This is a genomic window from Aquirufa sp. (assembly GCF_044239315.1).
GTDB lineage: Bacteria > Bacteroidota > Bacteroidia > Cytophagales > Spirosomataceae > Aquirufa.
Genome location: NZ_JBIIBQ010000025.1, coordinates 1 through 42,410 on the forward strand (window position 1 = coordinate 1; position 42,410 = coordinate 42,410).

At 40.8% G+C, this 42,410-nt stretch carries 37 protein-coding genes and 1 tRNA gene; 25 read left to right on the forward strand and 13 right to left on the reverse strand.

Annotation, left to right across the window (positions count from 1 at the left end; all coding sequences use genetic code 11):
- The 3 genes from ACILP5_RS09235 to ACILP5_RS09245 all read right to left on the reverse strand — a co-directional run.
- On the reverse strand, positions 1-4,681 hold a 4,681-nt coding region (locus tag ACILP5_RS09235), incomplete at its 3' end, for a hypothetical protein (RefSeq protein WP_395618369.1).
- Between the two features lie 109 nt (positions 4,682-4,790).
- Positions 4,791-5,948 (reverse strand): helix-turn-helix domain-containing protein, encoded by a 1,158-nt coding sequence (locus ACILP5_RS09240; RefSeq protein WP_395618370.1) that lies wholly within the window; start codon positions 5,946-5,948, stop codon positions 4,791-4,793.
- 85 nt (positions 5,949-6,033) lie between these two features.
- The gene (locus tag ACILP5_RS09245; protein WP_395618371.1) at positions 6,034-7,227 is read right to left on the reverse strand and encodes a hypothetical protein; all 1,194 of its coding nucleotides are present in this window, start codon (positions 7,225-7,227) and stop codon (positions 6,034-6,036) included.
- A gap of 105 nt (positions 7,228-7,332) precedes the next feature.
- On the opposite strand from ACILP5_RS09245, the gene ACILP5_RS09250 reads away from it, so the two are divergent.
- The 3 genes from ACILP5_RS09250 (at position 7,333) to ACILP5_RS09260 (ending at position 9,398) form a co-directional block, all read left to right on the forward strand.
- The gene (locus ACILP5_RS09250) at positions 7,333-8,700 is read left to right on the forward strand and encodes a peroxiredoxin family protein (protein ID WP_395618372.1); all 1,368 of its coding nucleotides are present in this window, start codon (positions 7,333-7,335) and stop codon (positions 8,698-8,700) included.
- Positions 8,701-8,859: 159 nt separating this feature from the next.
- A complete protein-coding gene (locus tag ACILP5_RS09255) occupies positions 8,860-9,108 on the forward strand; it encodes a DUF4160 domain-containing protein (protein ID WP_395618373.1) in 249 nt (82 codons plus the stop codon).
- Positions 9,108-9,398 carry a hypothetical protein gene (locus tag ACILP5_RS09260; protein ID WP_395618374.1) on the forward strand — a complete coding sequence of 97 codons (291 nt, stop codon included), beginning with the start codon at positions 9,108-9,110 and terminating at the stop codon, positions 9,396-9,398. The genes ACILP5_RS09255 and ACILP5_RS09260 overlap by 1 nt, the downstream gene beginning before the upstream one ends.
- Positions 9,399-9,681: 283 nt before the next feature.
- Here ACILP5_RS09260 and ACILP5_RS09265 read toward each other — a convergent pair whose 3' ends face one another.
- The 3 genes from ACILP5_RS09265 to ACILP5_RS09275 are packed head-to-tail and all read right to left on the reverse strand — an operon-like array spanning position 9,682 to position 13,361.
- Entirely contained in the window at positions 9,682-11,172 is a 1,491-nt protein-coding gene (locus tag ACILP5_RS09265; protein ID WP_395618375.1) for a GH3 auxin-responsive promoter family protein, read from the reverse strand.
- Between the two features lie 7 nt (positions 11,173-11,179).
- Entirely contained in the window at positions 11,180-11,983 is an 804-nt protein-coding gene (locus tag ACILP5_RS09270; protein ID WP_395618376.1) for a tetratricopeptide repeat protein, read from the reverse strand.
- On the reverse strand, positions 11,937-13,361 hold the full coding sequence (locus ACILP5_RS09275; protein WP_395618377.1) for a DEAD/DEAH box helicase: 1,425 nt from the start codon (positions 13,359-13,361) through the stop codon (positions 11,937-11,939). The genes ACILP5_RS09270 and ACILP5_RS09275 overlap by 47 nt, the downstream gene beginning before the upstream one ends.
- 64 nt (positions 13,362-13,425) lie before the next feature.
- Here ACILP5_RS09275 and ACILP5_RS09280 point away from each other — a divergent pair, with 64 nt between their 5' ends.
- Genes ACILP5_RS09280 through ACILP5_RS09290 form a run of 3 tightly spaced genes read left to right on the forward strand, consistent with a single transcriptional unit; the run spans position 13,426 to position 16,349 of the window.
- Positions 13,426-14,532, forward strand: a complete 1,107-nt coding sequence (locus ACILP5_RS09280; protein WP_395618378.1) for a chloride channel protein — start codon at positions 13,426-13,428, stop codon at positions 14,530-14,532.
- Positions 14,532-15,713, forward strand: coding sequence for a M14 family zinc carboxypeptidase (locus ACILP5_RS09285; RefSeq protein ID WP_395618379.1), 1,182 nt, complete (start codon positions 14,532-14,534; stop codon positions 15,711-15,713). Before ACILP5_RS09280 ends, ACILP5_RS09285 begins: the two co-directional genes overlap by 1 nt.
- Positions 15,714-16,349, forward strand: coding sequence for an acetyltransferase (locus ACILP5_RS09290; RefSeq protein ID WP_395618380.1), 636 nt, complete (start codon positions 15,714-15,716; stop codon positions 16,347-16,349).
- On the opposite strand, the gene ACILP5_RS09295 is transcribed toward ACILP5_RS09290, so the two are convergent.
- Together ACILP5_RS09295 and lipB are read right to left on the reverse strand one after the other, a co-directional pair.
- Positions 16,344-17,069, reverse strand: coding sequence for a 3'-5' exonuclease (locus ACILP5_RS09295; protein ID WP_395618381.1), 726 nt, complete (start codon positions 17,067-17,069; stop codon positions 16,344-16,346). The two genes, ACILP5_RS09290 and ACILP5_RS09295, sit on opposite strands and share 6 nt — an antisense overlap.
- A gap of 30 nt (positions 17,070-17,099) precedes the next feature.
- The gene (gene lipB / locus ACILP5_RS09300; RefSeq protein WP_395618382.1) at positions 17,100-17,834 is read right to left on the reverse strand and encodes a lipoyl(octanoyl) transferase LipB; all 735 of its coding nucleotides are present in this window, start codon (positions 17,832-17,834) and stop codon (positions 17,100-17,102) included.
- 68 nt (positions 17,835-17,902) lie between these two features.
- Here lipB and ACILP5_RS09305 point away from each other — a divergent pair, with 68 nt between their 5' ends.
- The 9 genes from ACILP5_RS09305 (at position 17,903) to ACILP5_RS09345 (ending at position 28,203) form a co-directional block, all read left to right on the forward strand.
- A complete protein-coding gene (locus tag ACILP5_RS09305) occupies positions 17,903-18,256 on the forward strand; it encodes a YraN family protein (RefSeq protein WP_395618383.1) in 354 nt (117 codons plus the stop codon).
- 23 nt (positions 18,257-18,279) lie between these two features.
- The gene (gene ybeY / locus ACILP5_RS09310; RefSeq protein ID WP_395618384.1) at positions 18,280-18,690 is read left to right on the forward strand and encodes an rRNA maturation RNase YbeY; all 411 of its coding nucleotides are present in this window, start codon (positions 18,280-18,282) and stop codon (positions 18,688-18,690) included.
- Positions 18,691-18,716: 26 nt separating this feature from the next.
- On the forward strand, positions 18,717-20,576 hold the full coding sequence (gene mnmG, locus ACILP5_RS09315; RefSeq protein WP_395618385.1) for a tRNA uridine-5-carboxymethylaminomethyl(34) synthesis enzyme MnmG: 1,860 nt from the start codon (positions 18,717-18,719) through the stop codon (positions 20,574-20,576).
- Entirely contained in the window at positions 20,576-21,460 is an 885-nt protein-coding gene (locus ACILP5_RS09320) for a class I SAM-dependent methyltransferase (protein WP_395618386.1), read from the forward strand. The genes mnmG and ACILP5_RS09320 overlap by 1 nt, the downstream gene beginning before the upstream one ends.
- Positions 21,453-23,084 carry an Ig-like domain-containing protein gene (locus ACILP5_RS09325; protein WP_395618387.1) on the forward strand — a complete coding sequence of 544 codons (1,632 nt, stop codon included), beginning with the start codon at positions 21,453-21,455 and terminating at the stop codon, positions 23,082-23,084. Before ACILP5_RS09320 ends, ACILP5_RS09325 begins: the two co-directional genes overlap by 8 nt.
- Positions 23,085-23,561: 477 nt before the next feature.
- A complete protein-coding gene (locus tag ACILP5_RS09330; RefSeq protein ID WP_395618388.1) occupies positions 23,562-25,334 on the forward strand; it encodes an AMP-dependent synthetase/ligase in 1,773 nt (590 codons plus the stop codon).
- Between the two features lie 49 nt (positions 25,335-25,383).
- Positions 25,384-26,463, forward strand: coding sequence for a GDP-mannose 4,6-dehydratase (gmd, locus tag ACILP5_RS09335; protein ID WP_395618389.1), 1,080 nt, complete (start codon positions 25,384-25,386; stop codon positions 26,461-26,463).
- A gap of 1 nt (position 26,464) precedes the next feature.
- Complete coding sequence (locus tag ACILP5_RS09340; protein ID WP_395618390.1) at positions 26,465-27,718, forward strand: nucleotide sugar dehydrogenase; 1,254 nt, start codon at positions 26,465-26,467, stop codon at positions 27,716-27,718.
- A gap of 2 nt (positions 27,719-27,720) precedes the next feature.
- A complete protein-coding gene (locus tag ACILP5_RS09345; protein ID WP_395618391.1) occupies positions 27,721-28,203 on the forward strand; it encodes a UpxY family transcription antiterminator in 483 nt (160 codons plus the stop codon).
- 90 nt (positions 28,204-28,293) lie between these two features.
- Here the strand turns inward: ACILP5_RS09345 and ACILP5_RS09350 are convergent, their stop codons facing one another.
- Both ACILP5_RS09350 and ACILP5_RS09355 read right to left on the reverse strand, forming a co-directional pair.
- Entirely contained in the window at positions 28,294-28,644 is a 351-nt protein-coding gene (locus ACILP5_RS09350; RefSeq protein WP_395618392.1) for a four helix bundle protein, read from the reverse strand.
- 145 nt (positions 28,645-28,789) lie between these two features.
- The gene (locus ACILP5_RS09355) at positions 28,790-30,025 is read right to left on the reverse strand and encodes a nucleoside recognition domain-containing protein (RefSeq protein WP_395618398.1); all 1,236 of its coding nucleotides are present in this window, start codon (positions 30,023-30,025) and stop codon (positions 28,790-28,792) included.
- 49 nt (positions 30,026-30,074) lie between these two features.
- Between ACILP5_RS09355 and ACILP5_RS09360 the strand changes: the two genes are divergently transcribed.
- The 4 genes from ACILP5_RS09360 to ACILP5_RS09375 all read left to right on the forward strand — a co-directional run bounded on the left by ACILP5_RS09360 (position 30,075) and on the right by ACILP5_RS09375 (position 33,863).
- The gene (locus ACILP5_RS09360) at positions 30,075-30,758 is read left to right on the forward strand and encodes a M15 family metallopeptidase (protein ID WP_395618393.1); all 684 of its coding nucleotides are present in this window, start codon (positions 30,075-30,077) and stop codon (positions 30,756-30,758) included.
- Between the two features lie 97 nt (positions 30,759-30,855).
- Complete coding sequence (locus ACILP5_RS09365; protein ID WP_395618394.1) at positions 30,856-32,208, forward strand: TolC family protein; 1,353 nt, start codon at positions 30,856-30,858, stop codon at positions 32,206-32,208.
- Between the two features lie 107 nt (positions 32,209-32,315).
- Positions 32,316-33,713 carry an efflux RND transporter periplasmic adaptor subunit gene (locus tag ACILP5_RS09370; RefSeq protein WP_395618395.1) on the forward strand — a complete coding sequence of 466 codons (1,398 nt, stop codon included), beginning with the start codon at positions 32,316-32,318 and terminating at the stop codon, positions 33,711-33,713.
- A gap of 76 nt (positions 33,714-33,789) precedes the next feature.
- A tRNA-Asn gene (locus tag ACILP5_RS09375) sits at positions 33,790-33,863 on the forward strand.
- Positions 33,864-34,328: 465 nt separating this feature from the next.
- Here ACILP5_RS09375 and ACILP5_RS09380 read toward each other — a convergent pair.
- A complete protein-coding gene (locus ACILP5_RS09380; protein WP_395618396.1) occupies positions 34,329-34,556 on the reverse strand; it encodes a hypothetical protein in 228 nt (75 codons plus the stop codon).
- Positions 34,557-34,733: 177 nt separating this feature from the next.
- Between ACILP5_RS09380 and ACILP5_RS09385 the strand changes: the two genes are divergently transcribed.
- The 6 genes from ACILP5_RS09385 (at position 34,734) to ACILP5_RS09410 (ending at position 41,107) form a co-directional block, all read left to right on the forward strand.
- On the forward strand, positions 34,734-35,594 hold the full coding sequence (locus ACILP5_RS09385) for a DUF3347 domain-containing protein (protein WP_252624743.1): 861 nt from the start codon (positions 34,734-34,736) through the stop codon (positions 35,592-35,594).
- Positions 35,594-36,154, forward strand: coding sequence for an AraC family transcriptional regulator (locus ACILP5_RS09390; RefSeq protein ID WP_252624741.1), 561 nt, complete (start codon positions 35,594-35,596; stop codon positions 36,152-36,154). The genes ACILP5_RS09385 and ACILP5_RS09390 overlap by 1 nt, the downstream gene beginning before the upstream one ends.
- Positions 36,155-36,254: 100 nt before the next feature.
- Positions 36,255-36,968 carry a heavy-metal-associated domain-containing protein gene (locus ACILP5_RS09395; RefSeq protein WP_252624740.1) on the forward strand — a complete coding sequence of 238 codons (714 nt, stop codon included), beginning with the start codon at positions 36,255-36,257 and terminating at the stop codon, positions 36,966-36,968.
- Positions 36,969-36,970: 2 nt separating this feature from the next.
- A complete protein-coding gene (locus tag ACILP5_RS09400) occupies positions 36,971-39,199 on the forward strand; it encodes a multicopper oxidase domain-containing protein (RefSeq protein ID WP_252624739.1) in 2,229 nt (742 codons plus the stop codon).
- Positions 39,200-39,251: 52 nt separating this feature from the next.
- Entirely contained in the window at positions 39,252-39,812 is a 561-nt protein-coding gene (locus ACILP5_RS09405; RefSeq protein WP_223130141.1) for a DUF2911 domain-containing protein, read from the forward strand.
- 425 nt (positions 39,813-40,237) lie between these two features.
- A complete protein-coding gene (locus ACILP5_RS09410) occupies positions 40,238-41,107 on the forward strand; it encodes a S9 family peptidase (protein WP_252624738.1) in 870 nt (289 codons plus the stop codon).
- Between the two features lie 330 nt (positions 41,108-41,437).
- Here the strand turns inward: ACILP5_RS09410 and ACILP5_RS09415 are convergent, their stop codons facing one another.
- Together ACILP5_RS09415 and ACILP5_RS09420 are read right to left on the reverse strand one after the other, a co-directional pair.
- Complete coding sequence (locus ACILP5_RS09415) at positions 41,438-41,821, reverse strand: hypothetical protein (protein ID WP_161566399.1); 384 nt, start codon at positions 41,819-41,821, stop codon at positions 41,438-41,440.
- Positions 41,822-41,900: 79 nt separating this feature from the next.
- On the reverse strand, positions 41,901-42,410 hold a 510-nt coding region (locus ACILP5_RS09420), incomplete at its 5' end, for an HAD-IC family P-type ATPase (RefSeq protein WP_395618397.1).

Below are 42,410 nucleotides of genomic sequence, written 5' to 3' on the forward strand. Positions count from 1 at the left end.
CTAAACCATCAGCCAAACCATTTATTCCATATGGTGCAGCAGCTATTGCATTGGCAACATTCGCCGTAGTTGTTTTAACTACTCCATTTAATCCATTTTTTACAGTACCAGTAGATAAAGTTCCATTCACCCCTGCCTCTAATGCATCTGTACATCCATCACCATCCGAATCTAAATCTAATCGATTGGCAATTCCATCATTATCGGTATCTAAGTCAAAGAAGCAAGAAGCAAAAACGGCTAAACCACCCGTTCCAGATGTCGACGTTCCTCCATTAATTTTAAAACTTAATTCTGAAATGCCCACTTCAGCTGCACCTGCTATATTTTTTAATTGTACAATACCCCATGACTGAGTGGTACCTGTATTGGCTACTGTTGTTCTAAAATAAGGCGTACTCGTAGAAAATGGCGCACCAAAATATTTAGTAAAATTCCCGTTAAAATTACCTGTATTATTAGGCTGTGGCGTCCATACTGAATTCGTTGGCCCATAGCTTGTTAATAAATTAAAATCAATGCCAGAAATGACTGTGCCATCTTTTAGTGTAGCGGTGAAATCACCAATACGATCGTCTTGATAAATGGATGCAAACTGTAGCACCACATCCGATACTGGTTGATCAAAAATAAGCTTATATCCATCTTGAGATTCCGTAAAAGAATTTAACATCCATGCTGGGAAAGCTGCATTATAACCTAAGACCCCAGTTGTGGTTCCATTGATATTTTTTATTGTATAATTAGGGGTAGTTGAACAAGAGCTTTGTTCTGTTTGATCTAACACACCATCATTGTCATCGTCTAAATCATTGATATCTGAAACATTATCTCCATCAGCATCTAAACAAACAGATGTGCCTGCATAAATGACATACCCATAATTGTATGCGCTTGAATAAATGCCATTATCAATTGAAGTTTCTAATGTATTTGCAAATCCATTTGTTCCATAACCACCGTTAGCAATGGCACCCGCGACTCCTGCTGTTGTTGTCACAACAGCTCCATTACTACCATTTTTAATGGTACCAATATTTAATGTACCTGTAACACCTGCTTCTTTTGCATCAGGACAACCATCACCATCCGAATCTAAATCTAACCTATTAGGAATTCCATCGTTATCCGTATCAATATCTGTTGCACCACACAATACCCTAAACTCGCCCAAAAACATATTATAGGCTATATGAACCGTTAAGCCATCCGTACTCACTTGATTTAGACTATTGCCATCAATATCATACCAACCATTTAATATATTTAATTTTACTTTAGTTGCATTTACAAATGTTTGTGGAAAATTAAACACCTGTGCACCCGGATTTGATCCACTTCCATTGGGTTGCGCTGTGGTATATACACCTGTAGTAAATACTTGACCATTATTATAGGTGATTTCTACGGTAAAATCTTTTGGCGGCGCATCACCACCTCCATAATTGTATGCATCTGGCGCCCACAATACCACGCCACCAATATTAGAATTAGCTGGTAATGTATAATCAATAAATCCTGATGTTAAGGGATCTTTTAATAACCAGGCATCGCCTAATGTAGCAGGGGCAGTTACTAATGCGCTTAGTCCTGTACCTGTAAAACCTGATCCATCAATTGTAAGTGATGCTGTGCTACCTCCATAAACTGGACTTGACGTTGCTGCACTTGGAGTAATTAAAATAGATGAATTACAATTTGTCATTTCGATGGCATCCAAGATTCCATCATTATCATCATCTAAATCAAAAATATCCGCAACATTATCTCCATCTGAATCAAAGCAGCCACTAATTAATGAACTTGCTGCATTAGCATAGGCATAAGATCCAGCATAAATACCACTCTCAGGAACAGTTTCAAGTGTATTAGCAAAACCATTATTGCCAAAAGTTGCCGAAGCAGTTCCTGAACTAACTACGACACCAGTCGATGTTAATAAATTAAATGCAATTCCTGCTTCCTTTGCATCAACACATCCGTCACCATCGGAATCTAAATCTAAATGGTTGGGTGTTAAATCCCCATCAGTATCAGAGACACAATTTGCCTTCGGAAATTTCGAAGCTTGGTAGGCACTCATATTCACATCAAAATATACCCCTGTGGCTATACCCGCTAATACATTCGCTGAGATAACTCCCCTAATTCTAAAAAACTGATAGGCACCAGCTGTAGCAGGAATGACGAATTTGTTTGAACTGGCTAATGGTAATGAACCATTTACAGTTACATTATTTGCATTTAGTGGCGATGCGATAGGCGCACTCAATAAATCGGTCCAAGTAGTGTTATCATTCGAACCCTGGATCATTAAGCTTGCTGCTGTTGAAGCAAAAATTTGCGTTGCAGAAGATTTATCAATATAAAAAGCATCTAACTTGACAGGCGCCAAGAAGCTAAATTTCATTAATTCCTTATTCAGTTGATCTTGAGCTGGGGTTGTTGAAAACTGAACATTACCGTTCAATCCACCAAGCCCATTAGTTAAGTAATTAAAATTATTACCCCAAGCTAATGTTGTTAACTGAGAACTGACTTTAACAATTGGAGACCTATCTAGTGAATTCCATTCCGCAGGCGTATAAAAACAAGATGGAGACTCAACTGCATCTAAAATACCATCATTGTCATCATCTATATCTACTAAATCAGCAACTCCATCACTATCGCTATCTAAGCAACCACTCTTGGATGCATTTATGGCATTGTTATCATAGGTAGAAATATAATTAATACTGCCAGCAGTAGCACTTTCATAAACATTTAAAAGACCATTGGAATTACCATCCGCACCGGTTGGATAAGCAGAGATACTAGTAGCAGTCGATGAACTCTTTGATTCAATCGCATCACTACAACCATCTCCATCGGAGTCTAAGTCCAAATGGTTTGGTATTCCATCCTTATCTGTGTCACATTTAAGTGGTGCAGTTTTTGCATAAATAGTATTAAATAAAGTTGCAATTTTATTTTGGTTCATTCCATACCAATCATCAGGAGCAGACCAATTTTGTGTCATGGAGCCATCCACAAACCAAGCAACAAATTGATTCTGATTCGTCGTACCCGGAATTTGCTTAATACCCGCTACAGCAGCATTAGTGGCCGCAGGAGATTTCAACAAAATATCCTGTGTGGCTACATTCATAATAGGTACATATACCGCACCTTTTAGTGAGCTGACATTAAAATAAGGCGAATAGGTATTCTGTGTGTTGACAACATAGGTCTCTGTCCAACTAGAGGCAGTACCTAGAGCCGCATAATTTGTTCCATATACGCTATTCAACAAATCCATTAAACTACTTCTGTTGCTTGCAACACAACAGTTATCGGATTGAATGATGAATGCGTTACTCGTTTTATTTAAAATAGAGGTTTTTAAAGCTGCCCAATGATTAGGGTGAATGGTATTAAATGCTGCACCACCAAAAACTACCATATCATAGCCATCATAAAAACCTGCTGGTACAGTGGCGTTTTCGATAATGTTGGCCTCCACGATTGTGCCCCCAATTCCTAAATTATTTTTAAATTCTAGAAAGAAATTAGAACGCATAGAGTTACTGGCATTTTCCGCAGAACCAGCAAACAACACTTTTTTAGGAGATGCGTCACATTCTTGGGTATCCAAGGCGCCATCATTATCATCATCTATATCCACGATATCTAAAACGCCATCGCTATCCGTATCTAAGCCGACACAGGTATTTAAGTTGGCCGACAAAGCATAGTTTGTATATGAAGAGGCATAGGTAGTTACGCCACTTTCCACTGGGCTTTCTAAATTATCTGCTAATCCATTTGCACCAAAGTTGGCAGAAACAACTGCACCTGCTATGGAGGTTGTTGTAGTGACAACACCAGTATTGTTTCCGTTTTTAACAAAGCCAGATAATAATGTTGCAGTAACCCCAGCTTCTTTTGCATCCGGACATCCGTCCCCATCTGAATCTAAATCAAATTGATTTGGAATACCATCATTATCTGTATCACAAATCTCATACAATGCATCTGATGAAACGGAGATGCTTGCATTTTGCATAGGAGAAGCTAAACCCGTATTTTGGAATTGTATATCATGACTTGTTGCAGTTGCAGTAAAAGTAATGAAACGCGTTTCCCATCCACAACCTAAACTTGGTCTATATTGGTCAATAATTGTAGTTCCTAATTTAACAGTAATTTGTCCTAATGCTGCAGTAGAAGCGAATTTGGCATAATAAGTTTTTAAAATATAAGTTCTGCCAACTACTAAACCAGATAGTGTTGTTTTAAATGCCTCCTGTGTATTTGAATAAAAGTTAACCCATGATTTATGGCCATTAGGTGCAGCGGGTGCTGTCCCTATACATCCACCAATCCAATTACCATAAATAGAATATGCCGTTGTAGCAATGTCCGGTGAAGAGTTGGTAATCGTCCAACCAGCAGGAACTGCTTGTTCAGTAATCCCTGCAGTTGTGTTTGTTGCTGGTAATTGAATGCTAGATTTACAATATTCATCTATATCTAGTATACCATCGTTATCATCATCTAAGTCAATAGAATTTATAATCCCATCCCCATCGAAATCATCAGAGGCAGCTGTACCGCCTACGGTTTGCGCAAAAGCAAACACAGAAACCAGCTGAAAACAGATAATTAGAACAACACGAATCGGTAAACGTAATTTCATAAAGTGCTCCGCCGATGTAGAAATAATACAACTCGGCAAACAAATAAAATGCAATCAAGTGTGGGGATTTGTCAAAAAAACCGCTTTTGACAGAATTTGGACGAATGAATTAACCTATTCTGGAGCTGAAATACTCCTTAGGAGTGCAACCTTTGGCCTTTTTGAAAGCCGTATAGAAACTCTGACGAGAACCAAAACCCGAGGCTTCAGCGATTGTCTCTACAGAAGATTTTGCTAAATAAGTGGGATCACTTAGCTTCTCTTCGATATACGATATCCGGTAATTGTTCAAATAATCCCGGAACGAAATTCCGTGCGTATGCTTCATCGCCTGACCTATCAACCGGTGCGGATGACCTGTTAGCGACCCGAGCAATTCTGCGGTTAATTGCGAATTCAAAAACACTTCCGTGGTTTTAAAATATTCTTCCACCTTAGCGGCTAATTGTTGCAATCGCTCGCCCTCTTCATCCGTCAACACCACTTCTGGCTTCTCAGGACCACGTAAATTTTCAGCAAGAATTTTGACATCCAACAATTTGGGATTAATAGCCAGATACAATAAATGAAAGACAAATTCGGCTACCAGCAAATAATCCGTGTTGATAAAAGACGCCTTTCCATTATCTGTATAAATAAACGTATGCCAAATGTAGAAGAGTGTACTGAACCGAAAGACCAAAATCCCGATAACCCAATAATGAAAGAGCCCCTTTTCAAACAAAATCTGATTCTTCTTTTCTTTGCGAAATTGAAGATAGTAATAGACCATTCCCACATAGAAGACCAAGTACATCAAAAACTTAGCATACACATGGTATATAGGATCAAACCACATAAATCGCTCACTAAAAGCAAAGAAATCTCCCTGGGCTAGCATCCATTTAACTTCTACAATTTTTGTCGCCTTATCACTTAAATAAAATGGCGTATTCTCGATAAGTTGGATAACGAAAGGAATAAAAAAGAAAAGGTGTATGCGCTTGAACTTCGCCTTCGGATGGAATAAATACCAAAGGAACATAAAGTTCAAAGGGGGCAACGTATAAAAAAGAGGAGCTAAGGTTCGGAAAAAATAAGGTGTCTCAATAATATTTACAGGCATCAAAAAATACGCCGCAACAACCATGTAACCTAGTAACAAAAATTCAATGGCAAGGATTTTAGCTACAACTAAATTCCCTTTACGAAACAAAAAATTAAGGCCGAAAAGCACACAAAGTGAGCTGACGATAGAGAAAAGATAAACCGAACCGATGTTTAACATTTAGAACATTTGAATAACAACTTAAATAACAAAAATTGGACAACTGCGTGTGTCAAGAAAAATGACATCGACATTTTTTTGACAATTAGCGGTTACTAGCTCTCTCGGAGAAAAAGGAAGCCGGTGTGGTGCCATGTAATCGATTTACCGCATTATGAAAGCTTTGTCTTGAACCAAAACCACTTAATTCCGCTAACATATCCTGCGAATACTCCCGCCACTCGGTATGGGAAGTTCTTTTATCTACGATGTAATTTATTCGCCATGAATTGACAAAATCTGGATACCCTAATTCGTAGATATAGGAGGTTGTGCGCGATAATTCTTTCGTGGTAATACCGATTTGTTTAGCTGTTTTCTCTAATGTTAAATCAGGGTCTAAAAACGGCATTTCTTTCGCAAAAAATTCCTCTAGCCGTTTAGCGTACTCCTCATACTTTTTCAGTTTTTCGGCGTCCTCATTCGGATCTGGCTGCCTATGTTCTTGATCTAGCCGCTCCACAAGTATTTTAAAAGTATGATGATCTAGCAAGGCTGGACGGGACAAGACTACGCCTAAATTCACAAATGCCGCCAAGTGCATCAGCAAATCCGCATAGGAAAATTGTAAATTATTAAACCCAATAATTCCCATCACATAAGCAATAATAAATACCATGGACAGCAAACCTAAAGAGGTATAGGATAGCATCCAGTTTAATAAGAATCGATTAAACTTTAAGGAAATCCTGTTTTTAAGGATGTACAAAATAACCAAAACAAAAGAAGCCAAAACATAAAATGTAGACAAAACAACCTTTATAAAAGTCAACACCTTTGGGCTAAAAAAAGTAACTGTCCCAGGGAAATCAACCAAAGACTTATACCTCAGCATTAGATTTATTTCATTGATTTTATCCTCTACTGGTCCAAAATAAAAGGGCATCAACTCCGCTGTATGCAACACAAAAGGAAGAAATAAAACAGCCTGCCACACCCGAAATTTGCGCTTCGGGTACAGCATAAAATACACGAATAAAAACCCAACAGGCCCAGCCAAAAATTGAATGGGCGATACCAGCATAAACGTGTGTGGATACTGAATTAAACGGCCTCCTGTGATAAAATAGGCCAAAACGATTCGGATACAAATAGCTATGAAAGATAGCCCCAAGAACTTCGCCGCTAACAATCCCCCCTTCTTTGTAATCAAGTGCAAACCGAACAGCCCCATCAAGGTGGAGATGACAAAATCATAGAAAAATTCAACGATGGTCAGCATGGCTAATTTAGGTTCCACCGAAATATAGAATGAATTTTGATGAAAATAGTTGTGATTTTACAAATTTTAAGAAAAAATCACGTTATGAAATCTGATTTTCTCAATCTATGTATATTTGCCCCCATGAAACGATTCCTTGCCCTATTTTTGTTTTTACCTCTTTTCTCCCATGCGCAGTTTAAAATCACCGTTTCCCGCTCCAAGAGCCCTATTTACTTTCGTGGGACCCTATTTGATGAAAAGAATTTCCTAGCAAAAGACACCCTTCGCTCGTCCGTTTTATCCTCTAAAACCCCCATCAAAGGCGGCATTTATTATCTACAATTCGCCCCCTCGAAAGAGCGCATTTATTTCAATATTGAGAACAACGATAAATTTGCCTTGACCTTTTCTGGCCCAGCTTATCTTGCTTCTGCCCATTCCTCAGACCCCAAGAATGAGGTGTTTTTGAACTACCAAAGACTCGAAAAGTCCTTTTCTGTCATTGACTCATTATATACTGTAGAAATTGCTCGTGGTCGCAAATTCAAATTTGCAGAGAAAGCCGCTTTTTTTCAATCCAAAACAGCTTCTTTAGTTGCTTTCCGTAAGAAAGCTCTCGTGTCGTTACCCCCTTCATCTACGTTAGCGCTCTATTTCAAATCTTTGAATTTGCTCGATGAATCCGTTCCTAGCCGTACGGATTACGCGGCTCGTACCCGCTTTTTTGCGAAGATTCCCTTCAGCGATGGCAAATTATTGTTTACCCCCACTTTCCGCTCTTTGCTCGTAGAATACCTTTCTTATTATCCTTTGCAAGCTGATTCTATCCGTGTAGGGGTAGAAAAAGTAATGGCCAAAATCGACTGCAGCGCTAAGTCCTATCCCTTCATTTTCGACTATTTCAGCTCCGTGATGAAGAACCGAAACATCGTAGGAAACACGGAGGGCTATGCCTGGTTTTTAGTGAAATATGGGGTGGGGAATGGGTGCGGCGCGTTTACCGCCGCGCAGAAAAAGGCCTTTAAAGAAGAAGCTGAAAAATTAGGAGCCTTGAAGACGAATGCTTTGGCAGAAAATATCGTGTTGAAAGACACCGCCGGTGTGACGCAAGATCTACAAAAGTTTGCATCGCAGAATGATTATACATTATTGATGTTCTACGCGCCTACCTGTGATCATTGCCAAAAAGAGGTCCCCGAAATCGACTCCACCACCTCCGTCATCGAGCGCATCAAGAACCTAAAAATCGGCCGCTTCGCCGTCTGCAACGAACCCGGCATATCCCGTTCTGTTTGGCTCGACTTCATCACAAAATACCGCGTCAACACGAACGTCCTTCACGTCGACCTGCCAGCAAACTCCCCTATTCGCAGCACCTACGACGCATTCTCGAATCCTACCTTTTATCTATTGAATCGCAAGGGAGAAATTGTGGCCAAAAAAATCAGCCCAACAACACTTCGCAAATACTTCGCTGGGGTGCAGGTTGCACAACCTAAAGTGCCCTAGGGAGCATTAATGGCCATATTGTGTGATATTATGCTCGAGGTACTCAGAGGACTTTTCAGGTATTGACACTTTCTGTCAATACGCTCATTTCGATTATCAATAACCTGATAGGTTAGATTCTTTTTTTAGTGGTGCTTTGTAAAAATAACCACTAATAATATGCCCGAAATTTGCCGATTCTTTGGCCTAACGATATACATGTTCTTCAACGATCATCTCCCCCCTCACTTCAAAGTGAAATTTGCAGAATACGAGGCCGATATTAAAATCCTAGATGGCTCCATTTTAACTGGAAGTTTACCAAAGAATAAACTAAAGCTAGTACAAGCATGGGCAGAAATTCATACATTTGAATTAATCACCATGTGGGATAGCAAAAGTTTTCACAGTATTAAACCACTTCAATAATGATACGCATAGATAGAATAATCGAAGTTGCTCCCTATTATGTTGACTGCCTATTCAATACGGGAGAATTAAAGCGAATTGAAGTACTCCCACTCCTATTAAATCACCAACATTTAAATGGAATTGATCTGTTAAAAGATCATTCTATCTTTGAAAAAGCGATGATCGGGGAAATGGGTGAATTAAAATGGGAAAAAATCATTTTATCCCCTAAAGATGATTCCGGACAGCGTTGGGATTATGATATCTCCCCTGAATTTGCTTACGAAATAGGGAATGTTTTAGTTTAAAGCCTGTTATTCAGGCTTTTTTTATGAACAAAAAGATTTTGTATATAAATCCTTTCGAAGTCTTAAAGTACATTTTCGAATATTGACAGAAAGTGTCAATACCCGAAAAGCCCTCTGAGTACCTCAACGTTTATTTCACACAATAGTGCCCTCAGGAACCTTAATCGACATATTCGACTAAATCGCGGAGCGATGACTAAGCCGTAGGCGACTAAACGACAAGGTCGTGACTAAGCTAGAGGCGACTAAACGACAAGGTCGTGACTAAGCGGCTCCGCCGCGACTAAGCCCGAAGGACGCCCTCCGCCAGCACCCGGTCATTCGAGAGACGGGGAACTTTGTTTTGGCCCCCTAATTTACCCTGAGACTTCATATACGAAATAAATGCCCCCGCAGGCAATGAAGTAAGCACTAGTGAACGCAAGATCGAACCCGTAATCAGGTCGCGGTAATAGATATTCTGCGCACACATGGATGCGTCGACGGCTTGTTGAAAGGCCTCCATAGAGCTAGGCGGCGAAGAAAATTCCACCAACCACTCATGATAAGGCAAGCCAGACGAAGGAGAAACCTGTGGTGCCACGGTAAATTCAACCACTCTTGCTTCAGGACACGCAGCAAGGCCCGCAGCTAAAGCCTTCTCGACTTCTTCTGCGATGACATGCTCTCCAAAAGCTGAAATAAAGTGCTTGATTCGACCAGTCACCACAATCCGATAGGGATTTAAAGAAACGAACTTTACGGTATCGCCGATGGAATAAGACCAAAGGCCCGCGTTTGTCGTCAATAAAAGTGCATAATTCACGCCTAAGGAAACCTCGGTGAGGCTTAGGCGAACTGGGTTTGCGCCGAAATAGGTATCTGTAGGCACAAATTCAAAGAAAATGCCGCCGTCTACGTTCAACAATAGCCCTGGTTCGCCCGAGGAGTCTTGAAATGCTATGAACCCTTCAGAAGCTGGATACGTCTCCACTACGTCGATTTCTCGTCCTATCGAGGCCATTAGTTTCTCGCGGTATGGTTCGAAGTTCACGCCGCCGGTAACAAAAACTTGGAAATCGGGGAAGAGGTCGCCTATTTTTTGGCCGGATAATTCCTCTAGACGATCAAAATACATCTGTACCCAAGGCGGAATACCCGAAATCAATCCCATCCGCTTCGAAATCGTTTCTTGCACGATCGCCTCGAGCTTTTGCTCCCAGTCTTCGATACAATTTGTCTTATACGAAGGCATTTGATTGCCGCGCAAATAGCCGGGAACATGGTGATTCACGATGCCAGAAAGGCGCCCAGTGGGAACGCCATTGGTTTCAGACATCTCTGGTGAGCCGCTTAAAAATATCAACTTGCGATCCAAAAACTTGGCATTGCCGCTATAATGAACGTAATGCAAAAGCGCATCGCGGGCTGCTGTAATGTGAAAAGGCATGGATTCCGATGAAATCGGGATGTATTTGACGCCGGAGGTGGTGCCGGAGGTTTTGGCAAAATAGGCTGGTTTACCTGGCCAAAGAATGTCTTCCTTACCTGCCACCACTTCGTCAATATAGGGTTTAATGTCTTCGTATTCGAAGATGGGTACATTCGAGCGGTAATCGAGGTAGTTCTTGATTTTAGAAAAAGAATGGCCGCGGCCAAAAAGGGTTTTCTCGGCTTTCGCCACCATTTGCTTCAACCAAAAGTCTTGGCGCTCGAAAGCCTGCTCTTGGCTTAAGCGGTACTTTTTAACGACACGGGCCGCTAGAGGTTTGGCAAGAAAGGAACGAATACCCATCGCTACACTATTTAAAAATGCCTTTCGGGTCTGGCATTTTCGCTGCTAACAATGACCCAAAATTCAAGTCCAATTGCAAAATATCAACCACTCGGGCCTCATGAAAATAGGTCCATGCTAACTCATAATTCTCTTTGAAATACGCCACCTGGCTACGCTTCATTAATGCATTCGCGTTATTTGGATCCTGTTGCAGCGCATGTTTCAATTCTTCATCTACTTCATCCAACGTTCCACAATCTAACCCTTTTTCGTAACAGCTCAACTTCACAATGGCATAGTCCACACGCATCATTGACTGCGTTGAATCGATCTCTAATCCCTTGTTTAACAGGCGAATAGCGAGATCATTATCTCCTCTTTGGTAAGAAATAACACCTAGGCCCCAAAAGGCATCGACGCTGTTGGGATCTAAAGCGCTAATTAGATTAAAGCGGTGCGTTGCGGTATCTAAACGCGCAGAGGCCACATATTCCCATGCGCGTTCTGCAAAGAAGGTAACGGCTTCAGACCGTGAGGCAAAAGAGGCATCACAGCTCGCCACAAATTCATTTAGCTCTTTTTGATCGGCTTTCGAAAGGGGCTTCGAACCATACAAAACTTCGTACTTCGCTGCGCGAACCGGCGTTTTTGTAATCGGAGTAGCCGGCGCCTTCGGCGCCGCCGCCTCACTTGCTCCTTCCGCCTTTCTAGTCTGCGAAAACGCTGTGAAACTAGCAAACGAAATCAAACACAATAACAATACTCTTTTCATATTCACAAAACTAACGTTTCTTTTTACTTGACGCAGCACCCGGACGGAATTTTGCATTCTTTCCTGGGCGATTATTTCTGACAATTGGCTTAGGTCCTTGAACTGCGCCACCTTTAGGGCCCGCCTTAGTCACGGCCTTTTTCTGTGGGACTTTCTTCCCTGAGGCCTTCGCCTTAATGACCCATTTTTTATCGTGGAACGCACCCTTAAAGTCTGGATCCTCGCGTTTGCGCTGATCATCGACCGCGCGTAACATATCTTGTTGCTCTAAAAAGGGCGTTTCTTCAATCTTGATTCCCTCAGGCAATTGTTCGATTTCGATCTTCTGCTGAATGATCTCCTCAATCTTTGCCCAGTGGTAACTCTCCGCTAAAGTGATAAAAGTGATCGATTCGCCTATCTCCTCCGCGCGACCCGTACGTCCGATTCGATGGACATAATCCTCATAAATCAAGGGAACGTCGAAGTTGATCACGTGTGACACTTTCGGGATATCGATCCCGCGTGCTGCCACATCCGTCGTCACCAAAACGCGCACATTTCCTTCGCGGAATTGTGCCATGGCGTTGATGCGGGTGTTTTGGCCTTTGTTCGAGTGAATAACACGGACCTGGTCTTTAGGCAAGCTCTTTAACAACCATTTCTCCACATCGTTTGCCGCATCTTTTGAGCGACAGAAAACCATAACCCGATGAAAATCAGGGTTTTGCATGAAATAAGCTAGGGCATGTAACTTGGTTAATAAGTTAGGCGCCTCATAAACCGATTGCGTCACCTGACTCGCTGGCGTAGCCTGCGGAGTGATTTCGATCTTCATCGGGAACTCCAAAAACTCGTGGGACAAGTTCTCCACCTTCTCTGGGAAGGTCGCGGAAAATAGCCCGTTCATACGTTTTTTGTAAGGTATTTTCTCCAAAATCTGACGAATCTGCGGCATAAAGCCCATATCCATCATCTTATCTGCTTCGTCTAAAATCAAGAATTTTAATTCCTTCACCACGATCACGTCCTTCCGGTATAATTCGAGGAATCGACCCGGCGTAGAAACGAGGATGTCGACGCCTTCTTCGAGGGCTTGGATCTGAGGCTTTGGCCCTAATCCACCGTACAAAGCAAGAATTCGCAAGTCGGTAAACTGCGCTAATCCAATCATCACGGTATGAATCTGCATGACTAACTCACGTGTAGGCGCTAAAATCAAGGCCCGAGGATTCTTTCCCTGCGCATACTTGCAGCGCATCAAAATGGGCAAAGCATAAGCGGCCGTTTTTCCCGTACCCGTCTGCGCGATGCCTAGTAAATCATGGCCTTGCAATAATAAGGGAATCGCCTTCTCCTGAATGGGCGTGGGTTTCGTGTAACCCACCGCTGTGCAAGCGCGCTGTAGCTGTGGATTTAATCCCAAACTTAAAAATTCATCCATTGGATTCGGCATTGTTATTGATTTGCAAAGGTAAGGAAAATATAATTCTTACCTTTGAAACAAAAATACGATTGTTTTGGCTCGCATTAAGGCATTTCTGTTGAATCTAGGCCTATTGGTCGCCCTCTCCTTTGCCACAGGGAGCCTATCCTCGCTATTTTTGATCGGCCTTGACTGGATTCAACACCACGGACCCTATTTATACGCCTTGCCTATTTTAGGTTTAGTCTTCCAAAGCTTCCCAATTCCTGCCTACCTCATCATCCCCACTACCTGGCTCAGCCATCTAGCCGGAGCCTCTGTCGGAAGAGAAGGAGTAGCGGTAGCAATGGGTAGAATACTCGGGGAGAAAATTCCTGAATCTCCGGATTTCTCAAAAGACCTTTTTTCTAAAGCCGGCATGGCCGCTGGCTTCGCTTCGATTTTCGGGACACCTCTAGCCGGCGCCTTCTTTGCACTCGAAGTAGGAGTGGTGGGCAAAATTAATTTTCGCCATATCCCTGCCTGTCTTTTGGCCGCCTTTTTTGCGAATTATGTGAGTCTCCACGTGTACGGCACAAAACATCTTTCTTATCCCTCGATTTTTTTGCCTTCCTTTTCAGCTGTATTTTATGCGAAATTAGCACTCCTAGGCCTATTTTTAGCCCTAATCGCCCTTGTCTATAAGCGCTCAGAATCGATTATAATTTCTGCATTCGACAAATCCCCCGTACAAGGTCCGCTAAAAGGGATTCTCGCGGGCTTGATTTTGTTCGGAGTCCTCAGCATCCCGGTGTTTCACGAAACTCCTGGTCTCGGTGCAGAATTTTTATTGCGACCCTTTACTGCTGTTGCGCCCGACTTTGCCCTTTGGAAATTACTCGCCACGAACCTAAGTTTAGGTCTTGGGTTTAAAGGGGGAGAAGCGACACCCTTATTTTTAATCGGCTCGCATGCGGCGTCTGGATTTGCATCTTGGCTCTCGTTCCCTTTAGGATTATCGGCGGCCATCGGGTTCGTCGCTTTGTATGGAGGTCTTGCCAAAACTCCGCTGGCAGCCACCTTCCTTGGCATAGAACTATTCGGACCATCCGCCTGGTTCATCTATCTTATCATTACCCTGATCGTTTTGTTTGGTTCAGGAAAAAAAGGAATCTTTGCGTCTCAAACCTGGGCAGATTATTTGCCTAAACCACTTTACTAATGTTTACAAAAGCCTTCGAACAGTACGACTCCTTCCGCGAAAATCGCCTAACAAAACGCCGCTTTTCAGCGTCTTTATGGTCGGAATTAATGACCGAATGGTCTTCGCATTTTGCCATTCGCGAACTTGGAAAAACAGAAGAGGGCAGACCCATCCACGAGGTAAAATGGGGCGAAGGTCCTATACAAGTCATTGCTTGGTCACAAATGCACGGAGACGAAGCCACAGCCACCATGGCTTTAGCCGATATTTTTCGTTTATTATCCACTTCAGGTAAACCGAGTGAGGAGTTTAAGCAAAAATTGCATCAGAAAATCACTTTGCACGTCATTCCTCGTTTAAATGCAGATGGTGCGGAAAGATGGCAACGCGAAACGGCACTAGGCATTGATATGAACCGGGATGCAACGAAACAAAACTCGGTCGAGGCACAAATTTTGTCCGCCTGGGCAGACGAAATCAAGCCTGAATTCGCCTTCAATCTACACGATCAAAACCGTTTATATTCTGTAGGAAACAACCCAGAGCAAACCCACATTGCCTTCCTAGCAACCACAGGAGACGATGAGGGAACCTGGACGCCTTCGCGTCTACGCGCCGGCCAAATCTGCAACCGCATGCTTTTGCAAATCCAGCCCCTTATCCCCGGAAAAATAGCGAAGTGGACGGACGAATATGAATCCCGAGCTTTTGGCGATACTTTCTCGTCTCGTGGATATGGACTTATTTTGTTAGAATCCGGTGGGGCAGGATGGGACCTAGAAAAACACGCGTTACGCAAATTAAACGCCTGTCTTTTACTCGACGCATTTTGCGCCATCGCAGACGGAAGCTATGCGTCAGAATCCATTACAAACTACGAAGCGCTTCCTACGAATGAGAGAGCAATCGTTGATATCAAAATAACCGACGCCCCATTGAGCTCAACCGTACGCGCAGATGTCTTATTTAACCTAGTTGAAACACCCATGACCGACGGAAATATCCATTATTCCTGGGTAGTAGAAAACATCGGCGACATGTCTCCTTTCTATGGATTAACAGAAATCGACGGGAAAGACTTACATTTGTCTCCTGATTCAAGCATCTCATTAGGCGAGAATTACACTGAATTAGTCCTTTTGAAAGCCGGAAAACCGAGTTTCAAATTATCAGATTACACGCATAAAATACAATCCTAAATGACATCTTTACCTGTAATAATTATTGGAGTTAATCCTTTTGGCCTAGAAGTAGCCCACATCTTTGAGAAAAATGATGTGGTGGTCTACGGGTTCTTAGATGATGATCCAAAGAAAAAGGACACGAGCATCGGCGAAATTCCCGTCTTAGGAACGGCTGATGATGAGTCTTACTTCAAACTGATTGGTAAAAATTGTAACGTTTTTGTCGCTTTAGAAAACCCCATCGAGCGTAAGAAAATGATCGAATTGATCTTGGAAGAACGCGAAGTAAAACCGGTAAATGCAATCCACCCATCAGCAAACATCGCAGATGTAAAAAGTCTTTCTTACGGTGTATTCATCGGCAGCGGCGCACAAATTTTACCTGAAACAAAACTTGGTGATCACGTGATTATTGGCTCTGGAACCATCATCGAAACCGGTGCACAAATCAATGATTTCGCATCCATCGGAGCAGGTTCAGTAGTAGGTAAAGAAGCCATTATTGAAAACAATGCCTACGTTGGAATTCACTCGACAATCGTAGGTAGTGTGAAGGTAGGTAAGAGCGCAACAGTAGGAGCGGGCAGTGTGGTGATTGAGAATGTCGCGGCTTCAAAACGCGTATTCGGCAACCCAGCCAAAGTATTATAATTTGACAATATTTTCAGGCGCAACTAGATCTAAAAAGTGAAAACGTAGGTAGAGTTGCGCCACCACAATAACATCTTCTAGGCAATAGTCATTGATCCTAGCTAATCCATTTTCTTTGTAAAATACGCGGTTCACCTGGTCTCCAGAAAGGTCGGCTTTGGCCCCAGAAATACCCATCAATTCTGCTAACAATTCCAGCGAAGTATAGGATCTTCTATCCCCAAACTTCCACATCTCCATCGTATCCTGGTGAATAATTTCCCATGGTTTCTTCCCCTGAAGCTGCAAGGATTTCGGAATCTCCAAACCGTTAATTAACATCCGTCTGCACAGATATGGGAAGTCAAATTCCTTCCCATTATGAGCCACCAGGGTCAATTCTCTCGACTTATACGTCTTATTTACGAAGGAGATGAACTCCGTGAGAAGCGTTTTTTCGTCTGCATGTGCGATGGTCTTCACTTTTAAAGCCATCTCGCCCTGCTTATTCACGAACAAAAAGCCCATTCCCACCACAATAATCTTACCAAATTCGGCATACAAAGGGGCCTTTTCGAAATACATCTCTTCCAAGCTAATATTAGTCGGATTTACTAGATTCTTCGCCTTTTTTACCCAAAACTCTTTCATCTTATCTGAAAGAAGGGAAAAATCAGATACTCCTGACGAAGTTTCAATGTCTATGAAGAGGGTATTCTTGAAGTTCTTTAAAGTATCCATTCTGTTTGTTCCACGTGGAACGAATCGCGATTAAAATTTTAATGTTTCACGTGAAACATCTACTAATTCCATTTTAAATAGGTCAACTAAATGGCTTTTGACCACGTTCGACACTGCTTGAATATCCATTTTTTGACCTAATTCCTGCTGTAATGAAGTTACTCCACGAGTGGCAATTCCACAAGGAACAATATGCGAGAAATAGCTTAAATCCGTATTTACATTCAATGCAAAGCCGTGCATACTAATCCAACGAGACGCTTTTACTCCCATCGCACAAATCTTTCGCGCATCCTCCTGAGTTGGATTAATCCATACACCCGTCAAACCATCAATGCGTCCTGCTACTAGACCGTAACCCTCACAAGTCTTAATTATTGCTTCTTCCAGCATCCGTAGATACAAGTGAATATCGGTGTAAAAATTCTCTAAATCTAAAATGGGATAGCCCACTAATTGACCGGGTCCGTGATACGTAATATCGCCACCGCGATTCGTCTTGAAATAGGTAGCACCAATTGTAGATAAAAATGACTCTTGTAGTAACAAATGGGATTCGTCGCCGCTTTTACCTAAAGTATATACGTGTGGGTGTTGGCAGAACAAAAGAAAGTTTTCTGTGATCTCTTTGCTATCCTCAGAAAGTCCGCGGTTCGATAATTTAACAGCCGCTATGCGATTTAATAAAGACTCCTGAAGATCCCAAGCTTGCTTGTATTCTATCAGTTTTAAATCAACAAATTGGACTTCTTTATTCTGCTTCATTCTTTATCAAAAACCTGATAGCTTCCGAAAAACCGGCCAGCTATCTTTCCTAAAACAAAGATACAATAATGGCAAAACATATAATACAAGGAAAACTAGGCGAACAAATTAGCGTAGACTATCTACTAAAAAACGCTTACACCATCGAGGCTAGAAACTATAGATATAAGCGCGCAGAAATAGACATTGTCGCGAAAAAAGGTAATCTACTTGTCTTCATTGAAGTAAAATCCCTGCGCAGAAATACACATGGACATCCGGAACAGAAGATCACCAAAAACAAAATTCAGCTCATAAGTAGGGCCGCTTGTGCCTATCAATACCAACATAAATGGCGCCAAGAGATTCGTTTTGACAGCATTTCGGTGAATTTTTATCCACAAGCCTTTAAAATAGAGCATTTCGAGGATGCTTTTTCGTAAATTCGCGGTTTACTACCGCGCACATGATTCAATTTTGCACAGAAGACATAACATTCTCCTTAAAAGAGAAGTTAAAACACAAAGCCTGGTTAAACGAGGTGGCGAAACAGGAAGGGAAAAAGATCCTGGAATTGACTTATGTTTTCTGTTCTGATGAGTACCTATTACAGATTAATCAAGAGTACTTGAATCACGATACGCTAACTGATATTGTTACGTTTGATAATTCTGAAGATCCGAAAAAAATCGAGGGAGACATCTTTATCTCCATCGAAAGAGTGAAGGAGAATGGAGACAAATTAGGCACTTCGGAAACGGAATTAGAACGCGTAATGGTACACGGTTTATTACACCTGCTTGGTTACAAAGACAAGAAGAAAGAGGACAAAGCGTTGATGACCGAGAAGGAAGATTTTTACATTAAACAGTACTAAATGTTTCACGTGAAACATTCGAGGATATGCTAAATTCATACGATGTAATTGTAGTGGGAGCGGGACACGCCGGGTGTGAAGCAGCTTATGCGGCAGCACAGATGGGGTCGCGTGTTTTGCTAGTGACCATGAATATGCAGACGATTGCCCAAATGTCATGCAACCCCGCAATGGGTGGTGTAGCGAAAGGTCAAATCGTTAGAGAAATAGATGCACTAGGCGGCATGTCCGGAATCATTTCGGACAAGACCATGATTCAATTCAGAATGCTAAACCGTTCGAAAGGTCCGGCGATGTGGTCACCACGTTGTCAATCGGATCGCATGCGTTTTGCGGAAGAATGGAGAAACGCGCTGGAAGGAAATTTGAATGTAGATTTTTGGCAAGATTCCGTTCAACAATTAATTGTTGAAAAAGGCGAAGTTAAAGGAGTCGTCACCCGCATGGGAATGACATACACGGCTCGCACAGTCGTACTTACAAATGGTACTTTTTTAAATGGCTTAATCCACATTGGGGAGAAGAATTTTGGGGGAGGCCGAATGGCTGAACCAATGGCAATTGGATTAACAGAACAGTTAATACAATTAGGTTTCGAATCGGGCAGAATGAAGACCGGAACTCCGCCACGCGTTGATGGAAGAAGCTTGGACTTCGCTGCGATGGAAGAACAAAAGGGGGATGAAAACCCTAGCTCTTTTTCTTACTTAACTGAAACGCCGCTAACGGAGCAGCGCTCTTGCTGGATAACGCACACAAATACGAAAGTACACGAGGTATTGCGCAAAGGTTTCGACCGTTCACCCATGTTCGCCGGTCGAATAAAAGGTTTAGGTCCACGTTACTGCCCATCCGTTGAAGATAAAATCAACCGATTTGCAGATAAAGATTCACACCAAATTTTCGTAGAACCGGAGGGATGGAGCACGGTGGAAATTTATGTCAACGGCTTTTCAACATCGCTTCCGGAAGACATCCAATTCGAGGCAATTCGTTTAATCCCTGGATTTGAAAAAGCGAAGATGTTCCGCCCGGGTTATGCCATCGAATACGATTATTTCCCGCCTACCCAATTGACTTCGACTTTGGAAACAAAACGAGTAAGTGGTCTATTTTTTGCCGGGCAAATCAACGGGACCACAGGTTACGAGGAAGCCGCATGCCAAGGCTTAATGGCTGGAATTAATGCCCATTTAAAAACACACGAATTGGATCCGTTCACCTTATCTCGTTCGGATGCTTACATCGGCGTATTAATCGATGATTTAATCAACAAAGGAACAGACGAACCGTATCGCATGTTCACGTCGCGTGCTGAGTTCAGAACTTTGCTTAGACAAGACAATGCGGACGAGCGCTTAACGGCAAAAGGATATCAATTAGGTTTAGCGACAGAAAAACGTTGGAATAGATTTCAAGAGAAGAAGGCGCAAGTCGCGGCTTTGACAGAAGAAATCAAAAACACGAAAGTAAAACCAAAAGAAGTGAACGACTGGTTAGAGCAGGAGGGAAGCGCTTTATTAAAAGAGGGTGCGCCTATCGTCAACTTGCTGAGAAGATCAGATTTGTCTTTCGATCGAATTGCGACACACCCAAGCATCGAGCCTATCGTGAGAAACTATTCTCAAGAGGTCCGCGAGCAGGTGGAGATTTTAGTGAAATACGAAAGCTATATTGAAAAGGAAAGATTGATGGTGGACAAAATGCGTTCGATGGAAGACTTGTCGATTCCTGCTAATTTTGACTACGATAAGATCAAAACGCTTTCAACAGAATCGCGCATCAAATTGAAATCAATTTTGCCACAAACTATCGGACAAGCAAGTCGCATCTCCGGCGTGTCAGCATCAGACGTTTCAATTCTTCTTTTATTCATGGGACGCTAATGGAAAATATACAAAACTGCCCCGTTTGCGGATCGCCTAATTCGACCTTAAAATTTAAGGCTAAAGATTACACCGTATCGAATGAGCAATTTCACATCGTTAGCTGTGATGCTTGTTCTTTGATCTACACAAACCCAAGGCCGGCCGCGAATGAAGCTGGACCTTACTACCATGCGAGCGCCTATATTTCACATAGTGATACCAATGAGGGTATTGTGAACAGGCTCTACCATGCCGTTCGCAAGCTTACGCTTCAGTCTAAGTTGAATTGGATCGAACCCGATAAAAAAGCTAATAAAGAGATACTCGATATAGGTTGCGGAAACGGACATTTTCTAGCTGCTGCAAAAGAGAAGGGCTGGAACATCAATGGTTTGGAATTAGATCCAGAAACGGCGGCTAGAGCGGCTAAATTAACGGGGCTTACCATCGCGCCATCATTAGTAGAAATCGATCCAGAAAAACAATTTCAGGTAATCACTTTGTGGCACGTATTGGAACATGTCTACGAGCTGGATGACTATTTTAACTTCTTCAAAAGCCGCTTACATAAAGACGGAAAACTATTGCTAGCCTTGCCTAACGCGGCTTCCTTCGACGCGAATTATTTCGAAGAATACTGGGCAGCTTACGATGTTCCACGACACATCTACCATTTCACACCAGCCACGATCACCGCGATAGCGGGGAAATACGGTTTTAAATTAAAGAAGAGCCGCGGGCTAATCTTTGATAGCTTTTACATTTCTTTACTAAGCAACGAATACAAGACAGGCAACAAAAGACTGATTAAATCTTTCTTTATTGGCCTGATTTCTAACCTACGAGCGATGGTAGGCAAGCCTAATTATTCGAGCAATTTATACATTTTTGAACATGCGTAATTACTTGAAATTCAGCTTGTTGTTTATTTTTTGGGGGCTTGGCATCAGCTTGGTTTTCCTACAAAGTTGCGCCCAAATGGCCTCGCCTCCCGGCGGCAAAAAGGATACCTTAGCCCCAGTGGTTGTGAGCTCCACTCCGTTAAATAAAAGCAAAAATTACAAGGGGAGAAAAATTGAATTAAACTTCAGCGAATACGTCACAATCAAGGGTTTAAATCAAGAGTTATTAATCACACCATCCATCGGAAATTACGAAACCCGAATACGCCCCATGGGCCTAACGCTGGAATTAGATAGCGCTCTAAAAAACAACACCACCTACACGTTTAACTTTAGAAATGCGGTGGAGGATGTATCTGAACGCAATCCCGGAAAAAACATTAAACTAGTTTTTAGCACATCTAATCTGATCGATTCTTTAAAAATCGAGGGGCAAGTGAAGCGTTTGCTCACGAACAAAAAGGCAAATAATATTACGGTTGGACTTTATCCATATAACGACACATTAAGTATCGACAAGGCAAAGCCCTACTACTTTGTTAAAACGGATACCTCAGGTATTTATACATTAGAAAACCTGGCGGCAGGAAAATATTATATGGCCGCCTTTGAAGATGGGAACAACAACCTGCTCTATAATTCAGCTAAAGAAGCCGTAGATTTCATAACAGAGCCGTATATAGACCTGCAAAAAAACGAGAAAAGAGATTTTAAAATTGCACTTCAGAATCAAGATGCCTTAAAATTAAGCAAGACCACCTCTACCGCAAAAACGGTATTATACGAGTTTTCGCGTGGAATTAAGTCGGCTGATTTACAATTTTCATCTTCGCAAAAACCGGTATATCAAATCGAGAATGACAGGAACTTACGTATATACGCGGGAGACCTAAACAAGGCCGATACAATCGGCATAGAAGCGGCTCTCGAAGATTCGATTGGACGCAAAACAACATTTAAATTAAAAACAAAATTTAGAGAATTAGTAAAAAAAGAAAAGGCGCCAAACATCCCATTGAGTTTTGATGTATTTCCTAAAAATGGGTCTAAAATCGTTTTAAGCGACTCTATTCTAATTATTTTCCCTAAACCCGTATTGCAGTGGGTTTCGAATAAGGTACACATTTTAACGGCGAACGAAGACGACTTAACATTCCCCGACGATGCCTTCAGCTGGAATAAGTTACAGACCGCCTTGACCATTAAAAGTAGTTTTTTGCCTTCACAAGAAAAGTTTTCGTTGTCCTTGGATAAATACGCCTTTGTGGGCCCAGAAGCAGACTCTACTCAGGAATTCAAACAGGAAATTACCCGATTAGACCCAGAGGAAACGGGTACCATCGAGGGAGGTATTCGCAAGGCGGGACATTATATCTATCAACTATTGAAAGGCGATAACCTAGAAAAAGCCTATGAACAAAAGTCTACAGGGCCTTGTTTTTTCAAAAACGTAGAGCCAGGCATCTATACTTTGCGTGTAATTATTGATTCAAACGGAAATGGAACCTGGGATATAGGGGACTACAAAACAAAAAAGAAGCCAGAAGACGTCTTTTTCTTCGAAAATAAGATCAAGTTAAAGGCCAATTTTCAATTAACGGACTTGTGGATAAATACCCCATAACTGTGTGGATAAGTGCCTTTTTTATCCACATTTTATCCACAAATTCCTGCATACATTGTGTATAAACTCAGAGCTCGCCTAGCTTGTGTGGATAACTTTAGACTTATCCACAAGTTGTTAGACACTTATCCACAAAGACACAATACCTTTTGATTAGACAATACTTACTCATATCAAGTACTTACAAACACAAATTAGACTTATCCACTTATCCACAGAGAACAACAAAAAGAAACAAAAAAGAGATTTAAATATATTTTTCTTTTTTTAATTTATGTGTGTGGATAAGTTTTTAATATTGAAAAGAGCTTTTGGTGCTTTTTTGATATTTTAGGTATAAAAATTATTTATACCAGATAAAAAAAGATTAAATCACTCATTCACTTGTGGATAACTTGTGGATAAGTAATTTAGATGCAAAAAGAACTATATTTAATACAATTTGGCTAAATTGCCGCTTCTAAACCCTTCAAACAAATGGTTCATCAACAATTTACCCGCGTCTTCGATTTATTAATCGCTTACAAAAATTTTCAAAAGGCTGATATCTTTAATCGAAAGAGAGATGGAGAATGGAAAAATTATTCCACTTCAGATACATTAGAAATCATTCAGACTTTGGCATTAGGTCTATTAGAACTCAAGGTTAAGCCAGGGGATAAAATTGCGATCATTTCTGGAAATCGTCCTGCATGGAATTTTGTAGACTTTGCTGTTCAAGTTATAGGTGGTGTGACTGTACCTATGTATCCTACGATTACTATTGAGGATTATGACTATATTTTTAAAGATGCTGAGGTGAAATACATCTTTTGTGAAAACGAGGAATTGTATTTAAAAGCAAAGGAAGCAGCTAAAGGAAATAAGCTGATTAAAGGTATCTACACGTTTGATCCGGTGGCTGATGTAGAAATGTGGACGTCAGTAAAGGAATTAGGCGAAGGTAAAGATCCATCTGCTTTACAACCTTTGATGGATGCGGTTAAACCAAGTGATTTATTGACTTTGATTTATACTTCGGGTACGACCGGACGCCCTAAAGGTGTGATGTTAACCCATCACAATATTGTGAGCAATGTAAAATCTTTAGTGAGGGGTAATTTCTTTGATCTTTTACCTGACGATCGTGCCTTGAGTTTCTTGCCTTTATGCCACATTTATGAGCGTACAGACATTTACATGTATATGTATTACGGTGTTTCGGTCTATTATGCGGAGAGTATGGAGACGATTGCGGATAATATTCGCGAGGTGAAGCCCGCGATGTTTGCTTCGGTTCCTCGTTTATTAGAGAAAGTATACGATAAGATTTTGGCCAAAGGAAATGAGCTTACCGGCATCAAACGGACACTTTTCTTTGGTGCTTTGGAATTTGGATTGAAGTTCGATCCAATGGAGAAATTAGGTTTGATAGATTCACTAAAATTAGCCTTCTACCGAAAAGTTATTTTTAGTAAATGGCGGGAAGCTTTGGGCGGAAATGTGCGTTTGATCGCTTCTGGTTCTGCGGCATTGCAACCTCGTTTATCTCGTGTATTCTGGGCAGCAGGTATCCCTGTTTCGGAAGGATATGGTTTGACAGAAACATCACCTGTTATTTCTGTATCAAGAGTTAAGCCGATTGATTTTAAGGTGGGCTGCGTAGGATCGTTAATTGATTGTATCGAATTAAAAATTGCAGAAGACGGGGAGATTTGTGTAAAAGGAGATTCTGTAATGGTCGGTTATTATAAAAATCCAGAGGCCACAGCCGAAGCGATTGATTCAGAAGGTTGGTTCCACACCGGTGACATCGGAACGATGGTGGATGGTAAATACTTGAAGATTACGGATCGCAAGAAAGAAATCTTTAAAACATCGGGCGGCAAATACGTAGCACCACAATTAGTGGAGAACAAGCTAAAAGAATCGGCCTTTATTGAGCAATGTATGGTCGTAGGTGAAAGCCAAAAATTCCCTTCTGCGCTTATCATCCCAGAATTTAATGCCTTACAAGTTTGGGCAGATCAACAAGGTTTAGGCGTAAATGGCCCAGAAGCATTGATCAAAAACCCGAAAGTGATTGCTAAACTCGAACAAGAAGTTCAAGAAACGATGGCCTCGGTGGCAAAATACGAACAGGTGAAAAAATTCGTTCTATTGCCGCGCTTGTTCACGGTGGCCGACGGAGAAATCACCCCTACTTTGAAATTAAAGCGCAAAGCCATTTTCGCGAAACACGAAAAGGCGATTTTGGACTTGTATGAATAAATTGCGTTAGGCCTCTTTTTTGCCTAATTTTGATTTCTTAATGAATCGTATGTCGACAGGAAAAAAGGTAGCCCTTATTACGGGTGTAACAGGACAAGATGGCGCTTATTTAGCGGAATTTCTTTTAGATAAGGGATATATCGTGCACGGTATCAAGCGTAGAAGCTCCTTGATTAATACGGATCGCATTGATCATTTATACCAAGATCCGCATGTAGATTCCGCTTCTTTTATCTTGCACTACGGCGATTTAAGTGATTCGACGAATATTATTCGCATTATTCAAGAAGTACAACCAGACGAAATATATAATCTTGGGGCAATGTCCCACGTGAAAGTTTCTTTCGACGAACCCGAATATACAGCGCAGGTAGACGGTATCGGAACCTTGCGTATTTTAGAGGCCATCCGCTTGCTAGGCTTGGTTAAAAAGACGAAAGTGTACCAAGCGTCCACCTCGGAACTTTACGGCCTGGTACAGGAAGTTCCGCAATCAGAAACGACTCCTTTTTATCCACGTTCACCTTACGCGGTTGCTAAATTATATGGCTACTGGATCACGGTGAATTACCGCGAAGCCTACGGCATGTTTGCGGTAAACGGGATTTTATTTAACCACGAATCCCCGCTTCGCGGCGAGACTTTCGTAACGCGTAAAATCACTCGTGGCGTAGCCCAGATAGCTTTAGGGCAAGAGAAAAAAATCCACTTAGGTAACTTAGACGCAAAACGTGACTGGGGCCATGCGAAAGATTATATTGAGGCGATGTGGTTGATTTTGCAACAAGATACCCCAGAAGATTACGTGATCGCGACCGGAGTAACTACAACCGTGCGCGAGTTTATCCGCCTGTCCTTCGCAGAATTAGGAATCGAAGTCGCATTCACTGGTGAGGGCGTGAACGAAAAAGGAACCGTGGTTTCTTGCTCGAACCCGGCTTACCAAGTGACGGTAGGACAAGAAGTGATCGCCATCGACCCACGCTATTTCCGCCCTACGGAAGTAGAATTGTTAATTGGGGATCCGACGAAGGCCAAAGAAAAACTAGGCTGGACCCTAAAATACGATTTAGCCGCGCTAGTAAAAGACATGGTTCAGGCGGACGTAAAATTATTCTCGACGAAATAAGATGAGTACACGGATCGCCATAATAGGCTTAGGATATGTGGGTTTTCCGCTGGCGGTAGAGTTCGGGAAAAATATCCCCACCCTCGGATTTGATATTGACACGAGTCGTATTGCGGAATTAAACACAGGTTTTGATCGCACGCAGGAAGTAACTGCGGAGCAATTAAAGGCATCGGTTTCTTTGTCATTTTCATCAAATTCTGCCGATTTAGCCACTTGCAATACTTTTATTGTTACGGTTCCCACCCCGATTGATCACTTCAAAAAACCGGACCTAAGTCCACTTTTGAAGGCATCCGAGATGATTGGAAAAGCCTTAAAAAAAGGCGATTTAGTCATTTACGAATCCACGGTTTATCCCGGTTGTACGGAGGAAGACTGCGTACCTGTTTTGGAGAAATTCTCTGGACTAAAATTCAACGAAGACTTCTTTTGTGGCTACTCGCCTGAACGCATTAATCCAGGCGACAAGGTAAATACTTTAACCAAAATCAAGAAAGTAACCTCTGGTTCTACACCCGAAATCGCCGAAAAAGTTGACCAATTATACCGCTCCATTATCACCGCAGGCACGCACAAGGCGCCATCAATGAAAGTGGCTGAAGCCAGCAAAGCCATCGAAAACGCCCAACGCGACGTCAATATCTCCTTTGTAAACGAACTTGCCTTGATCTTTGATCGCATGGGTATCGACACGACGGAAGTATTAGAAGCCGCCGGAACGAAGTGGAACTTCCTAAATTTCAAACCAGGATTAGTAGGCGGCCACTGCATCGGCGTGGACCCCTATTATTTACTACACAAATCAGAAAGCTTAGGATATTATCCACAAGTAATCCTTTCGGGTCGCCGCGTGAATGATAACATGGGCATTTTTGTGGCGAATAAATTAGTTAAACTGTTAATTAATAAGGGCCAAAAAATCGCTGGCGCCAAGACCCTCATGCTCGGCATCACCTTCAAAGAAAACTGCCCAGACATCCGCAACTCCCGCGTAGTCGACATCTACAAAGAACTGGTGGACTTTGGCATGGAAGTAGACGTCTATGACCCCTGGGCAAACGCCGCCGAAGTGAAACACGAACACGGCATCGACCTAGTTACAAAACTAGCGGATCAATACCAGGCGATTGTTTTGACCGTGGCCCACAACGAATTCCTAGATCTCCCATTCGCCTCTCTGCGCGGCGAAAACGGGGTCATCTTCGACATCAAATCCATTTTGTCTAAAGACCTGGCTGACGCCCGATTATAAGCATGGCTTGGTACGCGATTTACACGAAATCCAGAATGGAGAAGAAAGTCTCCTTGCGCCTTGAAGAGCTAGGTATCGAAGCCTATTGTCCTACCACGAAGCGCAAAAAGCAATGGTCTGACCGCAAAAAATGGGTCGAAGAAGTCCTCTTCCGCTCCTACGTGTTCGTTAACATAGACCTCGAAAAACAATCCGGCCTAGTCCGCCGCACCTTCGGTGTCGTTAACTTCGTGTACTGGCTCCACAAGCCCGCCGTCATCCAAGATTCAGACATTTATGCGATTAAACAATTTCTAGCCGACCACCTCGAAGTCGAAACCATCGGTACCACCGCAAAAATCGGTGACTATATCACTATCGAATCTGGTCCACTAACAGGCCAAACCGCGAAGATTGTGGGGCTGAAGAATAAGCATGAGGTGAGGTTGAAGATTGAGAGTCTTGGGTTTGAATTGGTTGCGGCCCTGCGGAACGCAGGAGAGTAGAGATAAGAGAGTATAGAGAGGAGATTAGAGAGTAGAGATAATAGATTAAGGAGAAAACCTATCTTTACTCTCTTATCTCCACTCTATAATCTATACTCTATTTAATGTTTTCAAAGTGGACATCAACATCTTCAACAATTCATCTAAGTCTGCTAAAGCAGATCGACCTTCTTCCTCAGAGATAAAACCGGTACTGATTAATAATCGAATCCAATATCGCGTTTCTCGAGCTTCTTTGTAAGATATTGAAATCTTGTATTTAAAGTCATTTCTGGAAAAGCCACCAATAGCTTCTTCAATATTTGCGCCAATAGATGTTGAAGATTTTAGGAGCTGCCTACTTAGGACATATTCTTTGTCTACAGCCATTAGCTTACGACAAAGGCTGACCATTTTGATCGAAAAAGCATAGGATTTTGTTTGGGCAGGACTTGGTTTCATTGGTGGATTATTTGATGTCAATATTAGCCATCAATACGAACAAAGCCTATCAGCTAATTGATAAAGATAAGAGAGTATAGATTATAGAGTATAGATGGGCTCCCTTTTATCTCTACTCTCTACTCTATACTCTCTACTCTAATGGCTACCCAAAGAAAAGATAACTCACCCCAATCGCCGTAAGTATCCCCACCAAATCCGCCGCCAATCCCGCCCACAGCGTGTAGCGAATGTTGCGCACTTGAACAGAGCCGTAATAGAGGGCGATGACGAATAGGACTGTTTCAGCGGAGCCTTGGAAGACGCAGGCTAAGCGGCCGGCGAAGGAGTCTGGGCCGAAGGTTTTCATGGTGTCAATCATCATGGCGCGGGAACCGCTGCCAGAAACGGGGTGTAAAAGCGCGGTGGGCATGGCGTCGGTGAAGCGATTGTCGATGCCTATGTAGTTTACAGCCATTTTCATGCCGTCTACGATGAAGTCTAAAACACCTGAATTGCGCAAACAGGAGATGGCCACTAGCATTCCTACCAGGTAGGGAATGATGCGGACGGAGGTTTCGAAGCCACCTTTGGCGCCCTCGACGAAGGTTCCGAAAATATCTACTTTCTTATAAAAAGCTGCGGCGATGAAGGAGAAAATTAGGGTGAAGAGGATGCCGTTGCTGAAGAGTTTGGACTGGATGTCGATTTGCTCTTTAGGGAGGCTGCTGAAGTACCATAAGATACCCGCTAAAATAGCGGTGATGCTGAAAAGCCAGCCGAAAAGAATGGGATCAAAAAGGCGAATCTTTTGCTTGATGGATACGAATATTAGGCCTGTGATGGTGGCAGCGTAAGTGGCCATCAGGCAGGGAATAAAGACGTCAGAGGCATCTTGAGCACCATAAATGGCGCGTTGAGCCATGATGGAAAGGGGAATTAAAACGGGACCTGCACTGTGGAGCACGAGGAACATGATTTGGGCGTTAGAGGCGGTTTCTTTGACCGGATTCAAATCCTGTAAACCTTGCATGGCTTTCAGGCCAAAAGGTGTTGCGGCATTATCTAGGCCTAATAAATTCGCGGAGAAGTTCATGATCATTTGGCCGTGAACGGGGTGGTCTTTAGGCACTTCTGGGAAAAGGCGCGAGAAGAAGGGTTGAATTTTGCGCGCTAAAAAGTGGATCGCTCCAGCTTTTTCCCCTACTTGCAAAATGCCCATAAAAAAGGCCATTACGCCGGTTAATGGAAGGGCTACTTTCATCACGGCTACTTCCGCGGAGTCAAACATGCCGTCTACCAGTACTTTAAATATGTCAGCATTGCCGAAGAAAATGAATTGAATCAGGGCGACGACGAATGCGACACCGAAGAACAAAAACCAAATCCAATTTAAAGCCATAGGTTCACAGAGGTAAAAAACGATTAAATTTAGGGAAAATTCCGTCAATATGAAGAGTCAATTCGCTAAAGCAGGAATAATCCTGTTGCTTAGCCTTTCGTTAAAGGCACAAAAAACAACTTGTGCCGCAGAGTTGTCGATGCAGAAACAGGGCCTCCAGGAGGTAACGGAGCAGGTTCCGAACGTTTTGGTAGAACTTAAATATGCGACTACTGATAATTTTATGAAGAAGGATGTGTATGGTTGTTTGACCCGCGCGTACTTGCAGAAAGAGACGATAGCGAAGCTGAAGAAGGCGCAACAGATTTTGGAAAAAGATCATCCAGGCTACCATTTGTTGATTTATGATGCGGCGAGACCGCTTTCGAAGCAGTGGGAACTTTGGAATACATTAACAGAATATGCACCTGAAAAGCGTCGGACTTATGTGGCGGATCCGAAGGAGCATTCGATTCATAATTATGGAAGTGCGATTGATTTGACGGTGGCGGATGAGAAAGGGAAGCCATTAGATATGGGGACAAAATTTGACTTCTTTGGAGAAATGGCCTATCCGAAAGAAGAAGCAAGGCTGCTAAAGGCGGGGAAATTAAGCCCAAAAGCCATCGATAATCGGCTCATCTTACGAAAGGCAATGACGCAAGCGGGTTTTACTGGAATCGAATACGAGTGGTGGCATTTCAATGCGTTTTCTCGCAAAACAGCAAAACAAATGTTCCAAGTTATACCTTAAAGGGGGTTTCATCCTGAACCCTTGCCGTTTATCCTAAAATCAGGAGCGCCTTTCCCGGGAATGTTTACCTTTGCATACATTATTTTATTGTCGATCTATGTACTTAAAAATAGTTAGTCTTACCTCCCTGCTTTTCGTTAGCGGAATGCAGGTAAATGCCCAGAATGCTTCTGCTATTCAGGCGAATGGAAATGCGGTTCAGTTATCGCTTACGAAAGCGGTAGAAATCGCGTTGCAACATAACTTAAATGTGAAATCTTCCGAGGTTAGTTTACGGAGCGCTCAGTTGCAGTTTCAACAGTCGAAAAATAATGCGCTGCCTAACCTAAATGCAAATATTAATCAATCAGCTAGTTTTGGACGTAGTATTAACCCGTTTACAAACGGCTTCGATTCGCGTAACATTAACTACAATAACCTAGGTTTAAACGCAGGGGTGCTTCTTTTTAATGGGGGCCAAATCCGTAACACGGTTCTCCAGAATGATTACAACTTAAAGGCATCCCAAGAAGATCTAGCATCGATTAAAGACAATATATCACTACAAGTTGTGCTCGCTTATTTAGCTATATTGAATTCTGAGGATCAATTAAGCATTGCTAATTCGCAAGCCGAGATCACGAAATTACAGATCGCGCGTACAGAGAAGCTGGTGAATGCAGGCTCTTTAGCCCCCTCAAATCTATTGGATTTAAAGGCACAATTAGCCAACGAAGAGTCTAATATCGTTAATTTTTATAGTACGTTAGACCTAAATAAATTAACCTTATTGCAACTTTTGAATGATTCAAGTATTTCATCTTTTGAGCTACAGCGTATCCAGGTGCCCATTCCTAACACAAAAGGATATGAGACGGGTTTAGATGAGCTTTATACTAAGGCTTTAACGATTCAGCCTCTAGTGAAAGCGGCAGATCTTCGTGTTCAGAGTGCATTAAAAGGAATTTCAGTGGCAAAAGCAGCTACTTTACCTTCCTTGTCTTTCAACGCAAGCGTGTCTGCGAATCAATCGAACGCTCTTGTGATGAGCTATTTTGATCAGTTAAATAATACCCAAAACAAAGTCCTTACGGTAGGATTAAACATACCCATTTTCACTCGATTTGCTTCCAAAACTAGAATTGCACAGGCTGGTTTGCAGCGCGAAAATGCTTCGATTGAGGCCGAAAGAGCGCGTTTGACTTTACGCCAAAACATAGAGCAAGCCTACTTGAATCTAAACAATGCGGCGATGAAATACGAGGCAGGACTTTCTCAGGTATCTGCTTTAGAAGAGTCATTCCGTGCGGCAGAAAGCCGTTTCGGAGCGGGAACCATTGACTTTGTGAGTTATAATTTACAAAAAACGAACTTAGATCGGGCGCGCCTGAGCTTAGTTCAATCTAAATACGATTTCGTGTTTAGAACGAAGATTTTGGATTTTTATCAGGGCAAGTCACTAACGTTTTAGATTAGTGATAATAGAGGAAAGAGTATAGATAATAAATTAGATTAGAGATAAAAGAGTAGAGAGTATAGATAAAATTGGCTAGGGACTAGCGACTATTGACTAAAATTATGGCAACAAACAACAACAGTAAGCGGACTTGGATGATCATCGGAGGCGCGGTGGTATTAATTTTTGGTGGATTATTTCTTGCCAAAAAAATGGAGTGGATCGGCAAGGTCGAGCCTACAGAAGTAGAGTTCGCGAAGGTGTCTCGTTCGACCATCATTGAAAAGGTTTCCGCGTCTGGAAAGATTCAGCCAGAGGTAGAGGTGAAGTTATCACCAGACGTTTCTGGGGAGATCGTTTCCTTGAACGTAGCGGAAGGTGATTCCGTGGTTGCTGGTCAGGAGTTATTGAAGATTCGTCCAGATAACTATGTATCTCTTTTAGCACGCGCAGAAGCACAAATGAACGCGACGAAAGCAAACATGGAGCAAAGTAAGGCGGTTCTAGCCCAAAGCGATGCACGATTATCGAAGGCTAAAATTGATTACGATCGTAATGCGAAATTGCACAAGGATAAAGTAATCTCTGACGCAGATTTTGACCAGTTTCTATCTGCTTATACTGTGGCAAAACAAGATTTAGAGGCTGCAAAAGCAAATGTCAATGCAGCAAACTATAATGTTAAATCATCTGAAGCAGCGTTAAAAGAGGCTAAGACGAACTTAACAAAAACGACGATTTATGCTCCACAAAGTGGCATCATTTCGAAGTTAAACGTAGAATTAGGGGAGCGTGTGGTAGGTACTTCACAAATGGCAGGAACCGAGATGTTACGCATTGCGAACTTGAATAAAATGGAGGTGCGCGTGAATGTAAACGAAAATGACATCACACGTGTCAGCTTAGGCGATACCGTATTGATCGACGTGGATGCATTCTCCTCTAGCGAACGTAAGTTCAAAGGAGTAGTATATGAAATAGCTAGTTCTGCGAATTCAAGTGGAACGTCTGCTGTATCAAATGATGCGGTTACAGAATTTGAAGTGAAGATTCGTGTATTGCGTTCTTCTTATGCAGATTTAATCAAAGGCAAATTGTCTTATCCATTAAAGCCGGGAATGACAGCGTCTGTTGAGATTTTGACCAATAGAAAAGAAAATATTGCTACTGTGCCTTTATCTTCTGTAACGACTCGCGAGATCGGTGCGCCGTCTACTATGGGCGAAAAGAAAGAAGAGGACGGAACTAATTCTACCAACTCTAACGATGCCTTAGAAGCGAAGAAACGCAAAGAAAACACGAAGGAAGTGGTGTTCGTGTTGGAGAAAGGCAAAGCTAAGATGATCCAAGTGAAAACAGGCATCTCCGATTTCGAAAATATTGAAATCGTATCAGGTTTGAAAGACGGTCAAGAGATCATAGCAGGGCCATATGCGACAGTAGCTAAGAAGTTGAAAGAAGGGGACTTAGTAAAGAAAAAGGATCCGAAAGCAGCAGAAAAGGCCGCTGACAAGAAATAAAATCAAAAAAAACAGGGGGCTATCTTGCATTTAATGATTTAGCCCCCTATTTTTGCAGTCCCAATAGGAACAATATTCCTTCTTAGCTCAGTTGGTTAGAGCACATGACTGTTAATCATGGGGTCCCTGGTTCGAGCCCAGGAGAGGGAGCAAACAAGAAAGTCACTAGAAATAGTGACTTTTTTCGTTTAAAATCCATCCATATTTCCTCTATTCAACGATTTTTGTGGTTCGAGCCCAGTAGAGGGTATGGTGGTTTTAAGACCTTTTTCTAAGAGGATTATATCTGATATTTTCGTTTTGTGCCAAGAATGTGCCAAGAGTTGGTTTGGATATTGGAAATCCGACAAGTGTTTTTCTTTTAACTTCGTTTAAATTGGAGGTAGTATTTGACATTCATCACTTTTTCATTCATTGTAAGAAATTGCACGTTTTATCATTAATTGTGAAATTAGTATAACAGCACTTTATTTGAAGGAAGTATTAAAATTTAGAGCTAATTCATTAAAAATTGAAACAAATTCGTACTTTTATCGTTATAAGTACCATGTTGCAAAAATTTCACATACTTCTCATAATTACATTTCTTGGCTGCCTAACCGTGCCCGTGAAATCCTATGCGTGTGGAACAAAGCACACTAAAGAAGAAAAATCATGTTGTTTGAAAGAAAAACCTGAGAAATCTAATAAAGATAATTGTTGCGGAAAACACAAAATGACCGGACAAAACGAAGGGAACAGTTGTGGAGGGAATTGTGATAATTCTACGTGCAGTTGCCCATCACCTTTCTCCACATTGGTAATACCTGATTTTTTAGTAAAATTCAATATCAATACATTCACAGCTCGCAATTCAGTAAAATCGTTTTATAACCAAACTTACCATTCATCAGGTTTTGGTTACATTTGGACACCCCCCAATATAGGTTAATTTATTACCTTGACAGCCATTGGTCTGTCTTATCGGAAGCAAAGTATTGCTTTAAAAATCAATTGTTTTTTACGTAAAATTATTAAAAAATGAAATCAATAAAATTATTGATGGCAATAACATTATTGCTATCCATCTCGACATGTTTTGCAGAAATTAAAAATGCCAAGGTAGAAACTGTTCACATTTATGGAAATTGTTCTATCTGTAAAAAGACCATCGAATCGGCGGCCAATGTAAAGGATATTGTTCAGGTGGAATGGAATAAGGATACAAAAATGGCCTTCATAACCTATGATGAAAAGAAAACAAATCAGGATGAAATTCTAAAACGAATTGGTTTGGCAGGTTATGATAGCGACAAATTTCTCGCTCCTGACAATGTTTATGCTAAACTTGAAATTTGTTGCCAATATGAACGGACAGGAAAAGTTGTTGCAAAAGTTGAAGAATTAAAAGCTGTAAGTCTTGATGTGGAAGAAAAAGTTGTCATGCCAATTTTAGTAACAAAAACACAAGGAGTGCAACTAAAAGAGGTCTTCGATTCTTATTTTGCAGTCAAAGATGCTTTGGTAAAAACGGATGGTAGCTTGGCAGCCACCAAAGCTGTTTTGCTGTTAAATTCTATAAACGTAGTTAAAATGGAAAATTTAACGAATGAAGAACATGTAGAATGGATGAAAGTGATGAAAGATTTGATTTTTGATGCGGAACATATTTCGGAGACCAAAGATGCCAGCCATCAAAGAGACCACTTTACATCTCTATCTAAAAACATGTATTCGGTGATGAAAGTCTCAAAACAAGAGACACCAACATATTATCAATTTTGTCCAATGGCTAATAAAGGAAAAGGTGCAAATTGGTTGAGTAAGGAGAATATCGTTAAAAACCCCTATTATGGTTCTAAAATGTTGGGATGTGGTAAAACTGTTGAAACAATAAATTAATGAAACTATACATTAAAAACATGGTTTGTAATCGATGTAAAATGGTAGTGAAGTCTGAGCTAGAAAAACTTGGACTTCACCCAATTCACATTGAGTTAGGTGAGGTAGAAATAAAAGAAGAAAATATAGATTCCATAAAATTGGATGTAATCAGTGTCTTCAAGTCTGTTGGGTTTGAATTAATTGATGACAAAAAAGGTAGAACAATTGAACAGGTAAAAAATCTAATTATTGAATTGGTTCATCACAAAAACAATGACTTAAGAGTTAATCTTTCTAATTATTTATCTCAACACTTAAATCAAGAATACAAATCTCTGAGTAAGCTTTTTTCGGTAGTAGAACAGCAAACCATTGAACAATTCTTTATCAAGCAAAAAATTGAAAAAGTAAAAGAATTGCTCATGTATGAAGAATTAACATTGAGCCAGATTGCATACCAATTGAATTACAGTAGTGTTGCGTATCTAAGTAATCAATTTAAAAGGGAAACAGGTTTTACAACGTCCTATTTTAAACAACTTAAATCAAGTAAAAGAACCGGTATTGACAGTGTATAAGACAGGAAATCTTATAAGATTTCTAAAAAATAACGTAACGTCACGATAGTTTTAATTTGGGAAATTTGCGTTTTATATAACTCTGTTTAAAAACACAAATATGACACATACATATCAATTAACTGGAATGACTTGCACAAGTTGTGAAGCAAAAGTAAAATCATTGTTAGAGAGGGTTGAAAATGTAACCAATGTTGAGGTTTCTAAGGAATACGATTCGGTTACAATTTCAATGGATAGGCACATCAACTTGTCAAATTTCCAGAAAGTATTAGATTTAAAATATACCATTTCTGCAAAACAAAACATTGAATTAGAGGAACAAGCAAAATCGTGGTTTCAAACTTATGCTCCAATTTTACTGATTTTTCTCTATGTCTCTACCATTACTTTATTGATACAACTGAAAAGCGGACATTTTATTTTAATGGAGGCGATGCAGCATTTTATGGCTGGGTTCTTCTTAGTGTTCTCATTTTTCAAATTGTTAAATCTAAAAGGTTTTGCTGAAAGTTATGTCATGTATGATGTGGTAGCAAAAAAATTCCCCTTTTGGGCATATTCATACGCTTTTGTAGAGGTTGGCTTGGGTATTTCTTATCTTTTAAATTACAATCCTTTAGTAACAAATGCCTGCACGTTTGTGGTCATGAGTATAAGTATAATAGGTGTTTTGCAGTCAGTATTTGATAATAAGAAAATACAATGTGCTTGTTTGGGGGCAGTTTTTAATTTGCCAATGAGTACTGTGACAATTATCGAAGATGCATTGATGATTGTAATGAGCGGATATATGATTTTAAATTTATTTTAAACATGAGATTGATACCAATAATTGCCATTTTTGTCCTGTTTTCACCAACTGTTTTCGCCCAAAAAGTTGTTCGTTATGACCTTAACGTAAAAGACACCTTAGTGCATTTTGCTGGCAAAGAAAAACGAGCTATTGCAGTTAATGGTCAAATACCTATGCCTACTTTGACTTTTACCGAAGGCGATACGGCTGAAATACATGTTCATAACCAGCTTAAGGAGGAAACCTCTTTGCATTGGCACGGTCTATTTTTACCCAATAAAGAAGATGGGGTTCCCAACCTGACACAAATGCCCATTCGGCCAAATACAACTCATATCTATCGTTTCCCAATTATTCAAAATGGTACTCATTGGTATCACTCACACTCAGGGTTACAGGAACAAATAGGAATGTATGGCAATTTTGTCATGTTAAAAAGACCCAATGACCCAACCTTTAGAAAGGGAATAGATGACTTACCAACGCTTCCCATCGTATTGAGTGAGTGGACTAATCTCAACCCTGAGAATATCCATAGGATGCTGCATAATGCTAATGATTATCCTGCATTGAAAAAGAACTCGGTTCAAAGTTATGGTGAAGCAATATCAGCCGGTCATTTTAAAACTAAAATGAAAAATGAGTGGAAGCGAATGATGGCGATGGATGTGAGTGATGTCTATTATGAAAAAATATTCATGAATGGTCACCCAAGTTCTGAACTTAAAAGTATCTCAGGAAATGAGTTGAAAGGCAGAGACAAGGTTAGATTAAGAATTTCAAATGGGGGTGCATCATCCTATTTTTGGCTGACTTACGCCGGTGGTAAAATTACAGTAGTCGCAAATGATGGCAATGATGTGGAACCGGTTGAGGTAGACAGATTGATTATTGCGGTATCGGAAACGTATGATATTATTGTCAATATTCCAGCAGATAAAACCGCCTATGAATTCTTAGCAACGACGGAAGACCGGACTAATTCAGCATCCATTTATATTGGAAATGGAATTAAACAGTTGAAATCACCTTTACCCCGATTAAAGTATTTTGAAGGGATGAAGATGATGAATGACATGATGAAGATGAATGGCGAATTGGATGATATGGGTATGGCCATGAGTTTAAATCAAATGGATATGAATGTGGTGATGTATCCTGAAATAACTGGCGATGCTAAGCCAAAACAAGATGACAATGACCCCAATCGTTATAATGCCAATGCACTGGGAGACATTGTTACCCTGAATTATGCCATGCTGAAGTCCCCTAGCATAACAGCATTGCCCAAGGATGCTCCAGTAAAAGAATTGTACTTTAAACTCTCCGGTAATATGAATCGATATGTTTGGAGTTTAGACAATAGGGTCGTTTCAGAAGCCGATAAAATCCTTATCAAAAAAGGAGAAAATGTTAGAATTATTCTCTACAATGGTTCCATGATGCGCCATCCGATGCACCTACATGGGCATGATTTTAGGTTACTTAACGGTCAAGGACAAAATGCTCCTTTAAAAAACATTGTGGATGTTATGCCGATGGAGACGGATACATTAGAATTTAACGCCAATGTTGAAGGTGATTGGTTTTTCCATTGTCATATTTTGTACCATATGATGAGCGGAATGGGTAGGGTATTAAGTTATGAAAATCAGATGCCCAATCCATTGATTCCTAATCCAAAACTAGCGCAACGGAAACTGTTTGCAGACGACCGCAAGTTTCATTTTATGGCTGAGAATGATTTTGCAACCAACGGTAATGATGGAATGGCCATGTTACAAAATACGAGGTGGAGCATTGGTTCAGAATGGCGATTGGGCTATCATGATTTTCACGGATATGAGGTAGAAACACATATTGGTAGATATGTTGGGAAAATGCAGTGGTTAATGCCATTTATTGGCTTTGATTGGCGTTATAGAAAGTTTGGAATAGATGAACAGGAAACAAATCTATTTGGGCAATCAAATAGTAAGGACCTAAGAAGTCTTGTTACAGTCGGCGTAAATTACACGTTGCCATTACTCATTGTTGGACAAGCTGAAATCTATCAGGATGGAAATATTCGTTTTCAACTTATGAGAGAAGATATGCCTATTACCAAACGACTTAGAGTGAGTTTTATGCTTAACACCGATAAGGAATACATGGCAGGTTTTCGTTACATCGTAAACAAAAACATGGGCATTACATCACATTATGATAGTGATATGGGATTGGGTGCTGGAATAACTTTTTCTTACTAAAAACTTTTTAATTGTCTATTGAGATAATTTAACTTCAATAAAAAACAAAATCATGAAAAAAAACATTGTTTTAAACCTCTTGTTGACATTACCTATTGGCGTTTTTGCCCAACACCAAAACCATCAACCCAAAGTCGATACCAGTCAAACAGCAGTCAAGCCCAAAAGTCCAAAAATGACGGCAATGGCAATGGTAGGCACAAATCATGTACATATAGAATACGGTTCACCGAGTGTGAGAGGGCGGAATATTTGGAATGGTTTAGTTGCCTTCAATCAAGTATGGTCATCGGGAGCTCACAAAGCTACTTGGATAGATTTTGGTCATGATATAATGGTTGAAGGTAAAGTTATTACAAAAGGTAAATATGGATTTTTTACTATTCCTGATAAAGAAACGTGGACTTTGATTTTGAGTAAAACGTGGGATATGCACTTATCGGACGATTATAAAGAAGAAAATGACATCATCCGAATTAAGGTAAAACCCTTCAAAAGCGATAAATTAGTTGAAGCCCTTACGTATGAAGTAATGCCGACCAATGCTAACGAAGGCAAAATAAAATTGAGCTGGGAGTATTTGAATGTTGAGTTTCCATTTAAAAACAAGTAACTGATTTTTTTGGAAAGAAATGACTGATTTCCAACGTCCAAACCAAGCCTTTGCACATTCTTGGCACAAACGGAAAATCACGGTTATAATCCTCTTAGAATGGACACTTATATTTTGAAATATTCACTAAGTAAATAAAACCGTCAAAATATAACATCTGACCCATTTTACTTTCGAATCTAATCGTACGCTAATTGATTAAAATCGGTTTCAAATATGATGGTTTTGCAATTACCATATTATAAATTAGGGAATTAAATTGACCCATCTATTTTTGATTACTGCTCCCCTTACAGACGAAAGATGCAGCTATAATGTGATGATAGAGTATGTGACTATTAGGAAATTAAAGGGTTGAACTTCGTGTCAATTTGCAGAAAGTGAATGCTTTGTCTTTCCAAAATGAAATTAGTTACCTTTAAGGTATGATGAAAGTTATCTTTTTATTACTCATACAGACGGTCATTGTTAATCAAGGTTTTGCCCAAAAATTTAACCCTGTTATAAAACAAGATATTATAATCAATAGTGAAGGGGTTAATCTTGCAGGAACTATATATAAACCTAAAAACGCTTATGCCTCTGTTGTAGTTGTACACGGTTCGGGCCAAGAAACAAGAATGACTGAATTCGCTGAGTTACTTGCAAATAATGGAATTTCAGTACTTACCTATGATAAACGGGGGGTTGGTAAATCTGGGGGAGTTTATGCTGGTCCAGAGGTTGGAACAAATAATGTTGATTCCCTTAATATCAATTTATTAGCCAAAGACGCACTTGCTGCATTGAATAAAATAAAAAATTATAGTAATGGTACGCCAATAGGACTTCTAGGTTTCAGTCAAGCTGGATGGATTATTCCTATTGCAGCAAATAATAATCCACTTGTGAATTTTATGGTTTTATTTAGTTGCCCTACAATCACTTCCCTTGAACAACTTAGGTTTCAGTTTTATACCAACGGGAATACTGATTTTTGGGTAAACCATACTGAAGAAGACACTCGAAACCATATCAAAAACGATTCAGACCGTTATCAATTTATCAGTACTGACCCAAAGGTTGCTTTAAGAAATATTTCGGCGCCATCACTTTGGCTATTTGGGGAAAAAGATATTCAGATTCCCGTAAAATTATGTATTGAACAAATCAATACCCTTAAATCAGAAGGAAAACCATTCGAATATACTTTATTCTCAAATTTAGGACACAATACTGCATTTACTGATGACAAATCCCCTGTAGAAAATGCTATTAACTGGATAAAGGAGAAAACTAAAAATTTCAAACCTTAAAATATTTTTAGTTTAAGTGTCTGATTAAAAGATGCAAAACTTAACCCGCTGATAGACAACAAAAAAGGCGACATTTCTGTCGCCTTGTGCACTTGTGCTCCCCTTACAGACGAAAGATGCAGCTATAATGCGATGATTGAGTATGTGACTATCAGGAAATTAAAGGGCTGAATGCTATATATAAATTCTTTAGCGGTTTTGATATTTTAGTTAAAGAAAAGAGTATGTAAATATCTACCTGGTGCAAGAATGGCAAAACTTCCTGCAATGATAATACCTCCGATATATAACCTAATCATTGAATTTTTGTGTGTTTTAATATCCCCTCGTTTAATTGCAAACCAAGCCTTTGGGACAGTATATATAGTTAAAATGCTCAGAAGGTGAAGTAACCCAAAATGATTGAAAATCCGTTGACCTACTTGAGCTGGTATAAATAAAGTTAAGATGCCTGTAATAATGTTGGGCAAAGTATTTACATTCGGTAAGATTTATTGAAATGAGAATTGCATTTTCTTTGGCAGGTGCAAAATCCGTGTAAAGCCAATTACCATAATGCAGTTCGCTTTCGTCAATGATGCCTTCAATTGCTCCGTTTAAATCGTCTTTGTGTATTGGGCAATACCCATCTTGCTTTGAAGTATAAAAAGCAAATTCAGCCTCTTGCACTGGGGCTGAAAATGGGATGATATTTAATTGAAGTGTCTGCTGCATAACTTACTTGTTGTGTTGTTTATTTATAAATTATATTGATGGTTGGTTCCTCACTTTGTTTTGTTTGAATATTACAAATTTAAAACTTCATCCGTTGTATTCGCACCGCATTTAATATTGCCAATAAAGCCACTCCAACATCCGCAAAAACGGCTTCCCACATGGTGGCTAAACCACCTGCACCCAATACCAATACAATGGCTTTTACTGCAAATGCTAAAATGATATTCTGTATTACAATGCCCCTGGTGGCTTTGCCTATTTTAATGGCGGTGACAATCTTTAAAGGCTGGTCTGTTTGTATCACTACATTGGCTGTTTCTATTGCTGCATCGCTGCCCATTGCACCCATTGCAATGCCCACATCGCTTAAAGCCAATACGGGTGCATCGTTGATGCCATCGCCTACAAATGCAATGATTTTTGTCTTGTCCTGTTTTAGTTCTTCTACTTTCTGTACTTTGTTTTCTGGTAGCAAATCGCCAAAGGCGGTATCAATGCCAATTTGTTTTGCTACTTTTTGGGTAATGGAATTTTTATCGCCACTAAGCATTATGGTTTGTTTAATGCCGTTGAGGTGCATTTGCCT

What these genes read in the sequence shown, in the direction of transcription:
- gmd (WP_395618389.1), top strand. Translation starts at nt 25,384, where the DNA reads ATGTCGACAGGAAAAAAGGTAGCCCTTATTACGGGTGTAACAGGACAA.
- ACILP5_RS09360 (WP_395618393.1), top strand. Translation starts at nt 30,075, where the DNA reads ATGAAGAGTCAATTCGCTAAAGCAGGAATAATCCTGTTGCTTAGCCTT.
- ACILP5_RS09385 (WP_252624743.1), top strand. Translation starts at nt 34,734, where the DNA reads ATGAAATCAATAAAATTATTGATGGCAATAACATTATTGCTATCCATC.
- ACILP5_RS09250 (WP_395618372.1), top strand. Translation starts at nt 7,333, where the DNA reads ATGAAACGATTCCTTGCCCTATTTTTGTTTTTACCTCTTTTCTCCCAT.
- ACILP5_RS09415 (WP_161566399.1), bottom strand. Translation starts at nt 41,821, where the DNA reads ATGCAGCAGACACTTCAATTAAATATCATCCCATTTTCAGCCCCAGTG.
- ACILP5_RS09410 (WP_252624738.1), top strand. Translation starts at nt 40,238, where the DNA reads ATGATGAAAGTTATCTTTTTATTACTCATACAGACGGTCATTGTTAAT.
- ACILP5_RS09350 (WP_395618392.1), bottom strand. Translation starts at nt 28,644, where the DNA reads ATGAAACCAAGTCCTGCCCAAACAAAATCCTATGCTTTTTCGATCAAA.
- ACILP5_RS09270 (WP_395618376.1), bottom strand. Translation starts at nt 11,983, where the DNA reads ATGCAAAATTCCGTCCGGGTGCTGCGTCAAGTAAAAAGAAACGTTAGT.
- ACILP5_RS09305 (WP_395618383.1), top strand. Translation starts at nt 17,903, where the DNA reads ATGGCAAAACATATAATACAAGGAAAACTAGGCGAACAAATTAGCGTA.
- ACILP5_RS09320 (WP_395618386.1), top strand. Translation starts at nt 20,576, where the DNA reads ATGGAAAATATACAAAACTGCCCCGTTTGCGGATCGCCTAATTCGACC.
- ACILP5_RS09390 (WP_252624741.1), top strand. Translation starts at nt 35,594, where the DNA reads ATGAAACTATACATTAAAAACATGGTTTGTAATCGATGTAAAATGGTA.
- ACILP5_RS09355 (WP_395618398.1), bottom strand. Translation starts at nt 30,025, where the DNA reads ATGGCTTTAAATTGGATTTGGTTTTTGTTCTTCGGTGTCGCATTCGTC.
- ACILP5_RS09370 (WP_395618395.1), top strand. Translation starts at nt 32,316, where the DNA reads ATGGCAACAAACAACAACAGTAAGCGGACTTGGATGATCATCGGAGGC.
- ACILP5_RS09260 (WP_395618374.1), top strand. Translation starts at nt 9,108, where the DNA reads ATGATACGCATAGATAGAATAATCGAAGTTGCTCCCTATTATGTTGAC.
- ybeY (WP_395618384.1), top strand. Translation starts at nt 18,280, where the DNA reads ATGATTCAATTTTGCACAGAAGACATAACATTCTCCTTAAAAGAGAAG.
- ACILP5_RS09240 (WP_395618370.1), bottom strand. Translation starts at nt 5,948, where the DNA reads ATGTTAAACATCGGTTCGGTTTATCTTTTCTCTATCGTCAGCTCACTT.
- ACILP5_RS09395 (WP_252624740.1), top strand. Translation starts at nt 36,255, where the DNA reads ATGACACATACATATCAATTAACTGGAATGACTTGCACAAGTTGTGAA.
- ACILP5_RS09340 (WP_395618390.1), top strand. Translation starts at nt 26,465, where the DNA reads ATGAGTACACGGATCGCCATAATAGGCTTAGGATATGTGGGTTTTCCG.
- ACILP5_RS09325 (WP_395618387.1), top strand. Translation starts at nt 21,453, where the DNA reads ATGCGTAATTACTTGAAATTCAGCTTGTTGTTTATTTTTTGGGGGCTT.
- ACILP5_RS09265 (WP_395618375.1), bottom strand. Translation starts at nt 11,172, where the DNA reads ATGGGTATTCGTTCCTTTCTTGCCAAACCTCTAGCGGCCCGTGTCGTT.
- ACILP5_RS09285 (WP_395618379.1), top strand. Translation starts at nt 14,532, where the DNA reads ATGTTTACAAAAGCCTTCGAACAGTACGACTCCTTCCGCGAAAATCGC.
- ACILP5_RS09295 (WP_395618381.1), bottom strand. Translation starts at nt 17,069, where the DNA reads ATGGATACTTTAAAGAACTTCAAGAATACCCTCTTCATAGACATTGAA.
- ACILP5_RS09290 (WP_395618380.1), top strand. Translation starts at nt 15,714, where the DNA reads ATGACATCTTTACCTGTAATAATTATTGGAGTTAATCCTTTTGGCCTA.
- ACILP5_RS09330 (WP_395618388.1), top strand. Translation starts at nt 23,562, where the DNA reads ATGGTTCATCAACAATTTACCCGCGTCTTCGATTTATTAATCGCTTAC.
- mnmG (WP_395618385.1), top strand. Translation starts at nt 18,717, where the DNA reads ATGCTAAATTCATACGATGTAATTGTAGTGGGAGCGGGACACGCCGGG.
- ACILP5_RS09365 (WP_395618394.1), top strand. Translation starts at nt 30,856, where the DNA reads ATGTACTTAAAAATAGTTAGTCTTACCTCCCTGCTTTTCGTTAGCGGA.
- ACILP5_RS09255 (WP_395618373.1), top strand. Translation starts at nt 8,860, where the DNA reads ATGCCCGAAATTTGCCGATTCTTTGGCCTAACGATATACATGTTCTTC.
- ACILP5_RS09405 (WP_223130141.1), top strand. Translation starts at nt 39,252, where the DNA reads ATGAAAAAAAACATTGTTTTAAACCTCTTGTTGACATTACCTATTGGC.
- ACILP5_RS09400 (WP_252624739.1), top strand. Translation starts at nt 36,971, where the DNA reads ATGAGATTGATACCAATAATTGCCATTTTTGTCCTGTTTTCACCAACT.
- ACILP5_RS09275 (WP_395618377.1), bottom strand. Translation starts at nt 13,361, where the DNA reads ATGCCGAATCCAATGGATGAATTTTTAAGTTTGGGATTAAATCCACAG.
- lipB (WP_395618382.1), bottom strand. Translation starts at nt 17,834, where the DNA reads ATGAAGCAGAATAAAGAAGTCCAATTTGTTGATTTAAAACTGATAGAA.
- ACILP5_RS09345 (WP_395618391.1), top strand. Translation starts at nt 27,721, where the DNA reads ATGGCTTGGTACGCGATTTACACGAAATCCAGAATGGAGAAGAAAGTC.